Raw genomic sequence first — 57,671 nt, 5'->3', positions numbered from 1 at the left:
ATTACGCGCCCGAGGACCTGAACTATCGCGACGGCCGGGTGTGGACGCGGGCGCACCCGGTCACCGTCCAGCGCGTGCAAGGCAATCATTTCAGCTTCGGCGACCCGGTGAAGCTCGACCTCGGCGACGAGGCGGATGTCGTGCTGATGCGCCAGGATCCGCCCTTCGACCTGGGCTATATCACCGCCACCCATCTGCTCGAGCGGGTCGCGCACAGAACCCTGGTGGTCAACGACCCCGCCAATGTTCGGAACGCCCCCGAAAAGGTGTTCGTTCTCGATTATGCGCGCTTCATGCCGCCGACCTTGATCACCCGCAGCCTCGACGAAGCGCGCGCCTTCCTCGCCGAACATGGCGAGATCGTCGTCAAGCCACTCCACGGCAATGGCGGCAAGGCGATCTTCAAGGTCGGGCGCGACGGCGCCAACCTCGCCTCGCTGATCGAAGTGTTCAACACCGCCTATCGCGAGCCGCACATGGTGCAGGCCTTCCTTCCCAGCGTGGCCGAAGGCGACAAGCGCATCGTCCTGGTCGACGGCGAAGTCGCGGGGGCGGTCAACCGCGTCCCCGGCGCGGGCGAGATCCGATCGAACCTCGCGGTCGGCGGTACCGCGGCCAGGACCGAACTCACGCCGCGCGAACAGGAAATCTGCGACGCGCTCGGCCCCGAGCTCAGGAAGCGCGGGCTCCTTTTCGTCGGCATCGACGTTATCGGCGGCGAATGGCTGACCGAGATCAACGTGACCTCCCCCACCGGCATCGTCGCGATCGACAAGTTCAACGGCACCGATACCGGCGCGATGATCTGGACGGCGATCGAGCGCCGCGTGGCAGAGCGCGGCTGAACCAAACACTATGATGGATGCTGCAAACTGGGGTTATTGGGGCGTCTTCCTGTTGATGCTCCTCGAAAATGTGATCCCGCCGGTCCCGTCCGAGGCGATCATGAGCATGGGCGGCATCGCGGTCGCCAAGGGCCAGATGGACCCCTTCCTGCTGATCGCCGCGGGTACTGCGGGGACGATCGTCGGCAACCTCTTCTGGTGGGAGATCGGGCGGCGGCTCGGCTATAAGCGCCTCAAGCCGCTGGTCGACCGCTGGGGCCGCTGGCTGACGATGGAGTGGGAGGATATCGAGCGGCTCAAATCCTATTTCGACCGCTGGGGCGGGCCGACCGTGCTGATCTTCCGCTTCATGCCGGTGGGACGGACGCTGATCTCGATCCCCGCGGGCCTGATGCACATGCCCTTCTGGCGCTTCGTCCTCTACACTGCGGGCGGCAGCATCGTCTGGAATATCTTCCTCGTCGGCATCGGCTATGGGCTGGGCGCGGGGATCGAGGATGTCGACCGCTGGGTCGGCCCGGTGGTGACCGTGATCGTCGCCGCGGTGGTGGCTGCCTATCTGTGGCGCGTGATCCGCTGGAAGCCGCGTCCGCGCGACTAGGCGCGCGGGTGCGCGTTACGATAGACGTCGAGCAAGTGCGCGGCATCGACCGCAGTGTAGATCTGGGTCGAGCTCAGGCTGGCATGGCCGAGCAGCTCCTGCAGCGCGCGCAGATCGGCGCCGCGGCCGAGCAGATGCGTCGCGAAGCTGTGGCGCAGCGCATGCGGGGTGGTCCGCTCGGACAGCCCCAAAGCCGCTCGCGCCGACCGCACCGACTTGCGGATCGCGCCGGCGGGGAGCGGCCCGCCCTTCGCGCCGCGGAACAGCGGCGCGTCGCGCGCCGTGCCCCAGGGGGTGATCGCCGCATAGGCCTCGATCGCCGCGCGGACCTGCGGCAGCAGCGGTACGATCCGCGTCTTGTCGCGCTTGCCGGTGACGCTCATCGTCGCGCCGAGCGGCAGCACCGCGCCGGTCAGGCCCACGGCCTCGCCGATCCGCAGCCCGGCGCCATAGAGCAGCAAGAGCACCGCCCAGTCGCGCGCGGCAATCCAGGGCTCGCTCGCCTCCTCGGACACCAGCTCGGCCAGCGCCACCGCCTCGTGCGGCGCGATGGGGCGCGGCACGCCCTTCTTGACGCGCGGGCCCTTGAGTCGCGGCGCTTCAGCGCCGGCCCATTTGAGGAACCCGCGCACCGCCGAAAGCTCACGCGCGGCGGAAGCGTTGACGAGTCCATCGCCGCGGCGATGGGCGAGATAGGCGCGCAGGTCAGCGGCACTCACCCGGCCCAGCGTCTCGGGGGTCACCGCCTCGCCCAGATGCGCCTGCAGGAAGGCAACCAGCCGCACCGCCGTCGCCTCATAGGCCCGAACCGTATGCGCCGACCGCCGCCGGTCGCGCGCGAGGTGGTGGGCGTAGAGAAGGGGCAGGGGTTCGGTCACGCGCGCTACTTACTCCTTCTCCCCTCGGGGGAGAAGGAAGGGGGCCGCTCGCGTAGCGAGTGGGAAGGGTGAGGGCCCTGGAGTCTCAGACCCTCACCCTTCCGCCGACTTCGTCGGCTCCCTCCCTCTCCCCTTCAGGGAGAGGGAATTACCCGATCTTCTGCCCCGTCTTCTCCCAGTCGGCCATGAACGCCTTGATGCCGTTGTCGGTCAGCGGGTGCTTGACCAGCATCCGGATCACCGAGGGCGGGGCGGTCATCACGTCGGCGCCGATCTTGGCGGCCTCAAGCACATGGATCGGGTTGCGCACGCTCGCGACGAGGATCTCGGTCTCGAAGGCGTAGTTGTCGTAGATCGTCCGGATATCGGCGATCAGGTCCATTCCCGGATAGCCGATATCGTCGTGCCGCCCCACGAAGGGCGAGATGAAGGTCGCGCCCGCCTTGGCCGCGAGCAAAGCCTGGTTCGCCGAGAAGCAGAGCGTGACGTTGACCATCGTCCCGTCGTCGGTCAGCGCCTTGCACGCCTTCAATCCGTCGATCGTCAGCGGCACCTTGACCGCGACATTGTCGGCGATCTTCCGCACGATCTCGGCCTCGCGCATCATCCCCTCGAAATCGAGCGCGACGACTTCGGCCGAGACCGGGCCGTCGACGATCCGGCAGATCTCCGCGACCACCTCGAGGAAATCGCGCCCCGCCTTGTGGATCAGCGAGGGATTGGTGGTGACCCCGTCGAGCAGCCCTGCGTCGGCAAGATCGCGGATGTCGGCGGTGTCGGCGGTGTCGGCGAAAAATTTCATCGGGTCGTCCTCAAAAGCTTTGCGCCCCGATAGCGCGCCGCGCCAAATGGCGATAGGGCGCCGTCATGCATCGTCACATAACCGTCATGATTCTCCTCCTCGCGCCGCTCCCCGCGCTGGCGCAGCAGCAGGACGAGCAGCTCTGGCTCCAGACCAACGGCTCGGTGGAGCTGGGCGATCGCGACAAGGTGACGCTCGAGGGCATATTGCGCTTCAGCGACGCCGCCGACGGGGTTTCGCATGCCGAGGCGGGCATACTGGTCAGCCACAAGCTCAAGAGCGGGATCGAGATCTCGTTCGGCTATCGCCATGTCGCCGACTGGAGCAAGGGCGTGACGCTGCCCAACGAGGAGCGCATCCGCCAGATGGTGCTCGTGCCCCTCGGCTCCGGGTTCAACGCGCGCTTCCGCTTCGAGCAGCGCTTCTACAGCGCGGGCGGCGCGGTCGGCTTCCGGCTGCGCCCGCGGCTCGGCTACGAAATGCCGCTCGGATCAGGCGGACTCAAGCTGTTCGCGACGCAGGAGCATTTCGTCAACATCAACACCACCGCCTGGGGCCAGCGCGGCGGATATGAGCGGATGCGCAACGCCATCGGCGTCTCGATCCCGCTCGGCGGAAAGGTCCGGGGCGAAGTCGGCTATCTCAACCAGTACCGCTTCGGCCGCAACGGCAGGCGCGACCAGATGGACCATGCGCTGACGCTGACGCTCAACTTCAACGTCGCCACCCTCGGGCATGGCGACTAAGGTCGCGCACTTTCACTCCATTGGTGACCTTTGCCCGAGGGGAATCGTGCGCCTTGATGGATTTGCGGAGCGCCATGCGCACAAGGTTCGACGGGTTCAAAGAGCCAGGTCGAACGGAAGCAGCCGAAATCCTACATTGCAAGCCGAGAAGCGTCGGAACCGGTTCGGCCGGGGAGCATAAATAGGGGACAGTCCCCTATTTACCCGGCGACTGGGGGCGGGGCTCGATCTCGTCCAGCAGCAGCTTGACGGTTGGTACGGTCAACCCGCTGACATAAATCGTATATCGCCCGGGCTTCAGCTCAAAGTGGACGATCTTGCGGATCGTCGAGCATTCGGGCCCATGTCCGTGCTTGACCGAGGCCGATGGCGCGCCGCCGTCCGGCACGACATCGATCCACGCGCCCTGATCGATCGCGATGGCGTAAAGCCCCGACGAATCGATCCGAAAGGCCAGCGTCGCCACGCCACCTTCCTTGGCACCAGCCGGGACACCCGCAACCTCGGCCTTCGGCCTCGCCGGCAGAAGGAAGGGGTGCGGAACGCTCGTGGGACCCGCGGTCGGCGGCGCCGTCCACATCGACAGTTCAGCCGGCAGATTGACGTCCATCGCGGCGCATTGCTGCTGGGGAGCCGTCTGGGCGAGCAGCAGGGCGGCGAGGAACATCGGCGAATCTCCGTGGGGATTAGGCCGCGAGCGATACGGGGATTCCCGTTCGCGCTCAAATGCGGCATTATGTAGCAAATGCACCAACGTCTAGCTGTATGTCATCGCCTGCGGTGCGTATCATCACCGTATGGCGAGCACGATAAATTCTCTGATCCGGAAGCGCCGCGAGCTGGCCCGAGACATCGCCACGCTACAGCGTGACCTAGCTGCAATCGACCATGTGCTGTGCATGTACGGCCCCGGCATGGAGCCCGCTTCCCTCCCGGCGCTAGCGGGCAACAAACCAGCGGACAGCGCCAAGCCCGGAGAAATGGCGCGGCTTCTACTGGACGCGCTGCGGATCGCAGACAGGCCCCTAGGCAGCGGGGACCTTACCCGGTTCGTGATGGTGGCGCGGGGTGCGGAGGATTTCCACCGCCAGCGGCTGCGCGTCTACAAGTCGCTCGACAAGCTGCGGTCGCGGGGGCTGGTGTCGGGCATAGCGGAAGGGAAGCGGTTGCTTTGGGGGCTCGCGCGGAACGACGCCTAGCACCACATACCGCGAAATAATCGCGGTGTTTGTGGACAGAGGTACGCCGATTCCCTATATGTTCGCTCCATCCTGCCATGGAGGCGAACTGTGTCTGCGCCATATGACGCAACTACCGTCGCCAACCGCTTTCTAGAGTTGGCGGCAAAAGAAGGGCGTCAGATGACGCCCATGCAGCTTATCAAGCTGTCGTATATTGCACACGGGTTTTCGCTTGCGATCAACCGCCGCCCGCTGTTGTCCGAAAGCGTCGAGGCATGGCGTTACGGCCCCGTGGTTCCGAGTCTCTACCGAAAGCTCAAGAGCTATGGCTCGGGTCCCGTTGATAAGCCGATCAGCCCGGCATTTCGAAGTTTGCGCGCCGAAACTCTTGCCGACGATGATGCCGCCCTGATCGATGCGGTATATGCCAAGTACGGGCCTTTGTCCGGGCTACAGTTGTCATATCTAACTCACAAGAAGGGTACGCCGTGGGAGCGCGCCTATCGCCCGGATGAGTACGGCATAGATTTGGATGACGAAGATATCCGGCGCCACTACGAGGACCTGCTGAGAGGTGTCTGACGGTAGGACTACGCCCCTCATTCCAGAGCCGGATACCTCGGGAGCGGATTCGGATACGCTTGCTACGCAGGAGGAAAAGGGCTGGTCGGACTACGCCGCTATCAGCAAGGCGAAGCGCAACAACACCCTACTAGTTCACAAGACCATCGGCGTCCTGATCCCTGTGGCGTTGGTAGTCGCGTTCCTAGGATTCCTAGCGCTAGGGATCGTCTACGTCTGGCATCTAGTGGTGCCGACTGGGTACAGATGGCTCACATCGGATGAATTGCAGCACATCCACAGCATGATTTTCAGTAGCGTCGTCGGGGGCGCAATCGCGCTAGTGGCCAAGGCGTACTTCATAGAGAAGGACGAGAAGAAGAATTAGGCTCCTCGCTGCCAATATCCCGCCCACGTCCGCGACACCGGCGAAGCCATAGCGCTTTCGATCACGAGTACAGCCTGCGAGCCGTTGGCGATGCGACGGTTATCCTCGCGCCACGAAGCCTCGCCAGCATAGGCGTTGAGGTAGGGGCCCGCGATATGGTGGTGCGTGCCGACTTCCATGCGGCGCAGGCGCGAGAAGTAGCTTTCGGCCTGATTGGTGCAAACGCCCTTGTCCATGAACTGGACCGAGTGATTGACGCGCTTGGTATCCCAGCCCGCGTGCAGCGCATCCCAGCCCGTGCCTTCGTCGGCGTGAATGGTCGCCAGCGTGCCGACATGATCGCGGACGTAAGGCACCGCGTCGCCTTCGTTGCGGACAATGAAGGTAAGCGACTTGCCGCCGCGCTCGCGCATCACAACGACGCACTGGCGCTTGCCGGTCTGGTTCGCGACAAGGCGACGGTCCTTGCGGTCCGCCTTCTCATTCTCGGGCTTCACGTAGCCGCCGAAATAGGCACCATCGATTTCCACAATGCCGTTCAGCGAGCGGTTGGCGGCTTCAAGCGCCATCGCCTCGCGCAGCTTGTGCGAGAGAACGAACGCGGTCTTGTACTGGACGCACAGGTCACGGCTAACCTGGAGCGCGGAAACGCCCTTGGCACCGTTCACGAAGATGACGATGGCAGCGAGTAGATCCACGAACGACAGCTTGCGGCTGGCGAAGATCGTCCCGCTCGTGACGCTGAACTGGTGGTGGCAGGCAACGCACTTGAAGCGGCGGCGCGACGTGATGTTGTACGTCTCGGTGCAACCGCACTTCGGGCACACGGCCTCGCCGTCCGTATCGATCCAGCGAAGCTGGCAGAACGTCTCGTAAGCCTCGGTCTCCGTCATGCGGAAAACCTGCTTGAGGCTCAGCGTGCGGGCGGCGGCGGAGAGGAGAAAGTGTTGCATGTCATCGCTTCCAGTGCTTATGCACTACGTATGATGACATGATGCACTGTTGTCAATGGCCTTTGTATCGCATATGATGACAAAACGCATCAATGGAGCGACGAAATGCCGGTGGCAGAGAAAGAGTGGGAAACCAAGGTCAAGCTGCTGCTGAAAGGCGAGCTGGCGCGGAAGGGGATCACCTATGCGCAGCTGGTCGGGAGGCTGGCCGACATTGGCGTCATGGACTCGGAGCCGAATATCAGGAACAAGATCAGCCGGGGTAAATTCACAGCGGTGTTTCTGATCCAGTGTCTGGAAGCAATCGGGGCCTCATCATTGCGGCTATCGGATGCCTAGCCTTCGGGCTGGGCGCTGGCATTACGTCGCTAAACTACGTTCAAAAGGAGCATGAGAAAGCAGTAGCTGCTAACCAGCAGCGCGCCCGCGATGAAGGGCGTCAACAGCAGTCCGATACTGATCATGCTGGCGTTCCGGGCCCTGCGCAGCGCTTCATATCCAATCCAGAACCCGCCGATGGCACCGAGCGCGAAAAGCGCGATCTCGCCGCCCAAGAGAACACCGCCGCTTGGGCGTTTTGGATGGTTGTTCTCTCTGGCGGTCAGTTGTTGCTCAGCCTCGCTGGCCTTTTGGCCCTGCTTGAGACCATCAAGCAGGGGCGGCTTGCCTTGGAGAAGGCGGACGCGGCCAACAAACTCTCCAGAGACGAGTTTGAGGCCTCCAGAGCGGATGCGGCGTCCTCCGCTGAGGACAGCAGGGCGCTTATCAAAGCCTCGGAGCGAAGCGCTTCCAATGCCGCCCGCGCGGCAATCTCCACTGGCGAGGCCAACGCTATCGCGCGCGAGGCGATGCAAATGCAACTCAGACCCTACGTGTATGTAGAAGACATTCAAATTGTGATTGGCAGTACGGTAAGCGGCGGCCAAGACGACAGGATCGAAGGCATTATCAATCTGCGCAATTTCGGACAGAGCCCCGCTAAATCCGTCATTATGTGGGCCGCCGTCCATATCGGCGAACAGTGGAATGATCGTCCGCAAGCCGAATTGCCCGTCACCAAGGTGGACCTCGGCGATGTTCCCACCAATGATCATCGAAGGCAGGATGGATACTTTGGGCATGGGTTCCGGACGGCCCGCGTAGATGTCGCCGCTGGAACGCGATCCATTTTCGTAGAAGGGCAAATCCAATACACGGATGCCTTCGGAAACGATTACTACACCCAGTTCCAGCGGGCATTCACCGGTCCGAATTATATCGAAGGCGCAATCACGCCCCATTGGAACAGAGCTAGTTAGCGCCAGCGCCGATCCGGGAACCGCACTGCATATGATGGCAAGCGCCACGCCAAGGGATGCTCGTGTCATCGCCTTGGTGCATTTGCTACATAATGCCGCTCAAATGCCCATATGAGGCCTCATGCCCGGCAACCGCGCCCGTATCCTGGTCCTCCATCCCGTGCTGAGCGTGCTCGACTACCGCGTGCCGCACGGCATGCATGTCGAGCCCGGATCGATCGTGGTGGTGCCGATCGGGCCACGCCAATATGCCGGGGTGGTGTGGGAGCCCGAACGGCTGCCCGGGGGCGAGGAGGTGGGCGACAACCGGTTGCGCAACCTGATCGCGGTCGCCGATGCGCCGCCGATCCCCGCATCGATCCGCCGCCTCGTCGAATGGACCGCGGACTATTATCTCGCGCCCCACGCCTCGGTGCTGCGGATGGCGGTCTCCTCTTCGGCGGCGTTCGAGAATGCGCCGACCATCGTCGAATATCGCGCAACCGGCGAGGTGCCCCCCCGCCTCACCCCGCAGCGCGCGCAGGCGCTCGAGCGGATCGGCGAGCGGCAGGGGCTGGTGCGCGAACTGGCGACGATCGCCGACGTCTCCGACGCGGTAATCCGGGGTCTGGTGAAGGCCGGCGCGATCGAGCCCGTGGTGATCGATACCGACACGCCCTTCCCGGTCCCCGATCCCAACCACGCCCCGCCCGACCTGAGCCCCGAACAGGCCGATGCCGCGAGCATCCTGCGCCAGGCGATCGGCGCGGCCGCCTTCCAGCCATTCCTGCTTGACGGGGTGACGGGATCGGGAAAAACCGAGGTCTATTTCGAGGCGATCGCCGCGGCGCTGGCGGCGGGGAAGCAGAGCCTCGTCCTGCTTCCCGAGATCGCGCTCACCGAGCCCTTTCTCACCCGCTTCACCGAGCGCTTCGGCTGCCAGCCGGTCGCCTGGCATTCGGGGCTGCGTCAATCGCAGCGCCGCCGCGCCCGCCGCGCCATCGCCTCGGGCCAGGCGATGGTGACCGTCGGCGCGCGTTCGGCACTGTTCCTGACCTATCCCGATCTCGGGCTGATCGTGGTCGACGAGGCGCACGAGACCAGCTTCAAGCAGGAAGCCGACGTCCATTATCACGCGCGCGACGTCGCGGTGATGCGCGCCCGGTTCGAGCAATGCCCGGTCGTTCTCGCCACCGCGACCCCCGCGATCGAGACGCGGCACCAGGTCGAGCTCGGCCGCTACGAGGAGCTCAGGCTGCCGGGCCGCTACGGCAAGGCCGAGCTTCCCGAGATCGAGGCGATCGACCTGATCCAGGAGCCCCCCGAGCGGGGCCGCTGGCTCTCGCCCCGGCTCGTCCTCGCGATCGACGCCGCGCTCGAACGCGGCGAGCAGTCGTTGCTCTTCCTCAACCGCCGCGGCTATGCCCCGCTCACCTTGTGCCGCGCATGCGGCCACCGCTTCCAATGCCCCAATTGCACCGCCTGGATGGTCGAGCACCGGCTGATTCGCCGCCTCACCTGCCACCATTGCGGCCACACCGTCCCCACCCCCGAAATCTGCCCCGAATGCGAGGCCGAAGATTCGCTGGTCGCGTGCGGCCCCGGGGTCGAGCGGATCGCCGACGAGGTGGCGCAACTCTTCCCCGATGCCCGCACCGCGATCGTCACCTCGGACACGCTCTGGTCGCCCGCCAAGGCCGCCGAGTTCGTCCACCGGATGGAGCATGGCGAGATCGACATCGTCATCGGCACCCAGCTCGTGACCAAGGGCTATCATTTCCCCAATCTGACCTTGGTGGGCGTGGTCGATGCCGATCTGGGCCTCGACGGCGGGGATCTGCGCGCGTCCGAACGCACCTTCCAGCAGATCATGCAGGTCTCCGGCCGCGCGGGCCGGGGCGAGAAGCCCGGCACCGTCTATATCCAGACCCACTCGCCAGACGCCCCGGTGATGCAGGCGCTGGTGAGCGGCGACGCGGAGAGCTTCTACGCCGCCGAGACCAGGGCCCGCCGCGAGGCCGACGCCCCGCCCTTCGGCCGCTATGCCGCGATCATCGTCTCATCCGAAGACAAGGGTGCTGCCGACGAGATCGCCCGCCTGATCGGCCGCTCCGCCCCCAGACTGCCCGAGATGCTCGTCTATGGCCCCGCCCCTGCCCCGCTGGCGATGCTGCGCGGCCGCCACCGTTTCCGCCTGCTGGTCCACGCCAAGCGCGCCTTCGACGTGCAGGACGTGATCCGCGAATGGCTGGGCAGCCTCGAATGGCCCGCCAAGGTCCGCGTCGCGGTCGATGTCGATCCGTACAGCTTCGTCTGAGTGCATCGAATCTCCATTGTTAGCCCGGCCGGCTTGGCGCTATCGTCGCGGCACTTGGAGCCGGGGGGTTTATCCATGATTCGCAAGCTGTTGTTCGCATTGCTGCTGCTCGTGCTGCCGGGGGTCGCGCATGCCGAATGGTATGAGGTCGGCACCGAGCATTTCGTCGTCATCTCGAACGACCAGCCCGAGCGGATGCAGCGCTTCGCGACCAATCTCGAGCGCTTCGACAAGGCGCTGCGGCTCTACGGCGATGTGCAGGACCTGCCGGTCGGCAAGGCGAACCGGGTCGTCGTCTATGTGCTCGACGATGTCGCGGCGGTGCAGAAGCTCGCCAAGAACCCCAATCTGGCCGGCTATTACCTGCCGCGTGCCGAAGGATCGTTGGCGTTCGTGCCGCGCAGCACCGGCGCCGATCAGAATGATTTCACGCCGATGGTGATCCTGCTGCACGAATATACCCACCATTTCATGTTCAACAGCTTCCCCAACGCCGCCTTTCCGCTCTGGTATTCCGAAGGCTTTGCCGAGCTGTTTTCGACCGCCGTGTTCGACAAGACCGGGGTGATCTTCGGCTATCCGCCGCAGCATCGCGGCTATGGGCTGATGAGCGGCAACGCGCTCCCCGTCGACAAGCTTCTGACCGCCGAATCGCTCAAGCTCAACGATAGCCAGCGCGAGGCGGTCTATGGCCGCGGCTGGCTGCTCACCCATTATCTCTATTTCGGCGGCAAGCGCCCCGGCCAGCTCGTGAACTATCTGCTCGCGATCAACTCGGGAAAGACGCCGCTCGAGGCCGCGCAGGTCTTCGGCGACCTGCGCGCGCTCGACCGCGAACTCGAACATTACAAGCTCGGCAATTTCGCGGGCTACCGCGTCCCCGCCGACAAGATCAGCATCGGCGAGGTCACCGTCCGCAAGCTGACCCCCGGCGAGGCGGCGACTATCGCGGTCCGCATGCAGTCCAAGAACGGCGTCACCAAGGAGACCGCGCCCGCGGTCTATGCCGCCGCCAAGAAGGCGTGCGCGCCCTTCCCCAACGATCCCGGCGCGCAGCTCGTCCTCGCCGAAGCCGCCTATGACGCCGACGATTTCGCCGGTGCCGAGGCCGCCGCCGACCGCGCGCTCGCCGCCGATCCGAACCGCGTCGATGCCCTGCTCTACAAGGCGCGCGCGAAGATGGCGGTCGCGGCCAAGGCCGACGACTTCAAGCCCGAGACCTGGCGGGGCATCCGCGCGATCATCGCCTCGGCCAACAAGCTCGATCCCGAGGATCCCGAACCGCTGATCCTCTTCTACCAGAGCTATCTGGAGGGGCATCAGCGCCCGACCAAGAACGCGATCACCGGCCTCCTTTACGCCTATGAGCTTGCGCCGCAGGACCGCAGCCTGCGGCTCAACGTCGCCGCGGTCTATCTGAACGATGGCGACCCGGTGATGGCGCGCCGGCTGCTCCTGCCGCTCGCCTATGATCCGCACAATCCGGGGCTGGCGGCGGTCGCGGCGAAGATGATCGCCGATATCGATGCGCGGCCGAAGGGCGAGCCGAAGCCGGCGGCGACGGGCACGACCGACTGATCCATCCCTTGAACCGTCCGCGATTTTGCCCGAAAGCCCGGGGGCACTTCGAGTAGGATTTCGCACGATGCGTCGGCTGTTGCTGCTTCTGGTCCTGATCTTCGGATGGATCGCGCCCGCGCAGGCCGACGATATCTCCGCGTCGCAGCGCGGCGTGGTGCGGATCGTGGTGATCGCGGTGGTCGGCGACGAGGTGGTCGGCTTCAGCCATGGCAGCGGCTTCGCGGTTGGCCCCAACCGGATCGTCACCAACGCGCATGTCGTCGAGCTGGCGTCGCGCTACCCCGACAATGTCGTGATCGGCGTGGTCCCGTCCGAGGGGAGCAAGTCCTTCCAGGGCCGCCTCGTCAAGATCGACCCGGGCCGCGACCTGGCGCTGATCGATTTCACCGGCGTCCGCCTGCCCCCGCTGACCCTGTTCAAGGGCACGCCCGGCGAGGGCGATTCGCTGGTGGCGCTCGGCTATCCCGGCAATGTCGATGTCGCGACCGCGCAGAGCGCCAAGGACTTCATCACGCCGATGTCCCCGGTCCGCTCGCAGGGCGGCTTTGCGGGGATGCGCACCGTGCAGGGCACCGCGATGCTGCTCCACACCGCCAATATCGCGCGCGGCAATTCGGGGGGGCCCCTGCTCGACCGCTGCGGCCGCGTTCTCGGGGTCAACGCGCTCGTCACCAATGGCGAGCAGGGCGATTCGAACTTCGCACTCGCCGTCTCGCAGAGCGAGCTCGCCGCCTTCCTGACCGAGGCCAAGCAGAGCTTCCAGTCGGTCGCGGTCGCATGCGTCAGCGTCGAGGAGCGGATGGCGCAGGACCGCAATGCCGACGAACAGGCGCGCGCCGCCGCCGAGGAGGCCAAGCGCCAGGGGGACGCCAGGAGCGCCGCCGAGCGCGAGAATGCGATCCAGCAGGCGCGCGCCACCAACGAGGCGACCCGCGAGAATTACATGGCGATCGCGGCGCTGCTGCTCGTCGCGGGCGGGCTCTGCGTCGGCGGGGGCGTGCTGCTGATGACGCGCGGGCGGCAGAAGGAGGGCGTGTGGGTGCTGGTGGGCGGCGGCGTGCTGTTCGTGGGCGCGGTCGCGCTGTTCCTCAGCCGCCCCAATTTCGATCCCAACCGCGTCGTGCCGATCACCAACGACAGCGAAGCCGCGGCCGAGCCCGAGGCGGCACTCGGCAAGATGGTCTGCACGCTCGATCCGTCGCGCAGCCGCGTCACCGTCTCGACCGTCGAGAAGGTCGAACTCGATATCGGTCCCGATGGCTGCATCAACGGCCGCACCCAATATTCGGAGGACGGCAAGAACTGGCTGCGCGTGCTGGTGCCCGAACAGGACGCGACCGTCTCGGTGCTCGACTATGACCCTCAGGCCCGCACCTACACCAACACGCGCTACATGCTCTCCGCCGATCAGATGACCCGCGCGCGCCAGCTGCGCACCCAGGTGACGCTCAAGGTCTGCTCGTCCGATCAGGCGGCGCGCGGCCAGCTCGCGACCCGTCAGCAGGAAATCCGCGCGGCGCTCCCGCCCGCCTATAATGAGAAGCTGGTTTACCACTGCGCCGCCGCGCCGCCCAAATAAGCGACTCGGTTCAAGGGCTTGCGGGTCCAGCTAGTACATTAGCCCAATATCTGCGTATCTTCCCCGAAACAAAGGGTCAGGGGAAACGCATGCGTTCGGGGATTGCAACCGCCATGGGTATGGCAGTCGCCGCACTGGCGATGACGGTGGCGGCGCCCGCCTTCGCGCAGGACGATGCCGCGCTCGATGCGCTGATCGACGGATCGGCGACCCCCGCCGAGGCGCTGTCGCTCGCGCGCAAGCAGGCGAGCCAAGGCGATACGCTCGGCGGCGCGGCGACGCTCGAACGCGCCCTGATGACCCACTCGAAGAACAGCGCCGAGGTCCGGCTCTATTACGCGACCTTGCTGTGCCGGCTCGGCGACCGCCAGACCGCGCTGGGCGAGATTGCGAGCACCGGCCATATCGACGCCGACAGCCCCGCCTGGGCCGAGACGCGCGCCGCCTGTGGCGAGGTCGCGCTCCCCTCGGACGATGACGGGTTCAGCTTCGGCGGCGAGGCCTCGGTCGGCTTCGCCTATGACAGCGATCTCTCACGCTCGCTGCTGATCGAATATGCGTTGCCCGGCTATCCCCTGGTGGCCTCGGACGACGGCGTTTCCTACACCCAGTCGCTCCGCGCCGGCTTCCGCGCGCCCAGCGGCGGCGCCTTTTTCTACGGCACCATGGGCGCGGCGAGCCGCAACCCGCTCCAGGGCACCAGCCCCTATTTCCAGACCGCCGACGCGTCGCTGGGCATCGGAACCCAGCGCGGCGGACTCCAATTCTCGCTCGGCGCGGTCGTCCGCCACGCCCGCATCGGCGGCCATCCCTTCGTCACCGAACTGGGCGGCGAGGCCGAAATCGCGGTCCTCGATGGCCCCGGCGGCCGGCTGGCGCTGCGGGGCGAGCTGGTCCGGCAGGATTTCATGGGATCGACCCCCGCCTTCTCGCGCGACGGCAGCCGCTACGATATCGGGGTGAGCTACTCCGGCAGCCGCGGCGCGACGCGCTACGCGCTCGGCGGTGCATATGAGCTCAAGACCGCCGACACCGCCCGCACCGGCTATGGCGGCTTCCGCGTCGGCGGCAGCCTGCGCCAGGGACTCACCCAAAGCGGCGCCTATGCCTCGGTCACCTCGACCTTGCGCTATGTCGAGTACCGGAACGAGAACGGCTTCACCCCCGTCGCCGAGACGCGCTTCCTCAGCCGCGCTGCGCTGGGCATCCCGCTCGGGATCGAGGGCCTCGATGTCGAGGCGGCGGGCAGCTACGCGTCGCGCAGCTACAATGCGACGAGCACGCTTCGGAACTACGACAATGTCGGCGCCGAGCTGCGGCTCGTCTGGACCTTCGGAAACTAGGAGCGGATTCATGACCAGGCACTTCCTCCGCCTTGCTCTCCTCGCCGGCGTTGCGCTCGCAGCCTCTCCGGCCGCCGCGCAGAATGTCGGGGTCACCGCCGCGGTGATCAACGATGTCCGCATGACCACCCAGGCCAACGCCACGCTCCACAAAGCGGCGGTGCGCGAGCGTGTCGCGCTCGGCAATGACGTGCTCACCGGCAAGAGCAGCCGCGCGCAGATCCTGCTGCTCGATCGGACCACCTTCACCGTCGGCGCCAATGCGCGCCTGCGGATCGACCGCTTCGTCTATGATCCGCAACGCAACTCCAGCTCGGTCGGCGCGACCGTGGGGCGCGGTGCGTTCCGCTTCATGTCGGGGCGCCCGACGCACAATGCGCCCGGCCAGTCGAACATCCGCACCCCCACCGCCTCGATCGGCATCCGCGGCACGATGATCGACGGCGTGGTGGGCGAGGACGCGATCGCCATCGCGATGGGCCAGCCCGGCCTCCCCGCCTTCGACGCCGATCCCGAGACGGCGACCCTGATCCTGCTGCGCGGCCCCGGCGTCGCCACCGCCGACGAGCCGATGGGCGCGATCGACGTGACTGCGGGCGGCAAGACCGTCTCGATGGAGGGATCGGGCTGGGCCGTGTTCATCCCCCGTCCGGGCGCCGAGCCGATCGGCCCGTTCCGGATCGCGCCCGAGCCCGCGCGGATGCTCGCCTCGCTGCTGCTCGATCCCGGGCCCGGCGGCGACGCGCCGCTGAACCCGGGCTTCGTCAACAAGGCGTGGCCGGGCGGGGAAGCGCCGGTGCGTCAGCTGCCGGCCACGCGCGGTGGCGTGGGCGTCGATCCCGTCAATCCCGCAGGCGGCCCGGCGGGCGGCCAGACCCCGGCGATCCCGCCGCGGATCTAGGCCGCCCCCTCACCCGATAAAGCCGTTCAGCGTCACCGGCTCGCCGGGGCGTGAACTCGGCCGTTCCAGCGACAACCGGCGCTCGGGCGCCGCTACACCACCCCGAACGCCAGCATCGCGTCGGCGACCTTCTTGAACCCGGCGATGTTCGCACCCTTGACGTAATCGACATGACCATCGGCGGCGCGGCCATATTCGAGGCAGCGGGCGTGGATGCCGTCCATGATGTCGACCAGCATCTGCTGGAGTTCGGCCTCTTTCCATGCCCGGCGCTCGCTGTTCTGGCTCATCTCGAGCCCCGACACCGCGACGCCCCCCGCATTCGCCGCCTTGCCCGGCGCGTAGAGGATCTTCGCCTCCTTGAAGACGTGCACGCCCTCGAGATTGGTCGGCATGTTCGCGCCCTCGGACACCGCGATGCAGCCATTATTGACGAGCGAGCGCGCATCCATGCCCAGCAGCTCGTTCTGCGTCGCGCAGGGCAGGGCCACGTCGCACGGCACGCCCCAGGGCGGCAGGTTGGCGTGGAAGGTCGCGCCCGGGAACTGCACGGCATATTCGGAAATGCGACCTCGCCGCTTGGTCTTGTGCGCCTTCACCCAGTCGATCTTCTCCTGATCGATCCCGGCGGGATCGTGGATGAACCCTTCTGAATCGCTCAGCGTCAGCACCTTGCCGCCCAGCTGCACCACCTTTTCCGCGGCGTGCGTCGCGACATTGCCCGATCCCGAGATCACCGCGCGCTTGCCCGCCAGGTCGTTGCCCTTGGCCTTGAGCATGTTCTGGAGGAAATAGACCGCGCCATAGCCCGTCGCCTCGGTGCGGATCAGCGAGCCGCCATATTCGAGCCCCTTGCCGGTCAGCACGCCTTCGAAGCTGTTGGTGATGCGCTTGTACTGGCCGAACATGTAGCCGATCTCGCGCCCGCCCACGCCGATATCGCCCGCGGGCACATCGATGTCGGCCCCGACATGCCGGTACAGCTCGGTCATGAAGCTCTGGCAGAAACGCATCACTTCGTGATCGCTCTTGCCCTTGGGATTGAAGTTGGCCCCGCCCTTGCCGCCGCCCATCGGGAGGCCCGTGAGCGCGTTCTTGAAGGTCTGCTCGAATGCCAGGAACTTGAGCACGCTCTCGGTGACCGAGGGGTGGAAGCGGATGCCGCCCTTGTACGGCCCGATCGAATTATTGTTCTGCACCCGCCAGCCGCGCTGGACGCGGATATTGTGGTTGTCGTCCTCCCAGCAGACGCGGAAGCTGACGATCCGGTCGGGCTCGGCGATCCGGCGCAGGATCTGGTAATGGTGGTAGGCCTCCTTGTCGGCGATGAAGTCGTAGATGTCCTCCGCGACCTCCTGCACCGCCTGGACGAATTCGGGCTGGCCCGGATTGCGCTTCTTCACCCCCTCCATGAAGGTCGGCAGGTCGACATGATCCCCCAGCGCCATCGTCTCTCTCCCGGAATAGCTTCAGTGAGTCGCAGCTTTCTTGTGGAGTCAGATTACCCTAGTTTGTTGCGTGCCCGAAATGCCGGGCGGGGAGAGCGCCGATGAAAGCCTCGGACCTGTTCATCCAGTGCCTCGAAGAAGAAGGCGTCGAATATATCTTCGGCGTCCCCGGCGAGGAAAATCTCGACATGCTCGACAGCCTCAGCCGGTCGGAGAAGATCAGGCTGATCCTCACCCGGCACGAGCAGGGCGCGGGCTTCATGGCCGCCACCTATGGCCGCCATACCGGCAAGGCCGGGGTGTGCATGGCGACGCTGGGGCCCGGCGCGACCAACCTGGTCACCGCGGCGGCCTATGCCCAATTGGGCGGGATGCCGATCCTGATGGTGACCGGGCAGAAGCCGATCAAGAAGTCCAAGCAGGGCCGCTTCCAGATCCTCGACGTCGTCGCGATGATGGGTCCCCTCACCAAATTCACCCACCAGCTCGCCAGCGCCGATAATATCCCCAGCCGGGTGCGCGAGGCGATCCGGCTCGCCGAGGAGGAGAAGCCCGGCGCGACGCATATCGAATTCCCCGAGGACGTCGCCGACGAGCAGACCGAGAGCCGCCCGCTCAAGCCCAGCCTCGCAAGGCGGCCCTCCGCCGATCCCAAGGCGGTCCGCGCGGCGGTCAGGCGGATCGAAGCCGCCAAGGCGCCGCTCCTCGTCATCGGCGCGGGCGCGAACCGCAAGCTTACCGGCAAGATGCTGCTGGAGTTCGTCGAGAAGACCGGCATCCCCTTCCTCACCACCCAGCTCGGCAAGGGCGTGATCGACGAGGCGCACCCCAAATTCCTCGGCTGCGCGGCGCTGTCGGCGGGGGATTTCGTCCACCGCGCGGTCGAGGACGCCGACCTGATCCTCAATGTCGGGCATGACGTGATCGAGAAGCCGCCCTTCTTCATGAAGCCCGGCGGCGCGGAAGTGATCCATATCTCGACGCGCACCGCCGAGGTCGATCCGGTCTATTTCCCCCAGATCGAGGTTATCGGCGACATCGCCAACGCGATCTGGCAGATCAAGGAAGAGATCGTCCCCGCTCCGGGCTGGAACTTCGATCAGATGCTCGCCTATCGCGCCGCCGAAGTCGCCCACACGAAGAAGCTCGAATGCGACGAGCGCTTTCCGATCTTCCCGCCCTGCCTCGTCAAGGAAATCCGCAAGGCGATGCCGGCAGACGGGATCATCTGCCTCGATAACGGCGTCTACAAGATCTGGTTCGCCCGCAACTATACCGCGCGCCAGCCCAACACGGTTTTGCTCGACAATGCCCTCGCCACGATGGGCGCGGGGCTCCCCAGCGCGATGGCCTCGGCGATGGTCTATCCGACACGCAAGGTGATGGCGATCTGCGGCGATGGCGGGTTCATGATGAACTCGCAGGAGATGGAGACCGCGGTCCGCCTCAAGCTCAACATCACCGTGCTGATCCTCAACGACGGCAGCTACGGCATGATCCGCTGGAAACAGGCCAATATGGGCTTCAAGGATTTCGGCCTGACCTATGGCAATCCTGATTTCGTGAAGTACGCCGAGGCATATGGCGCCAAGGGCCACCGCGTGGAGAGCGCCGCGCACCTCCCGCTGCTGCTCCGCCGGACGCTCTCGGAACCCGGTGTCCACCTCATCGATTGCCCGGTCGATTATTCGGATAACGACCGGATCCTGAACCGCGAGATCAAGGAAATGAGCGCCGCGCTGTGACCCAACTCAAACCCGTCTACCCGCTCTACCTCAACAACGAGGCACAGCAGCCCAACACCGATCTCGAGGTGACCGACAAGTTCACCGGCGAGGTCGCATTCCGCGTCGCGCAGGCGACCCCCGCGATCATCGAACAGGGCATCGCCGGCGCCGTCCGCGCCGCCGAGCCGATGGCGCGGATGCCGAGTTACGAGCGCCAGGCCGTGCTCCAGCACTGCGTCGACCGTTTCAAGGAGCGCCAGGAAGAACTCGCTTATGCGCTGTGCGTCGAGGCGGGGAAGCCGATCAAGGACAGCGAAGGCGAAGTCACGCGCCTGATCGACACCTTCCGCATCGCCGCCGAGGAATCGGTCCGCATGACCGGCGAGGTCCAGCCGCTCGACATCTCGCCGCGCGCCAAGGGCTATCAGGGGATGTGGAAGCGCGTCCCCATCGGCCCGTGCAGCTTCATCTCCCCGTTCAACTTCCCGCTCAACCTCGCCGCGCACAAGATCGCCCCGGCGATCGCGGTCGGCTGCCCCTTCGTGATGAAGCCTGCGAGCCGCACGCCGCTGGGCGCGATCATCATGGGCGAGGTGCTCGCCGAGACCAACCTCCCCAAGGGCGCCTTCTCGATCCTCCCCGCGCACCGCGAAGGCGCGGACATGTTCACCGAGGACGAGCGGCTCAAACTGCTCAGCTTCACCGGATCCCCCGCGGTCGGCTGGGACCTCAAGGCCAAGGCGGGCAAGAAGAAGGTCGTGCTCGAACTCGGCGGCAACGCCGCGGTGATCATCGACCATGACGCCGACCTCAAGGACGCGCTCGAACGCGTGATCTTCGGCGCCTTCTACCAGTCGGGCCAGTCGTGCATCGGCGTCCAGCGCATCCTGATCCACCGCGCGGTCTATGTGCAGTTCCGCGAGATGCTCGTCGCGAGGACCAAAACGCTGGTCTCGGGCGACCCCAAGAAGCGCGAGACCTTTATCGGCCCGATGATCTCCGAAGGCGAAGCCAAGCGGCTCGACGGCTGGATCCAGGAGGCAATCGCCGCGGGCGCCACCCTGCTCTGCGGCGGCAAGCGCGAAGGCGCGATGCTTGAGGCGACCCTGCTCGAAGGCGTCGGCCGCGAGACCAAGCTCAATGTCGAAGAAGCGTTCGGCCCGGTCGCCTTCCTGATCCCGTTCGGGACCTTCAACGAGGCGCTCGACATCGTCAACGACAGCAAGTTCGGGCTCCAGGCGGGCGTCTTCACCCGCGACCTGTTCCAGGTGCTCGACGCCTGGGACCGGCTCGATGTCGGCGGGGTGATCGTCAACGACGTCCCCAGCTACCGCGTCGACAACATGCCCTATGGCGGGGTGAAGGATTCCGGCCTCGGCCGCGAGGGCGTCAAGTTCGCGATGGAGGACATGACCGAGATCCGGAACCTCGTGATCCGGCGGCGGTGACCCGTCCGTCATCCCGGCGAAAGCCGGGATGACGGCAAGCAGAGGCCGAATTCCCCGCCCGACACACCCGAACCGCAACTTAATCCTGTTACGAATATGCGCTTTGGGGCAGATTGAGAGACAGGCGGCAAGGGGATGTGACGCTTGATGCAGGCTGGGGGTCAATTGACCGGAGCGAAAGGCGGCGCGCTGATGCTGGGCGCGGCGTTGCTGCTCGCCCTGCTGAGCGCGCTGATCATGACCGCCGCGACCGCCGCCCCGCCTGCACCGCAGGGCTTCGAGGGCGTCGCGAGCTGCGCGGGATCGACCTGCCATGGCCGCATGGAGGCGGACGGCGCGGTGGTCCGCCAGGACGAACTCGCGCGCTGGCAGGAGCCCTCGACCCCCGGCGGCGCGCACAGCCGCGCCTTCGCCGTGCTGAACGGCCGCCGCGCGCACCAGATCACCGCGACGCTCGGCCTCGGCGATCCCACCTCCGCCCCCGCCTGTCTCGGCTGCCACTCGACCCCCGCCGATGGCGAGCATGGCCGCAAGTTCCTCACCAATGACGGCGTCAGCTGCGAAGGCTGCCATGGCGGTGCCTCGGGCTGGATCGCCTCGCACTATGCGGTCGGCGCCAGCCATGCGAGCAACGTCGCCAATGGCATGACCGCGCTTGAGAAGCCCACCACTCGCGCGGGGGTCTGCCTCGATTGCCACCTCGGCAGCGCGCGGACGGGTCAATATGTCACCCACCGGATGATGGCCGCCGGCCACCCGCGCCTGTCGTTCGAGCTCGACCTCTTCTCGACGATGCAGCAGCATCATGACGAGGATGCCGACTATGCCCAGCGCAAGGGCCGTACCGACAGCGTCCGCCTGTGGGCGGTCGGTCAGGCGATGGCGCTCAACCGTTCGATGACCCTGTTCGCCAGCGGCCGCGGAACCGAGGGCGCCTTCCCCGAATTCACCTTTTTCGACTGCCATAGCTGCCACCGGCGCATCTACGACCAGGCCGATCGCAGCCTGACCTTCGAGACCAATCCCGGCCGCCCGATCGCCTTCGGCCAGCCGCCCTTCAACGACGAAAACATGATCCTGCTCTCGGCCGCCGCGAAGATCGCCGCGCCCGGAATGGCCGCCCGCCTCGACGCCGACGTCAAGGCCTTCCACCAGTCGATGGGTCAGGACCGCGCCGCATCGATCGCCGCAGCGCGCAAGCTCGCCGCGACCGCGCAGGCGCTCGCCTCGACCCTCTCGGGCATCAACGGCACCCCCGATCTCGCCTTCGCGATGATCGACGCGATCGCTGCCCCAGCCATCTCGGGCCGCTTCACCGACTATCAGGGGTCGGTCCAGGCGGTGATGGGGGTCGACACGCTGCTCAGCGCGCTGGTCAAGCAGGGCCGGATCAGCACCGGCGCGGCGGCGGGCATCCGCGGCGACATCAACCGCGCCTATGCCGCGGTCAACGAACCCAATGCCTATCGCCCCGCGGCATTCCGCGCGTCGCTGGGCAGCGCGGTCCGCGCGATCCGGGCGCTGCGATGAGGCGCGTCACCGCCCTGCTCGCGGGCACCGCCTTGCTGCTCCAGGCGTGCAGCAGCGGCGGGAGTAGCGGGGGCAATGTCCCCGCGCCCACCCCGACGCCCACCCCCGGCCCCGCTCCCGCGGGGCTTTACGCGATTCCGGGGCCCGAGAGCCTGAGCGTCGCCGACGTCCAGAACGTCATCGCCCATGCCGCCGCCGAGGCGCAGGCGCGCGGGAAACCGGGGGTGATCGCGGTGGTCGACCGCGTCGGCAACGTCCTCGCCGTGTTCCGCATGACCGGCGCCCCCGCCAACGCCGTCACCAGCCCGGCCCCCAACGGCGCCAATATCGACGCGCAGAACCTCACCATCCCCGCCGAGGCCGGGGCGATCGCCAAGGCGGTGACCGGCGCGTATCTGTCCAGCGGCGGCAACGCCTTTTCGACGCGCACCGCCTCGATGATCGTCCAGACCCATTTCCCGCCCGCGCCGAGCACGGCAGGACTGGAGAGCGGCCCGCTGTTCGGCGTCCAGTTCAGCCAGCTCCCCTGCTCGGACCTCTCGGCACGCTATGGCTCGCTCGGCGCCGACGCGCTGATCGGGCCCAAGCGCTCGCCGCTCGGGCTGGCGGCCGATCCTGGCGGCTTCCCGCTCTACAAGAACGGCGTCGCGGTGGGCGGCGTGGGGGTGATGGCCGACGGTGTTTATGGCTTCGACGCCAACGTCACCGATGTCGATGCCGATCCCGAGGAGGCGATCGCGCTCGCGGGCACGCGCGGCTTCGAGGCGCCCGAGGCCATCCGCGCCGACCACATCTACGCCGACGGCACCCAGCTTCGCTACACCGACATGCCGTATACCGGCCTGATCACTCCCGGCACCGCCACCTATGCTGCTACCAGCCCCGCGCTGGGCAGCCTCGTCGCGGTGCGCGGCTACACCGCCGCCATTCCGGCGATCACCGCCGGCGCCATCTATGGCAGCGAAGCCTCGGGCGTCCGCGCCGCGACCTCGGGCGAATTCTCGAATTCCAACGCGTTCGTCCTCACCAACGGCTTCGGCGCAAATCGCTTTCCCGTAATCGCCGGCACCGACGGCGCGGGCGCGATCACCGCGAGCGAAGCGCGCGCGATCCTCGAGGAAGCCTTCACGATCATGACGCGCGCGCGCGCGCAGATCCGCCAGCCGCTCGACAGCCGCGCGCAGGTGAGCATCAGCCTGGTCGACACCAACGGCGTCGCGCTCGGCATCGTCCGCTCGCCCGACGCGCCGATCTTCGGGATCGACGTGTCGCTGCAAAAGGCACGCACCGCCGCCTTCTTCTCGAACAGCGTCGCAGGCGCCCAGCTGCTCGCCGATCCCAGCGCCGATGTCCGCGCCTTCGTCCCCGCCGCGCGCACCTTCCTGAACGACCCGAACGCGCTCACCGGCACCCACGCCTTCACCGATCGCGCCAACGGCAATCTTTCGCGCCCCTATTTCCCCGATGGCGAAGTCGGCCGCCCCAACGGGCCCTTCTCGCGCCCCGTCGCCCAGTTCAATCCCTTCTCGACCGGGCTGCAATCGGCGCTGGTGCTCGGCAATCTCGGCGCGCATCTCCAGTTCGTCACCGGCGCGAGCATCACCGATACACCGCAAGGCTGCACTTCGATTTCGCGAGTCCGCAACGGCATCCAGATCTTCCCCGGCTCGGTCCCGGTCTATCGCGGCAACACGCTGGTCGGCGCGATCGGCGTGTCGGGCGACGGCATCGACCAGGACGACATGATCTCGTTCCTCGGGCTCCATTTCGCGGGCGTGCGCGTCGGCGGGATCGGCAATGCGCCCGCGGCGATCCGCGCCGACAACATCACCGTGCCGGTGGGCGGCAATCCGGTGCGGCTGCGCTACGTCAACTGCCCCTTCGCGCCCTTCCTCGACACCAACACATCGAATGTCTGCGCGGGGCTCTAGGGCATGGCGGCAATCCTCCCGATGATCCTCGCGGTCGCGCTGCAGGAGACCGGCCTGCCCCCGCAGGACGCGCCGCCGCCTGAGGTGAAGGACCCGCCGGTGACGCAGGACGCGCCTCCGCCGGACAAGCGCGACGACACGCATGATCCCGCGACCACGATCGAGGGCCGCCGCCGCCCGGATTTCCGGCGCCCGCTTCCCCCGGCAGTCGTCCAGAGCAACCCGGGCGCGGTCCGCGCGCCGCTGCCCGAAGCCTTCCCGACCGACCAGATCCCGATCCCCGACCGCTACCGGCTGATCCAGTCGCTCGGCCTCGTCACCGAAAACCCGCTCGATCCCTATCACCAGAACACGCTCAAGGGCGACCGCCCGATCGACCGCGCCAAGGTCCCCTGGCTGCCGATCAAGGGCGACGACTGGTTCTTCGTCGCGGGCGCCATCAGCGACACCGTGGTCGAGCCGCGCACCTTCCCGATCCCGGTCGGCGTCCAGACCACCGAGCGTCCGCAAAGCCTCGACGTGTTCGGCAAGGACGCCAGCGTGGTCTATTCGCAGACCGTCATCGTCAGCGCGTCCTTGTTCAAGGGCTCGACCGCGTTCAAGCCGCCCGAGATCGAGTATCGCGTCGCGCTCGCGTTCAACATCAGCCATGTCAACGTCGCCGAGCGCCGCGTGCTCGACGTCCGCCCGAGCCGCCCCAGCCACCGCACCGACAGCTTCCTGGGCGTCCAGGAGCTGTTCGTCGACTATCACATCCGCAATGTCTCGGACCGCTACGATTTCGACAGCGTCCGCGTGGGCATCCAGCCCTTCCAGAGCGATTTCCGCGGCTTCCTGTTCAACGACCAGCAGCTCGGCATCCGCCTGTTCGGCAATCGCGACGGCAACCGGCTCCAATATAATCTCGCGCTGTTCTGGCGGCTCGAAAAGGACACCAATTCGGGGCTCAACCGCGTGATGACCGCGCCGCGCGACGATTTCGTCCTCGTCGCCAATGTCTATCGCCAGGATTTCCTCGTCCCCGGCCTCACCAGCCAGGTCATCGCTCTCTTCAACCATAACCGCGAGGGCAACGGGATCCAGATCGACGATAACGGCTTCCCGGTGCGCCCGGCGTTGCTCGGGGACCTGCGCGGGCATGATTACGACGTCGCCTATCTCGGCTATAACGCCGACGGGCGGATCGGACGGCTCAACCTGACCGCCTCCGCCTATGGGGCGATCGGGCATGACAGTCATAATTTCTTCACGGGCCGCCCCGCCAAGATCCGCGCCTATTTCGGCGCGACCGAGTTGAGCTACGACCATAACTGGATGCGCTTCCGCGTCTCCGCGCTCTATGCGAGCGGCGACAAGAACCCGTATGACGATACTGAGGGCGGTTACGACGCGGTGTTCGAGAACCCGGTCTTCGCGGGCGCGGACACCAGCTACTGGATCCGCCAGTCGATCCCCTTCGCCGGCGGCGGGCGCGCGGTGTCGCTCTCGGGCCGCAACGGCGTGCTCAATTCGCTGCGCTCGTCGAAGGAGGAGGGGCAGAGCAACTTCAACAATCCCGGCACCTTCCTGATCGGTGTCGGCGTCGATTTCGATATCACGCCCGGCCTGCGCGTCTCGGGCAACGCCAACCGGCTGAGCTTCGTCAACACCAGCTCGCTCGAGACGCTGCGCAACGAGGGCAGCATTCCCAAGGGCATCGGCTGGGACCTCTCCGCCGCGCTGATCTACCGCCCGCGCGCGAACCAGAACATGGTGTTCCGCCTGTCGGGCGCGGTGCTCCAGCCCGACAGCGGCTTTCGCGACCTGTTCGAAAACCGCGCGCGCGACCGGCGCTATGTCTCGGTCCTCGCCAACGTGGTGCTGAGCTACTGATGCGCGGCTTTCACAAACTCGCGCTGATCGCGGCACTGATCCTCGCGGCACTCATCGTGCCCGCGGCGATGCTGCGCGCGAGCGACGAGGAAAAGCCGGTCGAGCGCGCCTATGTCACCGCCCCGCCCGCGCCCAAGAACCAGACCCCCGAGCAGGTCCTCGCCAAGTCCGCCGGCTGCAACTCGTGCCACACCCAGACCGACGCCCCTTCGATGCACGAGAGCAAGGCGGTCCAGCTCGGCTGCACCGATTGCCATGGCGGCGACGCCACGGTGATGGGCAATCCGGACCTCGGCTTCGAAGACCCGGTCTATGTCGCGGCCCGCGAACGCGCGCACGTCCTGCCGCGCTACCCGCACAGCTGGAACTATCCGAGTTCGGCCAATCCCACGCGCAGCTATACCCTCCTCAACCGGGAGGCCCCGGAATATATCCGCTTCGTCAATCCGGGCGACTATCGAATCGCCCGCGAAAGCTGCGGCGCCTGCCATATCGAGGTGATCGAGGCTGCCGAGCGATCGATGATGGCGTCGGGATCGATGCTGTGGGGCGGGGCGGCCTATAATAACGGCATCGTCCCCTACAAAAACTATGTCTTCGGCGAGGCCTATACCCGCGACGGCAAGCCCGCCAAGATCGAGTCCGCCGGCACGCCCCCCGCCACCGTCACCCTGGCCGAGGCGAACCGCGGCGCGCTCACCGCGCTCTATCCGCTCCCCAACTGGCAGGTCGTCCCGCCCGGCGACATCTTCCGCGTGTTCGAGCGCGGCGGGCGCAACAACGGGACGCAGTTCGCCGAGGTCGGCCTGCCCAACCCCACCGGCCAGATCCAGCGGCTCGAAGAACCCGGCCGCCCCGACCTCAAGCAGTCGAACCGCGGCCCCGCCACCGGGCTGCGGGTGGCGATCCCCATCCTCAACATCCACAAGACCCGGCTCAACGATCCGCTGATGTGGTTCATGGGGACCAACGAACAGCCCGGCGACTATCGCGGATCGGGCTGCACCGGCTGCCACGTCATCTACGCCAACGACCGCGAACCGCGGCACAGCCTGACCTACGCGAAATTCGGCCGCGACGGCCAGTCGGCGAGCATCGATCCGACCATCGCCGCGCTGGTGCAAAAGGGCGCGCATGGCGAGCTGATCCAGCCCGGCGCGGAGAAGGAAAGCGGCCACCCGATCCGCCACGCCTTCACCCGCGCGATCCCGACCAGCCAGTGCATGTCGTGCCACATGCACCAGCCCAATATCTTCCTGAACTCGTATCTCGGCTACACGATGTGGGACTATGAGTCCGACGCCCCTTCGATGTGGCCGGCCAGGCAGAGATACCCCACCGCTTCCGAGATGCACGCGATCCTCGAACGCAACCCGGAGGGTGCGGCGGTGCGCGGCAAATGGGGCAATATCGAGTTCCTCCGCAACGTCTACGATCTCAACCCGACGCTCAAGGACACCCAGTTCGCCGACTATCACTCGCACGGCTGGAACTTCCGCGCGGTGTTCAAGCGCGACCGCGAGGGCAATCTGCTCGACGCCGAGGGCAAGATCGTCTCCCCCGACGATCCCGAGAAATGGCGCCGCAACGGCGAGGGCAAATGGGTCCAGCCGGGCACCAACCCCGGCAAGGCGGTCCATCTGATGGACATCCATGCCGAAAAGGGCATGCAATGTGCCGACTGCCATTTCGCGCAGGATGCGCATGGCAATGGCCTCATCTATGGCGAGGTCGCCAACGCGGTCGAGATCGGCTGCAAGGATTGCCACGGCACCGCTGACGCCTACCCCACACTGCGCACCTCGGGCCCCGCCGCACGCCCTCAGGGGAGCAACCTCGAGCTGCTGCGCAACCCCGACGGCCAGCGCCGCTTCGAATGGATCGATGACGGCGGCGGGCGGCGCAAGCTCATCCAGCGCTCCATCGTCGATCCCAAGCTCGTCTGGGAGGTCCATCTGGTCCGCGACAGCGTCGATCCGGCCAGCCCCTATTTCAACGAAAAGGCAGCCCGCGCGAAGCTGATGAGCCGATCGGGCGCCGACGACGGCAGCTTCGCCTTCGGCCCCGGCATCGCCCGCTCGGACCGCGCGCATGACGACAACCAGATGGCCTGCTTCACCTGCCACCTGAGCTGGACCACCAGCTGCGGCGGCTGCCACCTCCCGATCGAAGCCAATTGGAAGACCAGCAGCCACCATTTCGACGGCGAGGAAACGAGAAACTTCGCGACCTACAACCCGCAAGTCGCGCGCGACGACATGTTCCAGCTCGGCCGCCACATGACCACCAAGGGCAACCAGGTCGCCCCGGTCCGAAGTACCTCCGCGCTCGTGCTGTCCTCGACCAATTCAAACCGCGAGCGGATCTACGTCCAGCAGCCCCCGATCTCGTCGATCGGCTTCTCGAGCCAGGCCTTCGCGCCGCACTTCCCGCACACGGTGCGCACGACCGAGACCAAGACCTGCACCGACTGCCACCTCTCGGCCAAGGACGACAATAACGCGATCATGGCCCAGCTGCTGCTGCTCGGCACCGGCCAGGTCAATTTCGTCGGGCTCAATGCCTGGACCGGGCTGGACGGCGGCTTCCAGGCCACCCGCGTCACCGAATGGGACGAGCCCCAGGCGGTGATCGGCTCCTATCTCCAGCACTATGCGTACCCCGATTACTACCGGCTCCATGTCGAGCAGAACCGCCGCGAGCTGAAGAACTGGACCCGCGGCGACACGTTCGGCCCCGGCATGTCGGGCGAGACGCGCCCGCTCGAACAGTTCCGCAACGTGGTGCAGGGCACAGCCGGCCGGGTCGGCTGCCTCCAGCTGCGCGGCGAATATATGTATGTGGCGGAAGGGGCCGGGGGCTTTCGCGCCTATGACGTCGCCTCGGTCGCCAACAAGGGCTTCTCCGACGCCGTCGTCACCGCCCCCTATTCGCCGCTGGGGCAGGATACGCGGGTCAAGTCCGCCAACGCCACCTGCATGGCGCTCCCCACCAACCAGCCGATCAATCCGCTGCGCAACACCGCGCCGATGCGCGAGGCGAACCAGGAACAGCCCTTCCTGCCCATCTACAATTATGCCGCGGTCACCGATTCCGAGGAGGGGCTGATCCTCGTCAATATCGACACGCTGGCGGACGGCGAGCTGCGCAACAATTTCCTCAAGCGCGCGGCGACGTGGAACGAAAATGGCGTGCTGAAAGGCGCGCGGCACATCATCCTCGCGGGGGAGGTGGCGTATATCACAGCGGACGTTGGCCTGGTCGTCGTCGATCTCGCCGACCCACTCCACCCCAGGCTCGCCGCCATCCGCCCGCTCAAGGACGCGCGGGCGAGTGCGATCCAGTTCCGCTATCTCTGGGTCACCGATGCCGAGGGCGTGAAGCTGTTCGACGTCACCAACCTGCGCGATCCGCAAGCGGTCCCCTCGGGCACCATCGCCATGCCCGACGCCCGCCGCCTCTATATCGCGCGCACCTATGCCTATATCGCCGGAGGCAGGCAGGGCCTCGCGATCGTCAATGTGACCAACCCGACAAGACCCGTCTGGTACAAAGCGGTCACCTTCGACGGCCAGCTCAACGACGCGCAGGACGTGATCATCGGCGCCACCAACGCGAGCCTGTTCGCCTATGTCGCCGACGGGAAGAACGGCCTCAAGGTGATCCAGCTCACTTCCCCCGCGAGCCAGCCCAATTTCTACGGCTTCTCTCCCGCGCCGATGCCGGAGCTGATCGCCTGGGCCCGCACGCCGTCCCCCGCACTCGCCATGTCCCGCGGCCTCGACCGCGACCGCGCGGTCGACGAAACCGGCGGCCAGATCGCGGTGTTCGGGCGGCTGGGCTCAAGGCCGTTCACGCGGCCCGAGATGGAGAAGCTGTTCATCAACCGCCGGGGCGTGTCGTTCAAGGTGAGCGACGATGTCGATATGCGGGCGTGGCGGCCCGGGCGGTGATCGGCTCGATAGGGAGTGCGGGGGTATCGTAGCCAGGTATTGCCTCAGAACTATCGACGCGCTCCCGACCCAAGCGATCAACCCGGTTGCTCTTTGAGAACGCTATTTTTTCCCTTTGCGTTGTTCCGCAAGGTACATCTCGGTCACCTCCTTCGGATCTAGGCCGATGGCCCTCAGGACGGAGCGATTCGCTACATCTCCGAGCAACACTCCGATAATGAGGCCAAGAATACCGGCGGCACCTCCCGCGGCCCACAGGACCCAGCTGAAAGAGTCGGCGTCATTCGGAAAGGTGACAGTCGTCAACCGCAACCCCTTCCGCGTTGAGGCAGCCCTCGGCGGAGCGAGGCCATCAGTAATGGCCCACAGCTGGGCGCCTTCGCCTTTGCGGAGCAGTTTGTAGTTGAGGGAGTATCCGTCTTCGGTCTTACGCACTTCCGGCCTGTCGCTCTCCCCGTCCAAGGCGTTTAAGAAGCCGAAGCTCATTTCGCCTGATTTGATATCTGGATGAATATCAACGGTTAAGTTGTCCAAGTCATCGCTACCGGAGTTCGTGATGATAAGGTTGTGCAGGACCGAACCAGGCTTGGACGCCTTGAGTGCAGACATAAGATCTACTGTGAGAACTGTTCGGCTGTAGATATTTGCTTCGTACCTTAATCGCTGTGCCTCTGACACTTCCCAATGTTGATATTGGGAGTAGCCGATCGAACCAAGAACAGCTCCTAACGCTGCTGTAAGTGTCGCGATCAGCGCTGCCTTCATTTTCCTTCCCCCTTTGAGCTTCACCCGTACCTGTAGTTCTCCTTCAGGTGAAGCTTAAGGTTGTCATTTATTGCGATGCTCCAAGAAGCTAATGTGAACCCTGCCCCCCGCCCGGCCGTTCGTCCATCAAATGCCGTACCAGCCCCTGCATCCGCCCGTCGAACTTGGCGAGCGGCACCGGGTCTTCGGCGAAGTCGAACATCGTCACCAGCTCGCCCCGGTCCCACCAATGCAGCCCGAAGCCCGGCATGTCCGCGACCACCATCGGGCGCAGATCGGGCGCGTCCGGGTCCATCGGGCGCAGGTCGAGCGCCACCCCCGGCGCGGTGGCCGGGCAGATCGACACGGTCGTGCCCCTCCACTGCGAGACGATCGGCCGGTGCAAATGCCCGGTCAGGATCGCGCGCACCTGCCGGTGTCCCGCGATCGCGTCAGCGAAGCGCGCCACCCAGGGCTCGTCCTTGTCGGTCCGCATCCAGTCGATCCCCACATCGATCGGCGGATGGTGCATCACGATCACCGTCGGCACGTCGGGCTTGGCGGCGAGCTGCTCCTTGAGCCACGCCACGCGCACCTCGCAAAAGGCGCCGCCATGGCGCCCTTCCTCCAGCGTATCGAGCATCACCAGCCTGAGCCCGTCGAGCTCGACCACATATTGCGCGAACCCGCCCGGCGTCGGCACGTCGGGAAAGGCGCGCGAGAAATTGGTGCGGTCGTCATGGTTGCCGACGATCGGGTACCAGGGGAAGGGGCAGGCCGAGAGCAGCTCCTTGCAGCGCTTGTAGCTGTCGACATCGCCGCGCTCGGTCAGGTCGCCGGTGACGAGCATCAGGTCGGGCTTGTTCGGTCCCTCGAGCACGCGCTCGAGCACCTTGGCCAGCCGTTTCTGGTTATACTCGTCCGGATTCCCCGGCTCGAAGCCGACATGGATATCGGTGATCTGGGCGATCAGCATATGGCTTGCCCTCCCCCTATCTTCGCTCGCGCCCGCGATTGGGCGCGGCGTCCTCGGTGGTACGACCCACTGGCCGGCTCGGCGCCCAGGGCGCTCCGTCGGCGATATGATAGCTGTGGCACATGGCGCAGCTCGATGGAACCTTGGCCCGCGAGTTCTCCCCGCCATGGCATGTCCGGCATGTCTCGATTCCGGGCAGAAGCAGATCGGACGAAGCGCCGCTAGTGCCAGCCTTATGGCAGCTGGTGCAGGTCTCAGTCGCGTGCGCGGCGTGATCGAACCAGCCATGCATCAGATAGCGGCCGGGCTGGACGACCGGCGCGACCGTCCAGCTATTCCCGACGGGCGTGATTGTATGGCACTCGGCGCAGGCCCCGTTCTGCGAGAAGAGCAGCCGGACGGCATAGTCCGAACCGCGCTGCGACGCGGGCCCGAAATAGGCGCTGTAGACGCGGCCCTGCTGATACTCGCCCGGCCGCCGCCGCCCGCCATCGAGCGCGGGCGGGCGCGGCGCGTGTTTGGTCGAGGCGCGCAGGTCGGCGATCGCCTGGGCGACATCGCCGTGGCGCAGCGTCCGCACCGTGCCGCCGACATTGTCATAGGCGAGGCTGTGGCACATGCCGCAGCTGCTCTCCATTTCGACGGGCTGGAAGCGCACGCCGTCGCGATCGGGCCGGTGGCAGTCCTTGCAGTCGAGCGCGTCGCCGAACGGGTAGCGCCCGCGCAAGGTCTGCGCCATCCGCGCGACCCCGCCGCGCGTGTTGAGGTGCAGGTCGTGCGGGAACTTCAGCCCGCTCGCGATCTGGGCGCCGATCGCCACCCGGCCCTGGCCATAGGTCGGTCTGAACTCGGGGTGCGCGGTCCCGAAATCGCCCGCATTGGGCAGCTTCGTGTCCGCCAGCCTTTGACTGAGCGTCGAATGGCAATCGGTGCAGAAGGCCTGTTTGGTCTCCGCCATCCGCCCCGCGCCCTCATGCTCGGTATGGCAATCGACGCACGCGCCGGGCCCGGGCTTGCCGAAGGTCTTCGCCACCGCCTGGAGGAGCGACCCCCACGCGGTCGGTTTCGCGCGCGCGCGCCCGATCCGCTCGGGCGGGGCATGGTCGTGGACGTCCTTGTGGCACGACGCGCAGGCGCTGTCGCGCACCGAGACGAAGGCCTGGACATGGCAGGACTCGCAATTGCCCTCGAGCTGGTGATGCGCCGCGCTCAACGGCCCGCTCGACCAACTATGCTGCGCCTGCGCCTCGTAGATCGTCTTCTCCGGCCCCTTCATGAAGGTCCAGACCGGAACCGCAAGGAAGCCGAGCAGCACCGCCGCGACCAGCAGCCACGCGGTCAGCCGCCGCCCGGGCAGCTTGCCCCTGAGCGAAAAGGCCCTGGCCTCGTCGCGCTCCTCCTCGGCGTCCGAGACGGCATCGACGCGGCGCACCGTGAGCACCACGTCCGCGCCCTCATGCCCCACGGTGATGCGGTGCCCGCCAAACGCCAGCTCGGCCCCGCGCCCGCTGTCGATCGTCGTGCTCCGCGTGCTCCGCCCATCGACCTCGAAGCCGAGCGTCCCGTTCGCGATCACCGCGATCCGCCGCCCATCGCGCGCCTCGATCCGCGCATGGCGGGGATCGACGCTGAGATCGGGCAGCGACACCTCATTCTCGGCCGCGCGGCCGATGCCGAGCACCTCCTTGTCGATGCGCGTATCGCGGACGATCTCGCGGTGATCGGCGGTCTGGGTGACGCTGCGGATCAGGAAGGCCATGCGTCCCCCCTCACCAGAAGAAGAACACGCTGGTGATGTGCGCGGTCAGCGCCGCGATCAGCGCGAAGGTGGCGGGCACATGCACATAGAGCCACACCTCGAGCATCGCCTTGAGCTGGAGGTGGCGGCGGAGGCGCGCGAGCATCGCGCTCTTGCGCTCCAGCAGCGACTGGACCTTTTCGAGTCCGTCGCCGCGGCGGATTCCCCGCAAGGCCCTGGCCGTCGCGCAGCCGCGATGCCGTCCCGACAGTCGCCGCCAAAGCCCGCCCGCGAACACATTCTGGTCGAGCGACTTCTGCACCAGCGCCGCCTGGCTGGGCGCCAGCGGCTGCGCGGCCTCGTGGAGCTGCCGGTCGATCGCGCGCAGCCCTTCGAGCATCTGCGTCTGGGTCAGTTCCTCGCGGTTGCTGCTCAGCGCCTTGGGCAACGCCGCATAGGCAATGATCCCCCAGATGCCCGAGACGATCACCAGCATCATCAGCGCCCAGGCCAGGGTGTGGACGTTCCACCCGAGCTGGAACCCGGTGTGAAGCGTCCCGATCACGATCAGGCTCAGCCCCAGATAGACATGTGCGCTCGTCCAGGCCTTGAGGCTCCAGCGCCCCCGCGTCATCCAGCGCTTGCGCACCCCGAGCAGGGTCAGCCACAGGATCAACAGCACCGCGATCGTGCCGAGCGTATAGCCGTACCAGCTCCCGCCATTGGGCCGCGGCGTCACGTCGGCCATGAAATAGCCCAGTGTCACCGCGAGGCTCAGCGCCGCCGAGATCTTGAGCCAGCGAAAGCTCTTGTGGCGCAGGAACCCGTCGTGGAGCGTCACCTCGCGCACCCGCCCGCGGCGATCGAGGTCGCGGTCTCTGAAGACCCCCGCCACTAGTCGGTCTCGCGCTCGAGCCGCGACACGCCGAGGAACTGCTCGGGCGCGACGCGGATCGCCGCCCCGGTCGGGCACGCCCGCACACAGGCCGGCCCACCCTTGATCCCGGCGCACATGTCGCACTTGATCGCTTTCTTGGGCTTCTCGGCGCCTTCCTTCTTGTCCTTGTATTTCCACGCCTTGTCCGGCTCGCCCGGCCCCGGCCCGAGGCCCAGCAACAGCCAGGCGAAGAGCGGCGGCTTCTTGGGCGGCACGCTGTCCATGCGGATCACGCCATAGGGGCAGTTGCGCTGGCAATTGCCGCAGCCGATGCATTTCTCGTCGATAAAGACCTCGCCATCCGGCCCGCGATGGATCGCGTTGGGCGGGCAATCGATCATGCAGTGCGGATGCTCGCAGTGGCGGCACGAGGTCGGCACGTGCAGGTGCGCATAGGTCCGCCCCGCCTCGCGATCGAGCCGGCTGAGCCCGTCATGCGAATCCGCGCACGCCTTCTCGCAATTGTCGCAGCCGACGCAGAGATTCTCGTCGATCAGCAGCACGTCGGTCGCCTCGCCGATCCCGTTCTCGATCAGGAAGCCCGCGGTCGCCGAATACATGTCGACCACGCCCGAGAAACTGTCCTTCCGGCTCTCGATGAAGCTGTTGATGCTCTGCCGGTCGGCCATGTCGGCGCGGAGCTTGTCGAGCAGCCGCGGCCTGGCCTTGACCAGCTTGAGGAAGGCATCGCCGGGCAGCCTGATCACCTCGGACTTGATCGCGGCCTTGACCGTCGCGGTGCGCTTGCCCCCCGCGATCAGCGCCATCTCGCCCACATAGGAGCCCGCGGGCAGATAGTTGAGGAACACCGGCTTCCCGCCGACCTGCTTCTCGATGATCATCGAGCCCACGCGGATCACGAAGATGTCCTGGCCCTCGTCGCCCTCGGTGATGATGTGCTTGCCCGCGGGGACGGTGATCACCTCGCTCGCATCGATCACCTCCGCCAGATCCGCCGCGGTCAGCCCCGATCCGAACATCTGCAGCAATTGCCGCTCGACCGAGATGCGCGTCAGCGCGCGCTTGGCGGCGGGCACGGATGCCATGAGTTTCAGTGCCGCCGTGCGCGAGACCTCGACGATTACCGCATTCTCGCCCGCACGGATCGTCGCCCCGCGCCGCCGGCCCGAGATCAGCCCGACCTCGCCGAACACCGAACCCTGCTCGATCGGCACGGTGATCCTTGGATTGTCCTTGTCGACCTCGACCAGCACGCTCCCCTGCGCGATCGCGAACAGCGACGATCCCGGATCGTTGCGCTCGAAGATCATCTCGCCCGGCTTGTAGGCGCGCACCTCGCTGTCGAGCATGAACTCGCGCATCTGCAGCGGCGACAGCTCGTGCAGGATCGCGACATTGGTCCGCAGCAGTTCGAGCCACTCGTCGACGCTGCGCCGCGCCTTGAACTTGGCGAACTTGGCCTCGAGCAGCGGCTCGTCGGCGGGCTTCAGCCCCTTGTTGCCGTTGATGAACTCGATGACGTCATAGCCCTGGTTCATGCAATGCTTGATCAGCGGATAGCCCGCGAGCGCGCCGATCACGAAGATGCCGGGCTTGGTGCTCTCGAAGGTCGGCGACAGCTTGGGAAAAGCCTCGCGGTCGGCGCTCGAAAATTCGATCCCGCACGCTTCGACAAACGCACGCGGCGCCGCCGAGCCCATCCGCGCGATCACCCGGTCGCACCGGATCGTCTCCTGCCCGTCACGCGTCTCGAGCACCATTTCGCCGGGTCTTATCTCGGCCGGCGTCGTCTCCAGCCGGATCGTGATCCGCCCGCGCTCCGCCGCCTCGTTGAGCAATTTGACGTTCGCCCCCTTGGCGCGCGCGAAATCGCCCGAACGGTTGAGGATGGTCACGGTATTGCCCTGCGCCGCATCGGCCGCGAGTCCGAGCGCATTCTCGATCCCCGCGTCGCCCGAGCCGATCACGGTGATATGCTCGTCGACATATTCGCCGGGATCGTCGAGCTGATACTGGACGTGCGGCAAATTCGCGCCCGGGCAGCGCACAAGATTGGGGTTCCCCTGCGTCCCGATCGCCAGCACCACCGTCTCGGCCTCGATCACCGCGCCGTCGGTCAGCGCCAGCCGGAATGCCCCAGCCTCGCCCTCGATCGCCTTGATCTCGCTCCGGTAGCGGACATTGACCTTGTGCTTCGCGGTCTGGCTATCCCAGGTCCCCAGCACCAGCTCGCGCTTGCCCGCATCGAAATCGAGGTCGGAGCGCAGGACCAGCGCGGACGGCGTCGCCATCACATGCTTGCCCTTCTGGTATTTGTAGATCGTATCGCTGAGGTGATCGGTCTTTTCGAGCAGGACGTGGCTGAGCCCCAGCTGCGCCGCGCGCGCGGCGGCGCTGAGCCCGGCGGGCCCAGAACCGACGATCGCTATGCGTACGCGATCCACCCCTCACGCCCCCTTGCGTTAGCTGCACGCCCGCGCACACTATCACGCGAGGCGGTACGCGCCACCCATTACGGAGGTACGACGGGGCAATGGACGCGGACGCAAAGGCGCGGAAATGGGCGCTTGTGGCGCTCATCGCCGCGCTGCTGATCCTTGGCGGGACAATCCTCTGGTCGTCGCTGCGCGGCGCCGCGCCCGCACCGGCCAACGAAATGGCCGGCGAACTGACAATCGACGCGCTCGAAGACGCCGCCAATGTTCACCCCGATGACGGCGCCGCCTGGTCGCGCCTCGGCATGGCGCGGTTCGACCGCGAGGAGTTCGCCCTCGCCGTCCCCGCCCTCCAGCGCGCGGCCGCGCTTCTGCCGGGCAAGGCCGATCTCTGGGCGCTGCTGGGCGAGGCGATGTTCAAGGCGACGGGCGAAAGTTCGATGTCGCCCGAGGCGCGGGTGGCGTTGCGCAAGGCGCTGGCGATCGATCCCGGCAACCCGTCCGCGCGCTACTATCTCGCGGTCGCCAGGGAACTGGACGGCGATCATGAGGGCGCGATCACCGATTGGCTCGCGCTCCTCGCCGATACGCCGCCGGGCTCGGTCTATGAAGCGGGCCTGCGCCAGACGATCGAGCAGGTCGGCAAGATCCACCATATCGAGACCGCCTCGCGCCTCGCCGCAGTCAAGCAGCCCACGCCTCCGGGCGCGGGGGCGCCGCCGACGGCCGTCGCGAACCTCCCCGGTCCCACCGCCGAACAGGTCCAGGACGGCGCCCGCCTCTCGCCCAGCCAGCAGATGGAAATGGGCCGCGGAATGGTCGAGCGGCTCGAGGCCAAGCTCGAGGCCGATCCCTCGAACCTCGCCGGCTGGATCATGCTGATGCGCAGCCGGATGCAGCTGAACGAACCGGATCGGGCGAAGGCGGCCTTGCGCGACGCGATCGCCGCCAATCCGGGCGCGAAGGCCCAGCTCGAATCCGAGGCGGCGGCGCTGGGGGTTCCAAAATAACAACGTCATCCCCGCGAAAGCGGGGACCCATCTCCTGCCCTCACCCGCAACTCAACGGTTGAGATCGAACCACAAATCCCGCCAATCAGGATTGTCCCGCTCGATCAACGCGATCTTCCACGCCCTATTCCACTTCTTGATCTGTTTCTCCCGGACGATCGCAGCCTCAATTTCGTCATGCGGCTCGATATAGACGAGGCGGTAGATCTCATGCTTGCTCGCGAAGCGGCTTCCAGTGCGTTCGCGGTGCTGGACGATGCGTTGCGTGATTTCGGCGGTCACGCCGGTGTACAGCGCACCGTTCTTGCGATTTGTGATGATGTAAACGTAGCCACCCATTCAGCCGCCCCGTTCCGGTCGTCGCGCAGGAGATGGGCCCCCGCTTTCGCGGGGGTGACGATAGGTTTGACCTATTTCTCCGTCGCCCCGTAGACCCCGTCCCAATCCGCCCCCGGCGGGTTATCGCGATACCGCGCCACCCGCTCGCCCATCAGCGCATAGAGCTTGCCGAGCCCATAGCCTTTCGCCGCCGCCTCGCCCTTGGCGAGCAGCGCCGCCGCCTCGTCCCAGGCCTGCGCGCGGTAGGCCAGCAGCACCGCATCATGCTCCGCCGCAAACGCCCGGAACGCCTCGCTCCCGGCAAGCGCCTCGTCGCCCACCAGCGCATGCACCGTCTCGGGCGCGTCGCGCCCCACCACGCGCACCCGGTCGAGCTCGATCGTCGCGAATTCGCGCAGCCGCGCCTGCAGATCCTCGCCCATCGCGATCGTCACGCCATAATATTTGGTCAGCCCCTCGATCCGCGAGGCGAGGTTCACCGTGTCGCCGATCAGCGAATAGCTGAGCCGCTGCGCCGACCCCATATTGCCGACGCAGCACGGCCCCGAATTGAGACCGATCCCGATGCCGACATCGCCGGGCCATGGCTCGGCCCCGCCCGGCATCTCCTTGTTGAGCTGCTTCAACCGCTCGACCATCGCCAGCGCCCCGCGCGCGGCGTTGCCATACTGGTCCGGATCGTCGAGCGGCGCGTTCCAGAAGGCGAGGATCGCGTCGCCGATGAACTTGTCGATCGTCGCTTTCCGCGCGAGCAAAATGTCGCACATCGGGGTCAGGAACGCGATCAGGAAGCGGATGATCTCCTGCGGATCGAGCTTCTCCGAAATCCGCGAAAAGCCGCGGATATCGCAGAACAGCACGGTCATCTCGCGCTCCTCGCCACCCAGCTGGAGCCGGCTCGGATCATCGACGATGCGCTTGACCAGATCGGGCGAGAGATAGCGGTCGAACGCCTGGTGGATATAGGCTCGCTGCCGCTCCTCTCGATAGTAGGTGAACACCGTCACCGAGACCCAGGCGAGGATCAGCCCGAGGATCGGATAGGTCGGGTCGAGCAGCAGCATCTGCTGGCGGAAGGCCATCCAGCTCCCCAGCGCCATCCCGCCCACCATCAGCACGCCCAGCACCGCACCGCGCGTCGCCCCCATCCATGGCAGCAGCAGCGCCATCAGCACGCCCAGCACCATCAGGCTGCCGCGCTCGATGGTGTTCGCCCAATAGGGCCGCTGGAGAAACTGGCCGAGCAGCACCTGCTCGGTGGCCTGCGCATGGACCATCACCCCGGGCTCGCGCTTCTTGAGCGGAGTCGAGACAAGGTCCTGCAGTCCCGGCGCGCCGGTGCCGACATAGACGATCGTCTGGTCGAACATCTCAGCCAGCTTCTCGGGCGGGATCGCGCCGGTCAGGATCTTCCACGCGGGCACGACGCGGCTCGGCTCGTCGCGCGTGTAATAGACATAGACTTGCCCGTCGGCATCGGTCGGCACCACCACGTCACCGGTCTTGAGCGAGGCGATCGAGTTGCCCTCGCCGAACTCGCCGCTGGCATTGTCGGTCTTGATCATGGTCGATTGCTGGTGCTGCCCGACGCGCAACGATTCGATCACCAGCGAGAAGAGGAAGGTCCCGTTCTGCATCATGACCATCGGCGCCTGGCGGACGATGCCGTCATCGTCGCCGATCCGGCTCACCGCGCCCAGTCCCGGCGCGGCGTCGCGCAGGGGCTTGATCGGCTGGGTCGCGCTGGTGAAGTTGAGCATCAGACTCTTGGGCTCGGTGCCTCCCCAGGCCGGGCCAACCTTGGGCTCGACGGTTTCGCTCTTCGGTCCCTGGCCCAGGAAAAAGCCCAGCACCACCGGATTGCGGCTCAGCGTGTCCGCGAAGATCGCGTCATTGTCGGGCAGCGCTTCGAGCGCGCGGATCGCGGCGGGATCGGCCTTCTCGCGCTTCGCCCGCTCGACCAGCCGCGCGGGTGAGGTCCGGTCGGGTTCGGCAAAGACGATGTCATAGGCGACCACGGCCGCGCCCGCATCGACCAGCTTCTGCGTCAGCGCCGCCATGTCGCTGCGCGGCCACGGCCATTGCCCGAGCTTCCTGAGCGATTCCTCGTCGATATCGACGACGCGCACGCCCGCGTCCTTATATTCGCGCGGCGCGATGCGGTTGTAGGTGTCGAACAGCAGCATGCCGGCGCGATCGAGCCCGCCGATTCCGGTCAGGTTGAGCACCAGCACAAGCGCGACCGCGAGCAGCCCCGGCACCGCGAGCACCAACTTGCGCCCGAACCTGATCCAGAAGTCGCGCATGCCCCGATCCCCTCCGGTATCTGCATATCATAACAGCTTCGTTTCGAAACCTCGCCCGGATGCGTGGAGTGCGCTAGGACGGCACGATGAGCGAGAAATTCGAACGCCACCGCCAGCCCTGGCGCCCCGACGAGGTCCAGAAACTCCATACGCTGGCCAAGAAGGGCATGGCGTTGAAAGCCATCGCCAAGGCGCTGACCCGCAGCGAGGAATCGGTGAAGGACCGCGCCAAGGCGGACGGGCTGAACATCGCGAAACTGCGGTAGGATAGGCTCGCCCCTTCTCCCACCCGTTCGTGCTGAGTAGGGGCTGAGCTTGTCGAAGACCCGTATCGAAGCACAAGTCCTTCGATACGCGCTTTCGCTACGCCCCTTCGGGGCTACTCAATCGCTACTCAGGACGAACGGAGTTTGGAATCATCGACTACGACGCGATCATCCTCGGCGGCGGCGCCGCGGGCCTGATGTGCGCCGCGACCGCGGGCCAGCGCGGGCGCCGGGTGCTGCTGGTCGAGCAGGCCGGCCAAGTGGGGAAGAAGATCCTGATCTCCGGCGGCGGCCGCTGCAACTTCACCAATATCCACACCGCGCCCGACCGCTATCTCTCGCAGAACCCGCATTTCGCAAAGTCCGCGCTCAGCCGGTACACCGCGCAGGACTTCCTCGCCCTGGTCGAGAAGCACGGCATCGCCTGGCACGAAAAGACCCTCGGCCAGCTCTTCTGCGACGGCTCGGCGCGCCAGATCGTCGACATGCTCCTCGACGAATGCGCGCGGGGCGGGGTCGAGATCGTCACCGGCCTCTCCCCCCAGGTCGAGCATGCCGATGCCCGCTTCCGCGTCGGCGAGGCAAGCGCCCCCGCGCTCGTCATCGCCACCGGCGGCCCTTCGATCCCCAAGATGGGCGCGACCGGCTACGCCTACGACCTCGCCCGGAAATTCGGCCTCAAGGTGGTCGAGCCCCGCCCCGCGCTCGTGCCCCTCACCCTCGGCGGCGACGAAATCCTGTTCCGCGACATTTCAGGGGTGTCGATCCAGGTCATCGCCTATGCTGGCAAGGCGGCGTTCCGCGAGGCGGCGCTGTTCACGCACCGCGGGCTATCGGGGCCCGCCATCCTCCAGATTTCCAGCTATTGGCGCCACGGCGAGCCGATTGAGATCAATTTCGTCCCCGATGTCGATCCGGGCTGGCTGCTCGGCGCCAAATGGGACCGACCGAATACAACGCTGCGCAAATATCTGGCCATCAACATGCCGGATCGCCTCGCCGAGGTCCTGGCAGACAGACTCGGCATCCAAACGAAGCTCGGCGATACGCGCGACCGAGCGCTTCTCGAAGCCGAACGGCGACTGTCCGAATGGACCTTCCACCCCAACGGCACCGAAGGCTTCGCCAAGGCCGAAGTGACGGCCGGCGGCATCAGCACCGCCGAACTCAGCTCGAAGACGATGGAGGCGGCGAAGGCCCCCGGCCTCTACGCGATCGGCGAAGCGGTCGATGTTACCGGTTGGCTCGGCGGCTATAATTTCCAATGGGCCTGGGCGAGCGGGGTCGCTGCGGGCAACGCAATCTGATCCCCCTCCCTGAAAGGGAGGGGTTAGGGGTGGGTATGGCAAGCGAAGCGCAGCCAATCTACCCTCGCCAAATGAATCGGCGTATCCCGAAATACCTGACTGACCGCGCCCGCGAGCTGCGCAACAACCCCACGCCGGCGGAGCTGGCGATCTGGCACCGCACCTCCCGCTATCGTCCCGCGTTCACGCGTCAGTATATCGAGGATCCCTTCATCATCGACCTCGTCTGTCGCAAAGCGAAGCTGGCGGTTGAGTTCGACGGCAGCCAGCATCTCGACACCGTCGAGGAAGATCACCGGCGCACCGCCTATCTGGAATCCCTAGGCTGGCGCGTCATCCGCCTCTGGAACCCCGACGTCCTCGAAAACCCAGATGGCGCCACCGAACACATCCTGCACCAAGTCGCCGAGTTCCTCGGCGATACCCACCCCCAGCCCCTCCCTTCCAGGGAGGGGAGAAAGAGAAGGCCCCGCTTCGAATAGAATGCCCCCTCCCGCGAAGGCGGGAGGGGCTAAGAGAAGCCCCCTCCGCACAACTTCGCGCTTGCCCTTTCCCCCCTTCACGCCCATGTGGCGCCCTCCATGTCATTCTCAGAACTCCCGCCGCTTCTTTCGGAAGCGCTCGCCACGCGTGGCTATGCCGCGCCCACGCCCGTGCAGGCCGCCGTGCTCGAGGCGCAGGCGCTCGGCCGCGACCTGATCGTTTCCGCCCAGACCGGCTCGGGCAAGACCGTCGCGTTCGGCCTCGCCATGGCCGGCGAGCTGCTCACCTCCGAAGGCCGGGTCGAACCCAGCCGCGAACCCCTCGCGCTGATCATCGCCCCCACGCGCGAGCTCGCGCTCCAGGTCAGCCGCGAGCTGATGTGGCTCTATGGCCAGGCCGGCGCGCGCATCGCCACCTGCGTCGGCGGGATGGACGCCTCGAAAGAGCGCCGCAATCTCAGCTACGGCGCGCATATCGTCGTCGGCACGCCGGGGCGGCTGCGCGACCATCTCGAGCGCGGCGCGCTCGACCTGTCGGCGCTGCGCGTCGCGGTGCTCGACGAAGCCGACGAGATGCTCGACATGGGCTTTCGCGACGATCTCGAGACGATCCTCGACGCCTCGCCCGGCGAACGCCGCACGCTCCTGTTCTCCGCGACGATGCCCAAGCCGATCGTCGCGCTGGCCAAGCGCTACCAGCGCGACGCGCTGCGCATCTCGACGGTCGGCGAGGATCGCGGCCATGGCGACATCCAGTATCAGGCGGTCACCGTCAGCCCCTCGGACATCGAGCATGCGGTGATCAACCTGCTCCGCTTCCACGAGGCGGAGACCGCGATGCTGTTCTGCGCGACCCGCGACAATGTCCGCCACTTGCACGCGACGCTCCAGGATCGCGGCTTCTCGGTCGTCGCGCTTTCCGGCGAGCATTCGCAGAACGAGCGCAACCACGCGCTGCAAGCCCTTCGGGATCGCCGCGCCCGGGTCTGCGTCGCCACCGATGTCGCCGCGCGCGGGATCGATTTGCCCAGCCTCAGCCTCGTCGTCCATGTCGAGCTGCCGCGCGATGCCGAGGCGCTCCAGCACCGTTCGGGCCGCACCGGCCGCGCGGGCAAGAAGGGCACGGCGGTGCTGATCGTCCCCTATCCGCGCCGCCGCCGCGTCGAACAGATGCTCCAGGGCGCGCGCATCCAGTGCGAATGGATCCAGGCGCCGACCGCCGAGATGATCCGCGCCAATGATCGCGAGCGCCTGCTCGCGGCCCTGCTCGCGCCCGTCGAAGTCGATGACGAGGACAAGCTGCTCGCCGAACGCCTGCTCGCCGAGAAGAGCGCCGAGGAGATCGCCGCCGCGCTCGTCCATGCCCATCGCGCCGCGATGCCGCAGGCCGAGGAGATGATCGAGGCAACTCCGGAGGCGCGCCGCGCCGCGCAGCAGGAAAAGCACCGCCCCGGCTTCGACGATGTCGTGTGGTTCCGCATGGATATCGGCCGCCGCCAGAATGCCGATCCGCGCTGGGTGCTCCCGCTGATCTGCCGCCGCGGCCATGTCACCAAGAACGAGGTCGGCGCGATCCGCATCGCCGCGAACGAGACCGCCTTCCAGATTCCGCGCGCGCTCGCCGCCAAGTTCACCGCCGCCGTCGCTCGCACCGCGACCGAGGAAGGCGGCGAGGATGTCCGCATCGAGCCATCGCCGGGCCCCGTCGAGGGCCAGCGCTCCGGCCCCGCCCCGCGCCCCACGCTCCACCGCACCGCACCCGGCGATGGCGGCTTCCGCGTCGATGGTCCCCGCCCCGAAGCGCCGCCTCGCCCGCCGCGCACCGGCAACGCCCGCGGCAATGACGGCCGCCCGGCCCCGAAACACTATGCCAAGCCGTTCGGCGGCAAGGGTCCGAACAAGCCCCATGGCGGACCGAAGGGCCCGCGCCCGAAGTGAATGTGGCGGCGGGCCTTCCCTGTCCGTGCTCCGGCGAAGGCCGGAGCGCTGGCCGCGGGCGTCGCCCCTTGACCTCCTGCGCTCCGGCCTTCGCCGGAGCACCGATAGCGCATTGACCCCTACCATCCTCGTCGATGGCGATGCCTGCCCGGTGAAGGAGGAGATCTACAAGGTCGCCTTCCGCCACGACGTGCCCGTCACGGTCGTAACCAACAGCTTCCTGCGCATCCCCCAGCACCCGCTGCTCAAGCGTGTGACGGTCAGCGACGGCTTCGACGCGGCGGACGACTGGATCGCCGAGCAGGCCACGCCCAGATCGGTGGTGATCACCGCCGACATCCTGCTGGCCGACCGCTGCCTCAAGGCCGGCGCGATGGTGCTCAGCCCCACGGGCAAACCCTTCACCGCCGCCTCGATCGGCTCGGCCATCGCGGTTCGCGCGATCATGGCGGACCTGCGCGCCGGCGGCGACCAGATCGGCGGCGCGGCACCCTTCTCGAAGACCGACCGCTCGCGCTTCCTGCAGGCGCTGGATACGGCTCTGGTGGCGCTGAAGCGGCGTCCCAATTGATTCCCCTCCCTGCAAGGGAGGGGTTAGGGGTGGGTTAGAAAAGGCGGGGCTCGATGCCCCGGCATTTCTTCAACTTCGACCAAACGGCTCGCTCGCTGCGCTCGCCACCCACCCCCCTGCCCCTCCCTTGCAGGGAGGGGAGCCAAGCAGCTTGAAATGTTGGATTTCGCCTGCTGAGATCGCCGGGAAGCCCGCCGCTGCCGCTCTTTGAAACCGTCAGTCAGTCATCGGCAAACCATGCCGACCCCCTAACTTTCGTAACTTTCGGGGAGCGAGAGCGGGCCGGCGCGAACGCGCATTGGCCTGAACTTTATTAAACTTCCGCGCCGCGTAGCACCTCGAACGCCGCCGCCGCGACCGGCGACAGGCCGGCCCCATCGGACAGCACCGCCGCCACCATCCGCGGGTCCCAGAACGCCTCGATATGATCCGCCGTCGCCTTCACGGCATCGGCCTCCATCGCCAGGTTCGCCGCGATCTGGTTGGCCATGTAGACGAGATGGTCGTGCGTGCCGCTCACTCGGCGGCCTCAATCCGCCGCGAGCGCTCGCTCAGCGCTTCATAATCTTCCTGCCAGTCGCTCGGCCCGTTCGAGGCCGCGACCTGCACCGCGGTCACCTTGTATTCGGGGCAATTGGTCGCCCAGTCCGAATAGTCGGTGGTCACCACATTGGCCTGTGTCGCCGGATGGTGGAAGGTCGTATAGACCACCCCCGGCGCCACGCGGTCGGTGACGGTCGCGCGCAGGGTCGTCTCCCCCGAACGGCTGGCGAGCCGCACCCAGTCGCCGGTCTTGAGGCCCCGGTCCTCGGCATCCACGGGGTGGATCTCCAGCAGATCCTCCTCGTGCCACACCACATTCGCCGTCCGCCGCGTCTGGGCGCCGACATTATACTGGCTGAGGATGCGCCCGGTGGTGAGCAGCAGCGGGAAGCGCGGCCCGGTCCTCTCGTCGGTCGGGATATAGTCGGTGACGACGAACTTGCCCTTGCCCCGCACAAAGCCGTCGATGTGCATCACCGGCGTACCCTCGGGCGCCGCCGCGGTCGAAGGCCACTGGATCGATCCCAGCTCGTCGAGCCGGTCGAAACTCACCCCCGCAAAGGTCGGCGTCAGCCGCGCGATCTCGTCCATGATCTCGCTCGGATGCCGGTAGTTCCACCCCAGCCCCAGCGCGTTCGCAAGCCCCTGGGTGACCTCCCAATCCTCAAGCCCGTTGATCGGCGTCATCACCTTGCGCACCGGCTGGATACGCCGCTCGGCATTGGTGAAGGTCCCGTTCTTCTCGAGGAAGGTCGATCCGGGGAGGAAGATATGCGCGTAATTAGCGGTCTCGTTGAGGAAGAGATCGTGGACGATCACACACTCCATCGCCGCCAGCCCCGCCGAGACATGGCGCGTATTGGGGTCCGACTGGAGGATATCCTCGCCCTGCACATAGAGCGCCTTGAAGCTCCCGTCGCACGCCGCGTCGAGCATGTTGGGGATGCGCAAGCCCGGCTCGGGATCGAGCGCCACGCCCCAGTCCGCCTCGAACAGCTTGCGCGTCGCCGCGTCGGAGATGTGCCGGTACCCCGAAAGCTCGTGCGGGAAGCTCCCCATGTCACACGCGCCCTGGACATTGTTCTGCCCCCGAAGCGGGTTCACCCCCACCCCGGGCCGCCCGATATTCCCGGTCGCCATGGCGAGGTTGGCGATCGCCATCACGGTGGACGAGCCCTGCGAATGCTCGGTCACGCCCAGCCCATAATAGATCGCGGCATTCCCCCCGGTCGCGTAGAGCCGCGCCGCGGCGCGCAGCTCCGCCGGATCGACGGTGGTGACGGGCTGAAGCGCCTCGGGCGCGTTTCTCGGATTGGCGACGAAATCGGCCCAATGGCGATACTCGTCCCAGTCGCAGCGCTCCCGGACGAACGCCTCGTCCGCCAGCCCTTCGGTCACGATGACATGCGCCATCGCGGTCAGCACGGCGACATTGGTGCCGGGGCGCAGCGGCAGATGATGCTCGGCCTCGATATGCGGGGTGCGCACCATGTCGATCCGGCGCGGATCGACGACGATCAGCTTGGCCCCCTGCCGCAATCGCCGCTTCATCCGGCTGGCGAAGACCGGGTGGCCGTCGGTCGGATTGGCGCCGATCACCAGCATCACGTCGCACTGCTCGACGCTGTCGAAATCCTGCGTCCCCGCCGAGGTGCCGAAGGTCGTCTTCAGCCCATATCCGGTCGGCGAATGGCAGACCCGCGCACAGGTATCGACATTGTTGTTCTGGAACCCCGCCCGCACCAGCTTCTGGACGAGGAAGGTCTCCTCGTTGGTGCACCGGCTCGAGGTGATCCCGCCAACCGAGTCCTTGCCATATTTCGCCTGGATCCTCCGGATCTCCGAAGCAGCATGCGCGAACGCCTCGTCCCACGAAACCTCGCGCCACGGCTGGTCGATACTCGCCCGGATCATCGGGTTCAGGATACGCTCCTGATGATTGGCATAACCCCAGGCGAAGCGCCCCTTGACGCAGCTATGCCCGCGATTGGCCTTGCCGTCCTTCCACGGCACCATCCGGACGAGCTGCTCCCCGCGCATCTCCGCGCGGAAGGTGCAGCCCACCCCGCAATAGGCGCAGGTGGTGACCACCGATCGCTCGGGCGTCCCGATCTCGACAACCGCGCGCTCCTGCAGGGTCGCGGTCGGGCAGGCCTGAACGCAGGCCCCGCACGAGACGCACTCGGAGGACAGGAAGTCGTCCGCCGCGGTCCCCGCCGAAACCTTGGAGCCGAACCCCATCCCGTCGATGGTGAGCGCAAAGGTCCCCTGCACCTCGTCGCACGCCCGCACGCAGCGCGAGCAGACGATGCATTTCGAGGGGTCGAAATCGAAATAGGGGTTCGACAGGTCTTTCGCCTGGCCGAGATGGTTGTCGCCCGCCGCGTAGCGCACGTCGCGCAAGCCGACCGCACCCGCCTGGTCCTGCAGCTCGCAATCGCCATTGGCCGCGCAGGTGAGACAATCGAGCGGGTGATCGGAGATATAGAGCTCCATCACCCCTTTGCGCAGCTTCTGGAGCTGCGGCGTCTGCGTGTGCACCACCATGCCCGCTTCGGCCGGCGTCGTGCAGGACGCTGGCGTCCCCCGCCGCCCCTCGACCTCGACCAGGCACAGCCGGCACGATCCGAACGCCTTCATGTTGTCGGTCGCGCAGAGCTTGGGAATCGCCGTCCCGATCTCCGCCGCCGCGCGCATCACGCTGGTGCCCGCGGGCACCGTCACCGCGCGCCCGTCGATGGTCAGCGTGACCGGCTCGCCGGTGCCGGCGGGCGTGCCGAGATCGGACTGCGGCTGATACGTCATACCCGCTCTTCTACCACGAAATCGGCCGGGAAGTGCGTGATCGCGCTCATCACCGGATAGGGGGTGAACGCGCCCAGCGCGCAGAGCGAGCCGAACTTCATCGTTTCGCAAAGATCCGCCACCAGCGCGAGCCCGTCGGGATCGCCCGCGATCACCCGCTCGATCGTCTCGCGCCCCCGTACCGCGCCGATCCGGCACGGGGTGCACTTGCCGCAGCTCTCCGCCGCGCAGAATTCGAACGCGAAGCGCGCCTGCGCGGCCATATCGACGCTGTCGTCGAACACGACCACGCCGCCATGCCCGATCAGCCCGTCGCGCGCGGTGAAGGCTTCATAGTCGAAGGGCGTATCGAACAGCGAAGGCGGGAAATAGGCGCCGAGCGGCCCGCCGACCTGCACCGCTTTCACCGGCCTGCCCGAAGCACTCCCTCCGCCGATCCCGATCAATTCGCCCAGCGTCGCGCCGAACGCCGTCTCGTACAGCCCGCCGAACCGGATATTGCCCGCCAGCTGCACCGGCATCGTCCCGCGCGACCGCCCCATCCCGTAATCGGCATAGGCCTGCGCGCCCTCGGCAAGAATGTAGGGGATGGCTGCCAGGGTCAGCACATTGTTGATGACCGTCGGACAGCCGAACAGCCCCTCATGCGCGGGCAGAGGCGGCTTGGCGCGAACCTCTCCGCGCTTGCCCTCCAGGCTGTTGAGCAGCGACGTCTCCTCGCCGCAGACATAGGCGCCCGCACCGACCCGCACCTCGATCTCGAACGGCGCGACCAAAGGCGCCGCGAGGCGAACCGCTGCCTCCATCTTGCGCACCGCATGCGGATATTCGGAGCGGATATAGACGAACCCCTTCGCTGCCCCGACCGCAAGACCCGCGATCGCCATCCCCTCGATCAGCACGAAGGGATCGCCCTCCATCAGCATCCGGTCGGCGAAGGTGCCGCTGTCGCCTTCATCGGCGTTGCAGACGATGTACTTGCGCACGCCGTTGGCGGTGCGGACCGTCTCCCATTTGATCCCCGCCGGAAAGCCGGCCCCGCCCCGCCCGCGCAGGCCCGAGGCGGTGACTTCGGCGGTAATCGCCTCGGCAGTCATGGCGCGGGCTCGCTCGAGCCCCTTCCAGCCGCCCGTCGCGGCATAGTCCTGGAGGCTCAGCGGCCGGGTCTTCCCCGCGCGTGCGAAGGTCAACCGGGTCTGCGAGGCGATGAAGGGATGGTCCTCGATCCGCCCGACCGACAGGTCCGAACCGCCCGCCAGGACCCCCTCGACATCGGCAACACCGACCGGCCCGAAGCCTATCCCGTCGATCTCCACCAGCGGCTCGAGCCAGTGCATCCCCCAGCTCGACACACGCTCGACCGTCGCGCCCAGTTCCTCGAACCGCCGCGCTACCCGGTCGGCGCCACAGGCCACCGCCAGCGCATCGTCCGGGATCCGAACCAATGTCATCACATCGCGCCGATCAGCGCAGACACCGCGCCTTCGTCGAGCCGAGCATGCAGCTCGTCGCCCACCATCGCGTTCGGCCCGACCGTGCACAGCCCGAGACAATAGACCGTCCCGACCCGCACCCGCTCGCCCGCCACGCGCTCGGCATGCGCGGCCAGCGCCTCGCTCCCGCGGGCCTGGCACGCCTCGGCACGGCACAGCCGGATCGCCGGGCGCGGATCGGGGGTGCGGCGGAAATCGTGATAGAAGCTCACCACCCCCGAAACCTCGGCACGGCTCAGGTTCAGCGCCTGCGCGATGTCCCGGATCGCCTCTTCGGAGACGAAGCCCGCGGCCGCCTGCACATCATGCAGGATCGGCAGCAACGGCCCTTCCCGCCCGATATGCCGCGCCACGATCTCGTCCAGCTCCATGGCACGCCCGGTACGCCGGATGCACCGCCCGGAGCAAGCGCTGCTTGCAGTGGGGCGGCACCAGCCCGCTCCCCCTCCCGGCCACCCATAGGCTACTAGAGTAAGGGCGGCCGGGAGGGGGAGCGGGCTGGTGCCGCGACCTCGGCGTGAGCCGAGCAAAAGAAGCAGGCTTACTCGTAGCGCAGCGCCACCACCGGGTTGGAGCGCGCGACCCGGAAGGCGTGCGCCCCGATCGTCACGACCGCGATCGCCAGCGCCAGCCCGCCCGCGAGCAGGAAAGGCACCGGCCCCAGCGGAATTCGCGCATCGAACCGGTTGAGCCATTCCTGCATCGCCCACCAGGCGACCGGCCAGGCAATGATGTTGGCGATCATCACCGGCTTGGAGAATTGCCAGACGAGCAACCGGACAATGTCCCGCGTCCGCGCGCCCAGAACCTTGCGGATGCCGATCTCCTTGGTCCGCCGCTCGGCGGTGAAGGCGGCGAGCCCGAACAGGCCGAGACAGGCGACGATCACCGCGAGCACCGCGAAGCCGGCGAAGCTCTTCGCGCGGGCATCCTCCGCCTTGTAGAGTTCGACCATGATGTCGTCGCTGAACTTGGCGTTGAAGGGCACGTCGGTGACGACGGTCTTCCACATCGCCTCCATCCGTGCGCGCAGCACCGCCGGATCGCCTTCGAAGCGAACCATCATATAGCTCTGGCCGTCGCGCTCGCTGTAGAAGAACAGCGGATCGAGCGGCGCGCGGATCGAGCGGAAGCGCGCATCCTTCATCACGCCGATGATCGTCACCGGCAACTGACCGATCTCGTTGTCGAGCATCGAGGCGCGAACCGTCTTGCCCACCGCATCGGCGGGATTCTTGAAGCCGAGCTTTTGGGTCGCGAGTTCGTTGATCACGATGTTCGCCCCGCGCGCCTGCAGCGCCCGCTGGGCCTCGGGGGTGGGCGGGAAGGGCAAGGTCATGTCATCGGCGGGGCGTTGATCGAACCAGCGGCCGGCGATCATCTCGATCCCCATCGCGTCTTTCAGACCCGGGTCCACGCCATAGTTTCCGATCGGCACCGCCTCGGTGGCGCCGGGCACCATTATCCCGGTGTTATTGTTGTTGGGCGTGGCGATGCCGATATCGGTGCGGCCGACCGCCTTGACGCCCGGAATACGCGAGGCCTGGGCCACCAGCGTCTCGCCCTTGCCCAGCACGACGTAGCGGCTGAGTTCATCGACCTGCAGGATATGATCGCGCTTGTAGCCGGGATCGACCGTGCGGGCGTAGACGGTCTGGGTATAGACCACCGCCGTGCACACGATCAGCCCGATCGAAACCGCGAACTGGCCGACCACGAGGACGTTTCGCAGCCGGCCAGTCCCCGCCGCCTCGGTGGCCGACTTGTTGGCCTTGAGCACCGAGGCGGGCTGGAACCGGGAAAGGAAGAAGGCGGGATAGATGCCGCTGAGCACGCCGACCGCCAGCATCAACCCGATCACGGGCAACAGGATGCCGTCGCTCCCGAAATAGTGCACCGGAATGTCCGCCTCGAGAAAGGCCGCGAGGCTGGGCATCAGCAGTTCGACGAAGGTCAGCGCGATCAGCATCGCGATCACCGAGATCAGCACCGATTCGGCGATGAACTGGAAGATCAGCTGCTTGCGCGTCGCCCCCAGGACCTTGCGCAACGCGACTTCGCGGGCGCGCTGGCTGGCACGGGCGGTGGCGAGATTGGTGAAGTTGATGATCGCCATGCCGAGGATCAGCAGCGCGATGACGGCGAAGGTGAGGATCGTGCCGCGGTCATTGCCGGGGGTCATCGCCCCGCCCTGCGCGGCACCCAGGTGGATGTCGGAGACGTTGACCAGTTTCCAGTCCTGATCCTCGCCCTGATTGTAGCGCGAATCGCCGCTCACCTCGTCGGGGATGTTGCGCTTCTCCCAGGCCGGGAATTGCGCCTCGATCGCCTTGGCGTCGGTACCGGGCTTCAGCTTCACCCAGATCCAGCCATTCTGGCAGCCCCAGCAGGCCAGGCCCTGCGGCTGATCCGCGAAATAGGCCTGGATGTCGATGCGGGCGATCGTGTTGATCTTGAGGTGCGAATTCTTGGGCAGATCGCGCAGCACGGCGTTGATCCGGAAATCGCGCGTCTTGCCGCGGCTGATCACGCTCATCGTGCGGCCGACGACATTGTCGGTGCCGAAGCGGCGGATCGCCTCAGACTGGGTCATCACCGCCGTCCCCGGCTGGCTGAGCGCGTTCGCCGAACCGCGCAGCAGCGGGAGCTGGAGCACGGCGAGCAGATCATCGTCGGTGTAGAGGAATTCCTCCATCGTCGAGACCTGGCCGCCATCCTTGAACACCGGCGAGGTGTTCATGGCATAGACCCAGCGTTCGACCTGCGGGAAATCCTTCTGGAGCGCCGCGCCGCTGGGATAGGGCGTCATCTGGAGCTTGGTGTCGCCGCCGGTATTGATCCGCGGCCGGTACCAGCTCTGGAGCTGATAGGTGTTCGCGGCATTGGGCAGCCATTTGTCATAGCTGAACTCGTAGCGGACGAAGAGCAGGATCATCAGGCACGCGGCCATGCCGATCGCGAGGCCGAGAATGTTGATCAGCGCATAGGTGCGGTTCTTCATCAGCGCCCGCACGCCCACGATCATATAGTTGCGCCACATGGCTCTTCTCCTTGGGTCCCGGTTCAGGCTGCGCGGCGGCGCTCTTGCAGGATGCGGCCGTCGAGCATGTTGACGACGCGGGTCGCGTAATCGGCATGGGCCGGCGAGTGGGTGACCATCACGATCGTCGACCCTTCGGCGTTCAATTGCTGGATCATCTTCATCACTTCCTCACCATGCTGGGTGTCGAGGTTGCCGGTCGGTTCGTCCGCCAGGATCAGCTTGGGCTCGGCGACCAGCGCGCGGGCGACCGCGACGCGCTGCTGCTGTCCGCCCGAAAGCTGGCTCGGGCGATGCTTGGCGCGGTGCGCGATGCCGACCCGGTCCATCACCGCATCGGTGCGGCGGCGCCGCTCGCCCGCGGAGACGTCATGATAGAGCAACGCCAGCTCGATATTCTCGCGGACCGAAAGCTCGTCGACCAGGTTGAAGCTCTGGAAGATGAAGCCGATGTTCGACTTGCGCACGTCGGACAGCCTGGCCTCGGAGAGCCCCGCCACCTCGGCGCCATTGAAGATGTACGACCCGCTGCTGGGCGAATCGAGCATCCCGATCAGGTTGAGCAACGTCGACTTGCCGCACCCCGAAGGCCCCATGATCGCGACGAACTCGCCCTGATCGATATCGAGGTCGATCGAATCGATCGCGGTCGTCTCGACCGTATCGGTGCGGTAGACCCGCGACAGGTTGCGCATCTTGAGCATCTTCATTCCTTTCAATTGGCGCGGGTGAGGTCGAGCCGGTCCTTGTCGGCGAAACCGGTATAGGGGCTGGTGATCACGCGCTCGCCGGGATCGAGCCCGTCGAGCACCTCGATGAAATCGCTGTTGCGGCGTCCCAGGCGGACCTGGCGCTTGACCGCCGAGCGCCCGTCGGGAGCGATGACGAACACCCAGGCGCCGCCGGTTTCGTTGTAGAAGGCGCCATTGGGAATTAGGCGGGCGGGGGTTGGATCGCCGAGGATCAGCTTGGTCTGGAGCGTCTGGCCGCGCTGGAGGTCGGCGGGTTCGGCCCCGACGAACTGCAGGTCGATCTGGAACTGGCCGTTCTGCACCTGCGGGTAGATCTTGGTGACCTTGACCTCGTAGCGCTTGCCGCCGGCCTCGACCTCGGCCTTCTGCCCGATCGCGACGCGGCCGAGATAGAATTCGTCGACGCCCGCGATCAGCTTGTTGCGGCCGGGGCTGTCGATCTGCCCGATCCGCTCGCCGCGCTGCAGAGACTGGCCGATCTGGATGTTGAAGCCCGACAGCGTGCCCGAGACCGGCGCCTTGAGGCTCAGCGCATCGAGATTGGCGCGGGCGAGCGCAAGGCCCGACTGCATCGAGCTGGCCGCCTGTTGCTGCTGCGACAGCTGGCTGCCCTGGAGCCGCTCGTCGTTCGACTGGCTGCGGCGCAGCGCGGCGAGGCGCCGGCGCTGGAATGCCAGCTCGTCAGTCGTGTCGGCGAATTGCTTCGCGCTCACAAAGCCGCGCTCGGCGAGCGGCTTTTCGCGGTCATATTGCCGCTGCGCCTTTTGCAGCGCGAGTTCGGCGTCGAGGATCGCGCGCTCGTTCGAGAGGCGGGTCTGCGACAGCGCGAGCTCCTGGCTGCGCATATTGTTGATCTGCTGCTCGACCTCAGTCTGGCGCGCGAGCGTCGAGAGCTGGAGATCGGCGTTGGAGAGCACCGCGATCGGCTGGCCCTGCACCACGCTCGCGCCGTCCTCGACCAGCATCTTCTCGACCCGGCCGCCCTCGACCGCGTCGATATAGACGGTCAGCAGCGGGGTGACGCGGGCGCGCAGCGGAATGAAATCGTCGAAATTGCCCTTGCGGACCTCGGAGAGGGTCAGCCGGCTCGCCTCGATCGTCTGGCTGCCGCTGCGCGGCGCGAACCACCAGAAGGCGAGGAGCAGTAGCAGCAGCGCCGCGGCGCCGCCGGCGATCTTGACCTTCATCGGAATGCCGCGCCGCTCGACGACGCGGTCCATGCCGCTGCCGCTCACCGCGCCGGATTCGGGGCCGCCTTCGCGGCGAAGCATTTTGACGATGCTCAGACGAGCCTCCCGCAACTGTTCGATTCCGGACAATGCTGTCCGATATCGAACGCAATGTTGAGCAGGGCGACCCGGAACTGGAACGACAGCCCGCGCTCATTGACCGCGAGGTCCATCCCCGCCGGCTGGGCCCGGTAGAGCGACACGGCGAGCAGAATAGCGGCGAGCATCACCACCGTCCGCGCCCATAGTCTCAGCTTGTTTGCGTCCATCATCCCTTCCTCCCGCAGTCCCCCTGCGTTCGTTGCGGGGATAAAAGCAGGAGCCGTGCCAAGTGCGATTTTGCAGGGTGCAGGGGCTTCTGGCCGCTCTGGCACGCAATTTGATTGTCCGATTCCGCACAGTCGCTGTACGGGAGCGGACGATGGGGAACGGGCAGGAATTCGATTATTGCGTCGTCGTCGACGATGACGATGACATCCTGCTCGCCGCCCGGCTGCTGCTGCGCACGCTCTTCGCCGAGGTGACGACGGTGCGCAGCCCCGAGGAGGCGATGGCGGCGATCTCCGCCCGCGTGCCCGATGTGATGCTGCTCGATGCCAATTTCGCGCGCGGCGCGACCGATGCGCGCGAGGGGCTGGCCTGGCTCGACCGGCTGCTCGCCGTCGACCCGGACATGGTGGTGGTGATGATCACCGCGCATGCCGGGGTCCAGATCGCGGTCGAGGCGATGAAGCATGGCGCGACCGATTTCGTCGCCAAGCCCTGGTCGAACGAGCGGCTGCTCGCGACGGTGCGGACCGCCGCGACGCTCCGCCGGTCGCGCGGGGCGGTCGCGACCGAACGCGCCAAGGTGGCGGTGGCGAGCGCGGCGCCGGGCGACGGCTCGCCCCTGCTCGGCCGCTCACCCGCCATGGCGCGCGTCCATTCGCTGATCGAGCGCGCCGGGCCGACCGACGCCAACGTGCTGATCCTCGGCGAGAACGGCACCGGCAAGGAGCTGGTCGCGCGCGCGCTCCACCGCCATTCGCTCCGCGCCGAGCGCGCGATGCTCACCGTCGATCTCGGCGCGGTGGCCGAGGACCTGATCGATTCCGAACTGTTCGGCCATGTGAAGGGCGCCTTCACCGATGCCAAGGGCGACCGGATCGGGCGCGTCCAGGCGGCCGACGGCGGCACGCTGTTTCTCGACGAGGTGGGTAACCTGCCGCTCCGGCTCCAGCCCAAGCTGCTGACGGTGCTCGAGCAGCGCAAGGTCACGCCGGTGGGCGCCAACAAGTCGGTGCCGGTCGATATCCGCGTGATCGCCGCGACCAACCTTTCGCATGCGCGGCTCACCGACGAGAGCGTGTTCCGCCCCGATCTGCTCTTCCGCCTCAACACGGTCGAGATCGTCCTGCCGCCGCTGCGCGAACGCCGCGAGGACATCCCCGAACTCGCGCAGCATTTCCTCGAACTCTATGCGAAGCGCTACAATCGCGACGTGCCGCGCCTATCGGGAAGCGCCAACGCGGCTTTGCTTGCGCACGACTGGCCCGGCAACGTCCGCGCGCTGCGTCACGCGATCGAGCGCGCGGTGATCCTCGGACGCGGCGACACGCTCGAGGCCGACGATTTCTCGCTCGATGCCGCAGGCCCGCGCGTGGCGCAGGACGCGGTGGTCGCGGCCGAGCGCGACGATCTCAACATCGACCGGGTCGAGAAGAAGCTGGTCGAGACCGCGCTCAAGAAGCACGGCTATAATATCTCGCTCGCCGCGAACGAACTCGGGCTCTCGCGTGCCGCGCTCTATCGGCGCATGGAGAAGCATGGGCTCTAGGATCAGTCGTTCCCCTCCCTGCAAGGGAGGGGCCAGGGGTGGGTCAGCGCCGGACGGGGCTCGATGCCCCGGCCGGTGCTTCTGCCGCGACGGCAGTAGGGTCTCTTGAGCGCGCAGACGCGCGCACCCACCCCCAGCCCCTCCCTGCAAGCAGGGAGGGGAGTGAGTTTGAATTGATGGGCTCTAATTTCACCGTCGGCCTGCTGTGGCGGCTGCTGCTGGTCCAGATCGCGCTGATCGGCTTTGCCTGGGTGGCCGCGACGCCAGGTTTCGGGGCGACGCGCGTGCTCGCCGGCATGGTCGTCGCGCTGACCTGCTGGCTGCTATGGAACCATGTCCAGCGCACCAATGTCGAAGTGTCGCGCTTCGTCGAGGCGCTCCATCACGGCGATACCTCGGTGCATTTCGATCGCGGGCCCGGATCGGGGTTCGAGCAGATGGGCCAGGCGTTCGACGGCGCGATCCGCAAGCTGCGCGAGGAGCGGCGCGCCGCAAGCGACGAGCTCGGCTTCCTCGAGGCGCTGGTCAACGATACGCCCGTGCCCCTGCTCACCGTTACCGGCGACGGGCGGATCAACCTCGCCAACAAGGCGGCGCGGCGGCTGTTCGCCGAGCATCAGGGCGTCCGCGGCGAGGATTTCCTGATCTACGGCGCGACCTTCGCCGGCCGGCTCGATCTCGAAGGGCCGCTCAAGGAGGATGTGCTGATCCTCACCATCGGCGGGCGCGCCAAACGGGCCATCGTGCGTTCGGCGGCGCTCACCCGGCTCGGCGGGCGCGCGCGCGTCGTGATCGTCCAGCCGGTGCAGGAGACGCTCAATGCGGTCGAGATGGCCGCGCAGACCGACCTGGTCCGCGTGCTCACGCACGAGATCCTCAACTCGCTGACCCCGGTGACCTCGCTCGCCGCGACCGCCTCCACCCTGCTCGCCGGGCTGGACGATCCGCGCCTCGCCGATGCGCGTCTCGCCGTGTCGACGCTCGAGCGCCGCGCCGAGGGCCTTCGCCGCTTCATCAACTCGTACCGCCGCGTCGCCAGCGAACCGGTGATCGACCGCAAGCGCTTCGAGGCGGCGCCCTTCGCGGCGGAGATGGCGCGGCTGTTCGCCGCCGAATGGCCA

The 57,671-nt window shown here is 66.8% G+C and carries 47 protein-coding genes (1 of these 47 running past the window's edge); 26 read left to right on the top strand and 21 right to left on the bottom strand.

Going from position 1 to position 57,671, the window contains the following annotated elements; all coding sequences use genetic code 11:
* Together gshB and OF829_RS19775 are read left to right on the top strand one after the other, a co-directional pair.
* A protein-coding gene (gene gshB, locus OF829_RS19780) for a glutathione synthase (RefSeq protein WP_264941928.1) crosses the window boundary here: on the top strand, positions 1–845 show its 3' portion. The gene continues 112 nt to the left of window position 1, outside the view; only the last 845 of its 957 coding nucleotides appear in the window; its start codon lies off the left edge, out of view; the stop codon is at positions 843–845.
* Between the two features lie 55 nt (positions 846–900).
* A complete protein-coding gene (locus OF829_RS19775) occupies positions 901–1,446 on the top strand; it encodes a DedA family protein (RefSeq protein WP_264941940.1) in 546 nt (181 codons plus the stop codon).
* Here OF829_RS19775 and OF829_RS19770 read toward each other — a convergent pair.
* Both OF829_RS19770 and fsa read right to left on the bottom strand, forming a co-directional pair.
* Entirely contained in the window at positions 1,443–2,324 is an 882-nt protein-coding gene (locus OF829_RS19770) for a tyrosine recombinase XerC (RefSeq protein ID WP_264941927.1), read from the bottom strand. The genes OF829_RS19775 and OF829_RS19770 overlap by 4 nt on opposite strands.
* A gap of 148 nt (positions 2,325–2,472) precedes the next feature.
* Positions 2,473–3,126, bottom strand: a complete 654-nt coding sequence (gene fsa / locus OF829_RS19765) for a fructose-6-phosphate aldolase (protein ID WP_264941926.1) — start codon at positions 3,124–3,126, stop codon at positions 2,473–2,475.
* Between the two features lie 65 nt (positions 3,127–3,191).
* On the opposite strand from fsa, the gene OF829_RS19760 reads away from it, so the two are divergent.
* Positions 3,192–3,872, top strand: a complete 681-nt coding sequence (locus OF829_RS19760) for a DUF2490 domain-containing protein (RefSeq protein ID WP_264941925.1) — start codon at positions 3,192–3,194, stop codon at positions 3,870–3,872.
* 196 nt (positions 3,873–4,068) lie between these two features.
* Here the strand turns inward: OF829_RS19760 and OF829_RS19755 are convergent, their stop codons facing one another.
* Positions 4,069–4,539 (bottom strand): hypothetical protein, encoded by a 471-nt coding sequence (locus tag OF829_RS19755; RefSeq protein ID WP_264941924.1) that lies wholly within the window; start codon positions 4,537–4,539, stop codon positions 4,069–4,071.
* Positions 4,540–4,852: 313 nt separating this feature from the next.
* Between OF829_RS19755 and OF829_RS19750 the strand changes: the two genes are divergently transcribed.
* The 3 genes from OF829_RS19750 (at position 4,853) to OF829_RS19740 (ending at position 6,002) form a co-directional block, all read left to right on the top strand.
* Positions 4,853–5,071 (top strand): hypothetical protein, encoded by a 219-nt coding sequence (locus tag OF829_RS19750; RefSeq protein ID WP_264941923.1) that lies wholly within the window; start codon positions 4,853–4,855, stop codon positions 5,069–5,071.
* A gap of 171 nt (positions 5,072–5,242) precedes the next feature.
* Entirely contained in the window at positions 5,243–5,635 is a 393-nt protein-coding gene (locus tag OF829_RS19745) for a Panacea domain-containing protein (protein WP_264941922.1), read from the top strand.
* Positions 5,628–6,002, top strand: coding sequence for a hypothetical protein (locus OF829_RS19740; protein WP_264941921.1), 375 nt, complete (start codon positions 5,628–5,630; stop codon positions 6,000–6,002). The genes OF829_RS19745 and OF829_RS19740 overlap by 8 nt, the downstream gene beginning before the upstream one ends.
* Here OF829_RS19740 and OF829_RS19735 read toward each other — a convergent pair.
* Positions 5,999–6,955, bottom strand: coding sequence for an IS1595 family transposase (locus OF829_RS19735; protein ID WP_264941920.1), 957 nt, complete (start codon positions 6,953–6,955; stop codon positions 5,999–6,001). The genes OF829_RS19740 and OF829_RS19735 overlap by 4 nt on opposite strands.
* A gap of 105 nt (positions 6,956–7,060) precedes the next feature.
* Here OF829_RS19735 and OF829_RS19730 point away from each other — a divergent pair, with 105 nt between their 5' ends.
* Entirely contained in the window at positions 7,061–7,294 is a 234-nt protein-coding gene (locus OF829_RS19730) for a DUF6471 domain-containing protein (protein WP_264941919.1), read from the top strand.
* Between the two features lie 29 nt (positions 7,295–7,323).
* Here the strand turns inward: OF829_RS19730 and OF829_RS19725 are convergent, their stop codons facing one another.
* Entirely contained in the window at positions 7,324–8,301 is a 978-nt protein-coding gene (locus OF829_RS19725; protein ID WP_264941918.1) for a hypothetical protein, read from the bottom strand.
* 73 nt (positions 8,302–8,374) lie between these two features.
* Here OF829_RS19725 and OF829_RS19720 point away from each other — a divergent pair, with 73 nt between their 5' ends.
* From OF829_RS19720 to OF829_RS19700, 5 genes are all read left to right on the top strand, one after another.
* On the top strand, positions 8,375–10,549 hold the full coding sequence (locus OF829_RS19720; protein WP_264941917.1) for a primosomal protein N': 2,175 nt from the start codon (positions 8,375–8,377) through the stop codon (positions 10,547–10,549).
* Positions 10,550–10,624: 75 nt separating this feature from the next.
* Positions 10,625–12,127 carry a DUF1570 domain-containing protein gene (locus OF829_RS19715; RefSeq protein WP_264941916.1) on the top strand — a complete coding sequence of 501 codons (1,503 nt, stop codon included), beginning with the start codon at positions 10,625–10,627 and terminating at the stop codon, positions 12,125–12,127.
* A gap of 67 nt (positions 12,128–12,194) precedes the next feature.
* Entirely contained in the window at positions 12,195–13,709 is a 1,515-nt protein-coding gene (locus tag OF829_RS19710; protein ID WP_264941915.1) for a S1 family peptidase, read from the top strand.
* Positions 13,710–13,822: 113 nt separating this feature from the next.
* Positions 13,823–15,052 (top strand): hypothetical protein, encoded by a 1,230-nt coding sequence (locus OF829_RS19705; RefSeq protein ID WP_264941913.1) that lies wholly within the window; start codon positions 13,823–13,825, stop codon positions 15,050–15,052.
* A 10-nt stretch (positions 15,053–15,062) separates the two neighbouring features.
* Positions 15,063–15,953 carry a FecR family protein gene (locus OF829_RS19700; protein WP_264941912.1) on the top strand — a complete coding sequence of 297 codons (891 nt, stop codon included), beginning with the start codon at positions 15,063–15,065 and terminating at the stop codon, positions 15,951–15,953.
* A gap of 92 nt (positions 15,954–16,045) precedes the next feature.
* Here the strand turns inward: OF829_RS19700 and gdhA are convergent, their stop codons facing one another.
* A complete protein-coding gene (gene gdhA, locus OF829_RS19695) occupies positions 16,046–17,401 on the bottom strand; it encodes an NADP-specific glutamate dehydrogenase (RefSeq protein ID WP_264941911.1) in 1,356 nt (451 codons plus the stop codon).
* Between the two features lie 101 nt (positions 17,402–17,502).
* On the opposite strand from gdhA, the gene OF829_RS19690 reads away from it, so the two are divergent.
* The 6 genes from OF829_RS19690 (at position 17,503) to OF829_RS19665 (ending at position 29,862) form a co-directional block, all read left to right on the top strand.
* Positions 17,503–19,146: an acetolactate synthase large subunit gene (locus tag OF829_RS19690; RefSeq protein WP_264941910.1), complete on the top strand. Its 1,644-nt coding sequence runs from the start codon at positions 17,503–17,505 to the stop codon at positions 19,144–19,146.
* The gene (locus OF829_RS19685; RefSeq protein WP_264941909.1) at positions 19,143–20,576 is read left to right on the top strand and encodes an aldehyde dehydrogenase family protein; all 1,434 of its coding nucleotides are present in this window, start codon (positions 19,143–19,145) and stop codon (positions 20,574–20,576) included. The genes OF829_RS19690 and OF829_RS19685 overlap by 4 nt, the downstream gene beginning before the upstream one ends.
* A gap of 192 nt (positions 20,577–20,768) precedes the next feature.
* Positions 20,769–22,106, top strand: a complete 1,338-nt coding sequence (locus OF829_RS19680; RefSeq protein WP_264941939.1) for a cytochrome c family protein — start codon at positions 20,769–20,771, stop codon at positions 22,104–22,106.
* Entirely contained in the window at positions 22,103–24,037 is a 1,935-nt protein-coding gene (locus OF829_RS19675) for a heme-binding protein (RefSeq protein ID WP_264941908.1), read from the top strand. The genes OF829_RS19680 and OF829_RS19675 overlap by 4 nt, the downstream gene beginning before the upstream one ends.
* Before the next feature lie 3 nt (positions 24,038–24,040).
* Positions 24,041–25,909: a hypothetical protein gene (locus OF829_RS19670; protein ID WP_264941907.1), complete on the top strand. Its 1,869-nt coding sequence runs from the start codon at positions 24,041–24,043 to the stop codon at positions 25,907–25,909.
* A complete protein-coding gene (locus tag OF829_RS19665; RefSeq protein ID WP_264941906.1) occupies positions 25,909–29,862 on the top strand; it encodes a multiheme c-type cytochrome in 3,954 nt (1,317 codons plus the stop codon). Before OF829_RS19670 ends, OF829_RS19665 begins: the two co-directional genes overlap by 1 nt.
* 102 nt (positions 29,863–29,964) lie before the next feature.
* Here the strand turns inward: OF829_RS19665 and OF829_RS19660 are convergent, their stop codons facing one another.
* From OF829_RS19660 to OF829_RS19640, 5 genes are all read right to left on the bottom strand, one after another.
* Positions 29,965–30,627, bottom strand: a complete 663-nt coding sequence (locus OF829_RS19660) for a hypothetical protein (RefSeq protein WP_264941905.1) — start codon at positions 30,625–30,627, stop codon at positions 29,965–29,967.
* An 88-nt stretch (positions 30,628–30,715) separates the two neighbouring features.
* The gene (locus OF829_RS19655; RefSeq protein ID WP_264941904.1) at positions 30,716–31,582 is read right to left on the bottom strand and encodes a phosphodiesterase; all 867 of its coding nucleotides are present in this window, start codon (positions 31,580–31,582) and stop codon (positions 30,716–30,718) included.
* Between the two features lie 16 nt (positions 31,583–31,598).
* Positions 31,599–33,341, bottom strand: a complete 1,743-nt coding sequence (locus OF829_RS19650; RefSeq protein ID WP_264941903.1) for a cytochrome c3 family protein — start codon at positions 33,339–33,341, stop codon at positions 31,599–31,601.
* A gap of 10 nt (positions 33,342–33,351) precedes the next feature.
* The gene (locus OF829_RS19645; RefSeq protein ID WP_264941902.1) at positions 33,352–34,215 is read right to left on the bottom strand and encodes a hypothetical protein; all 864 of its coding nucleotides are present in this window, start codon (positions 34,213–34,215) and stop codon (positions 33,352–33,354) included.
* Positions 34,215–36,662, bottom strand: a complete 2,448-nt coding sequence (locus OF829_RS19640) for a cyclic nucleotide-binding domain-containing protein (protein WP_264941901.1) — start codon at positions 36,660–36,662, stop codon at positions 34,215–34,217. Before OF829_RS19640 ends, OF829_RS19645 begins: the two co-directional genes overlap by 1 nt.
* An 89-nt stretch (positions 36,663–36,751) precedes the next feature.
* Between OF829_RS19640 and OF829_RS19635 the strand changes: the two genes are divergently transcribed.
* Complete coding sequence (locus OF829_RS19635) at positions 36,752–37,663, top strand: tetratricopeptide repeat protein (RefSeq protein ID WP_264941900.1); 912 nt, start codon at positions 36,752–36,754, stop codon at positions 37,661–37,663.
* 51 nt (positions 37,664–37,714) lie between these two features.
* On the opposite strand, the gene OF829_RS19630 is transcribed toward OF829_RS19635, so the two are convergent.
* Together OF829_RS19630 and OF829_RS19625 are read right to left on the bottom strand one after the other, a co-directional pair.
* Positions 37,715–38,002 carry a GIY-YIG nuclease family protein gene (locus tag OF829_RS19630; RefSeq protein ID WP_264941899.1) on the bottom strand — a complete coding sequence of 96 codons (288 nt, stop codon included), beginning with the start codon at positions 38,000–38,002 and terminating at the stop codon, positions 37,715–37,717.
* Between the two features lie 71 nt (positions 38,003–38,073).
* Entirely contained in the window at positions 38,074–40,308 is a 2,235-nt protein-coding gene (locus OF829_RS19625) for a CHASE2 domain-containing protein (RefSeq protein ID WP_264941898.1), read from the bottom strand.
* Between the two features lie 86 nt (positions 40,309–40,394).
* Between OF829_RS19625 and OF829_RS19620 the strand changes: the two genes are divergently transcribed.
* The 5 genes from OF829_RS19620 to OF829_RS19600 all read left to right on the top strand — a co-directional run bounded on the left by OF829_RS19620 (position 40,395) and on the right by OF829_RS19600 (position 44,872).
* Positions 40,395–40,574, top strand: a complete 180-nt coding sequence (locus OF829_RS19620; protein ID WP_264941897.1) for a hypothetical protein — start codon at positions 40,395–40,397, stop codon at positions 40,572–40,574.
* Positions 40,575–40,723: 149 nt separating this feature from the next.
* On the top strand, positions 40,724–41,881 hold the full coding sequence (locus OF829_RS19615; RefSeq protein WP_264941938.1) for a BaiN/RdsA family NAD(P)/FAD-dependent oxidoreductase: 1,158 nt from the start codon (positions 40,724–40,726) through the stop codon (positions 41,879–41,881).
* 71 nt (positions 41,882–41,952) lie between these two features.
* A complete protein-coding gene (locus tag OF829_RS19610) occupies positions 41,953–42,363 on the top strand; it encodes an endonuclease domain-containing protein (RefSeq protein WP_264941896.1) in 411 nt (136 codons plus the stop codon).
* Between the two features lie 99 nt (positions 42,364–42,462).
* Positions 42,463–44,301 (top strand): DEAD/DEAH box helicase, encoded by a 1,839-nt coding sequence (locus OF829_RS19605; RefSeq protein ID WP_264941895.1) that lies wholly within the window; start codon positions 42,463–42,465, stop codon positions 44,299–44,301.
* Between the two features lie 112 nt (positions 44,302–44,413).
* On the top strand, positions 44,414–44,872 hold the full coding sequence (locus OF829_RS19600) for a YaiI/YqxD family protein (RefSeq protein ID WP_264941893.1): 459 nt from the start codon (positions 44,414–44,416) through the stop codon (positions 44,870–44,872).
* Between the two features lie 313 nt (positions 44,873–45,185).
* Here the strand turns inward: OF829_RS19600 and OF829_RS19595 are convergent, their stop codons facing one another.
* The 8 genes from OF829_RS19595 to OF829_RS19560 form a co-directional block, all read right to left on the bottom strand.
* Complete coding sequence (locus tag OF829_RS19595) at positions 45,186–45,392, bottom strand: formate dehydrogenase subunit delta (RefSeq protein WP_264941892.1); 207 nt, start codon at positions 45,390–45,392, stop codon at positions 45,186–45,188.
* A complete protein-coding gene (fdhF, locus tag OF829_RS19590) occupies positions 45,389–48,220 on the bottom strand; it encodes a formate dehydrogenase subunit alpha (protein WP_264941891.1) in 2,832 nt (943 codons plus the stop codon). The genes OF829_RS19595 and fdhF overlap by 4 nt, the downstream gene beginning before the upstream one ends.
* A complete protein-coding gene (locus tag OF829_RS19585) occupies positions 48,217–49,671 on the bottom strand; it encodes an NADH-ubiquinone oxidoreductase-F iron-sulfur binding region domain-containing protein (protein ID WP_264941890.1) in 1,455 nt (484 codons plus the stop codon). Before OF829_RS19585 ends, fdhF begins: the two co-directional genes overlap by 4 nt.
* Positions 49,671–50,084, bottom strand: a complete 414-nt coding sequence (locus OF829_RS19580) for an NAD(P)H-dependent oxidoreductase subunit E (protein WP_264941889.1) — start codon at positions 50,082–50,084, stop codon at positions 49,671–49,673. The genes OF829_RS19585 and OF829_RS19580 overlap by 1 nt, the downstream gene beginning before the upstream one ends.
* Positions 50,085–50,254: 170 nt before the next feature.
* Complete coding sequence (locus OF829_RS19575) at positions 50,255–52,753, bottom strand: ABC transporter permease (protein WP_264941888.1); 2,499 nt, start codon at positions 52,751–52,753, stop codon at positions 50,255–50,257.
* A gap of 23 nt (positions 52,754–52,776) precedes the next feature.
* On the bottom strand, positions 52,777–53,457 hold the full coding sequence (locus OF829_RS19570; RefSeq protein ID WP_264941887.1) for an ABC transporter ATP-binding protein: 681 nt from the start codon (positions 53,455–53,457) through the stop codon (positions 52,777–52,779).
* An 11-nt stretch (positions 53,458–53,468) separates the two neighbouring features.
* Positions 53,469–54,776 carry an efflux RND transporter periplasmic adaptor subunit gene (locus tag OF829_RS19565; RefSeq protein WP_264941886.1) on the bottom strand — a complete coding sequence of 436 codons (1,308 nt, stop codon included), beginning with the start codon at positions 54,774–54,776 and terminating at the stop codon, positions 53,469–53,471.
* An 11-nt stretch (positions 54,777–54,787) separates the two neighbouring features.
* Entirely contained in the window at positions 54,788–55,006 is a 219-nt protein-coding gene (locus OF829_RS19560) for a hypothetical protein (protein WP_264941885.1), read from the bottom strand.
* Positions 55,007–55,155: 149 nt separating this feature from the next.
* Between OF829_RS19560 and OF829_RS19555 the strand changes: the two genes are divergently transcribed.
* Complete coding sequence (locus OF829_RS19555) at positions 55,156–56,550, top strand: sigma-54-dependent transcriptional regulator (RefSeq protein WP_264941884.1); 1,395 nt, start codon at positions 55,156–55,158, stop codon at positions 56,548–56,550.
* A gap of 173 nt (positions 56,551–56,723) precedes the next feature.
* The coding region (locus tag OF829_RS19550; RefSeq protein ID WP_264941883.1) for a sensor histidine kinase at positions 56,724–57,671 on the top strand (948 nt) is incomplete at its 3' end.

Origin of the sequence: Sphingomonas caeni (assembly GCF_026013415.1) — a bacterium.
In the GTDB taxonomy this organism is placed as follows: Bacteria; Pseudomonadota; Alphaproteobacteria; order Sphingomonadales; family Sphingomonadaceae; genus Sphingomonas; species Sphingomonas caeni.
Note: the sequence above shows the minus strand (reverse complement) of the source record. Positions and strands in the feature narration are given on the sequence as shown.

Bases quoted from the DNA above. Each gene is read 5' to 3' on its own strand.
- OF829_RS19775 (WP_264941940.1), top strand. From the start codon at position 901: ATGCTCCTCGAAAATGTGATCCCGCCGGTCCCGTCCGAGGCGATCATG.
- fsa (WP_264941926.1), bottom strand. From the start codon at position 3,126: ATGAAATTTTTCGCCGACACCGCCGACACCGCCGACATCCGCGATCTT.
- OF829_RS19760 (WP_264941925.1), top strand. From the start codon at position 3,192: ATGCATCGTCACATAACCGTCATGATTCTCCTCCTCGCGCCGCTCCCC.
- OF829_RS19755 (WP_264941924.1), bottom strand. From the start codon at position 4,539: ATGTTCCTCGCCGCCCTGCTGCTCGCCCAGACGGCTCCCCAGCAGCAA.
- OF829_RS19750 (WP_264941923.1), top strand. From the start codon at position 4,853: ATGGCGCGGCTTCTACTGGACGCGCTGCGGATCGCAGACAGGCCCCTA.
- OF829_RS19745 (WP_264941922.1), top strand. From the start codon at position 5,243: ATGCAGCTTATCAAGCTGTCGTATATTGCACACGGGTTTTCGCTTGCG.
- OF829_RS19735 (WP_264941920.1), bottom strand. From the start codon at position 6,955: ATGCAACACTTTCTCCTCTCCGCCGCCGCCCGCACGCTGAGCCTCAAG.
- OF829_RS19730 (WP_264941919.1), top strand. From the start codon at position 7,061: ATGCCGGTGGCAGAGAAAGAGTGGGAAACCAAGGTCAAGCTGCTGCTG.
- OF829_RS19720 (WP_264941917.1), top strand. From the start codon at position 8,375: ATGCCCGGCAACCGCGCCCGTATCCTGGTCCTCCATCCCGTGCTGAGC.
- OF829_RS19715 (WP_264941916.1), top strand. From the start codon at position 10,625: ATGATTCGCAAGCTGTTGTTCGCATTGCTGCTGCTCGTGCTGCCGGGG.
- OF829_RS19710 (WP_264941915.1), top strand. From the start codon at position 12,195: ATGCGTCGGCTGTTGCTGCTTCTGGTCCTGATCTTCGGATGGATCGCG.
- OF829_RS19705 (WP_264941913.1), top strand. From the start codon at position 13,823: ATGGGTATGGCAGTCGCCGCACTGGCGATGACGGTGGCGGCGCCCGCC.
- OF829_RS19700 (WP_264941912.1), top strand. From the start codon at position 15,063: ATGACCAGGCACTTCCTCCGCCTTGCTCTCCTCGCCGGCGTTGCGCTC.
- gdhA (WP_264941911.1), bottom strand. From the start codon at position 17,401: ATGGCGCTGGGGGATCATGTCGACCTGCCGACCTTCATGGAGGGGGTG.
- OF829_RS19690 (WP_264941910.1), top strand. From the start codon at position 17,503: ATGAAAGCCTCGGACCTGTTCATCCAGTGCCTCGAAGAAGAAGGCGTC.
- OF829_RS19680 (WP_264941939.1), top strand. From the start codon at position 20,769: ATGCTGGGCGCGGCGTTGCTGCTCGCCCTGCTGAGCGCGCTGATCATG.
- OF829_RS19675 (WP_264941908.1), top strand. From the start codon at position 22,103: ATGAGGCGCGTCACCGCCCTGCTCGCGGGCACCGCCTTGCTGCTCCAG.
- OF829_RS19670 (WP_264941907.1), top strand. From the start codon at position 24,041: ATGGCGGCAATCCTCCCGATGATCCTCGCGGTCGCGCTGCAGGAGACC.
- OF829_RS19665 (WP_264941906.1), top strand. From the start codon at position 25,909: ATGCGCGGCTTTCACAAACTCGCGCTGATCGCGGCACTGATCCTCGCG.
- OF829_RS19660 (WP_264941905.1), bottom strand. From the start codon at position 30,627: ATGAAGGCAGCGCTGATCGCGACACTTACAGCAGCGTTAGGAGCTGTT.
- OF829_RS19655 (WP_264941904.1), bottom strand. From the start codon at position 31,582: ATGCTGATCGCCCAGATCACCGATATCCATGTCGGCTTCGAGCCGGGG.
- OF829_RS19650 (WP_264941903.1), bottom strand. From the start codon at position 33,341: ATGGCCTTCCTGATCCGCAGCGTCACCCAGACCGCCGATCACCGCGAG.
- OF829_RS19635 (WP_264941900.1), top strand. From the start codon at position 36,752: ATGGACGCGGACGCAAAGGCGCGGAAATGGGCGCTTGTGGCGCTCATC.
- OF829_RS19630 (WP_264941899.1), bottom strand. From the start codon at position 38,002: ATGGGTGGCTACGTTTACATCATCACAAATCGCAAGAACGGTGCGCTG.
- OF829_RS19625 (WP_264941898.1), bottom strand. From the start codon at position 40,308: ATGCGCGACTTCTGGATCAGGTTCGGGCGCAAGTTGGTGCTCGCGGTG.
- OF829_RS19620 (WP_264941897.1), top strand. From the start codon at position 40,395: ATGAGCGAGAAATTCGAACGCCACCGCCAGCCCTGGCGCCCCGACGAG.
- OF829_RS19610 (WP_264941896.1), top strand. From the start codon at position 41,953: ATGAATCGGCGTATCCCGAAATACCTGACTGACCGCGCCCGCGAGCTG.
- OF829_RS19605 (WP_264941895.1), top strand. From the start codon at position 42,463: ATGTCATTCTCAGAACTCCCGCCGCTTCTTTCGGAAGCGCTCGCCACG.
- fdhF (WP_264941891.1), bottom strand. From the start codon at position 48,220: ATGACGTATCAGCCGCAGTCCGATCTCGGCACGCCCGCCGGCACCGGC.
- OF829_RS19585 (WP_264941890.1), bottom strand. From the start codon at position 49,671: ATGACATTGGTTCGGATCCCGGACGATGCGCTGGCGGTGGCCTGTGGC.
- OF829_RS19580 (WP_264941889.1), bottom strand. From the start codon at position 50,084: ATGGAGCTGGACGAGATCGTGGCGCGGCATATCGGGCGGGAAGGGCCG.
- OF829_RS19575 (WP_264941888.1), bottom strand. From the start codon at position 52,753: ATGTGGCGCAACTATATGATCGTGGGCGTGCGGGCGCTGATGAAGAAC.
- OF829_RS19570 (WP_264941887.1), bottom strand. From the start codon at position 53,457: ATGCTCAAGATGCGCAACCTGTCGCGGGTCTACCGCACCGATACGGTC.
- OF829_RS19565 (WP_264941886.1), bottom strand. From the start codon at position 54,776: ATGCTTCGCCGCGAAGGCGGCCCCGAATCCGGCGCGGTGAGCGGCAGC.
- OF829_RS19560 (WP_264941885.1), bottom strand. From the start codon at position 55,006: ATGATGGACGCAAACAAGCTGAGACTATGGGCGCGGACGGTGGTGATG.
- OF829_RS19555 (WP_264941884.1), top strand. From the start codon at position 55,156: ATGGGGAACGGGCAGGAATTCGATTATTGCGTCGTCGTCGACGATGAC.